Origin of the sequence: Phenylobacterium sp. CCH9-H3 (assembly GCF_001557235.1) — a bacterium.
Lineage (GTDB): Bacteria > Pseudomonadota > Alphaproteobacteria > Caulobacterales > Caulobacteraceae > Phenylobacterium.
Window position 1 is genome coordinate 1 of the sequence record NZ_LSJI01000022.1, and the last position, 54,271, is coordinate 54,271.

The 54,271-nt window shown below is 69.6% G+C and carries 57 protein-coding genes and 1 tRNA gene (1 of these 58 cut by a window edge); 36 read left to right on the plus strand and 22 right to left on the minus strand.

Annotation, left to right across the window (positions count from 1 at the left end):
• Nucleotides 1-218: hypothetical protein (locus tag AX721_RS27740; protein ID WP_197422429.1), on the plus strand; the 218-nt coding region annotated here is incomplete at its 5' end.
• A gap of 68 nt (nt 219-286) precedes the next feature.
• Here the strand turns inward: AX721_RS27740 and AX721_RS01160 are convergent.
• Entirely contained in the window at nt 287-1,108 is an 822-nt protein-coding gene (locus tag AX721_RS01160) for a hypothetical protein (RefSeq protein WP_068874091.1), read from the minus strand.
• Nucleotides 1,109-1,259: 151 nt separating this feature from the next.
• Here AX721_RS01160 and AX721_RS01165 point away from each other — a divergent pair, with 151 nt between their 5' ends.
• Entirely contained in the window at nt 1,260-2,573 is a 1,314-nt protein-coding gene (locus AX721_RS01165) for an SLC13 family permease (RefSeq protein WP_068874092.1), read from the plus strand.
• A gap of 73 nt (nt 2,574-2,646) precedes the next feature.
• Here AX721_RS01165 and AX721_RS01170 read toward each other — a convergent pair.
• Nucleotides 2,647-2,721 (minus strand) — tRNA-Val (locus AX721_RS01170).
• 18 nt (nt 2,722-2,739) lie between these two features.
• Nucleotides 2,740-3,450, minus strand: a complete 711-nt coding sequence (gene gph, locus AX721_RS01175) for a phosphoglycolate phosphatase (RefSeq protein ID WP_068874093.1) — start codon at nt 3,448-3,450, stop codon at nt 2,740-2,742.
• 152 nt (nt 3,451-3,602) lie between these two features.
• On the opposite strand from gph, the gene glmU reads away from it, so the two are divergent.
• From glmU to AX721_RS01210, 7 genes are all read left to right on the plus strand, one after another.
• Nucleotides 3,603-4,952 carry a bifunctional UDP-N-acetylglucosamine diphosphorylase/glucosamine-1-phosphate N-acetyltransferase GlmU gene (glmU, locus tag AX721_RS01180; protein WP_068874094.1) on the plus strand — a complete coding sequence of 450 codons (1,350 nt, stop codon included), beginning with the start codon at nt 3,603-3,605 and terminating at the stop codon, nt 4,950-4,952.
• A complete protein-coding gene (rpiA, locus tag AX721_RS01185; RefSeq protein ID WP_068874095.1) occupies nt 4,949-5,635 on the plus strand; it encodes a ribose-5-phosphate isomerase RpiA in 687 nt (228 codons plus the stop codon). The genes glmU and rpiA overlap by 4 nt, the downstream gene beginning before the upstream one ends.
• A gap of 9 nt (nt 5,636-5,644) precedes the next feature.
• Nucleotides 5,645-7,030, plus strand: coding sequence for a glutathione-disulfide reductase (gene gor / locus AX721_RS01190; RefSeq protein WP_068874096.1), 1,386 nt, complete (start codon nt 5,645-5,647; stop codon nt 7,028-7,030).
• 34 nt (nt 7,031-7,064) lie between these two features.
• Entirely contained in the window at nt 7,065-8,261 is a 1,197-nt protein-coding gene (locus tag AX721_RS01195) for an O-antigen ligase (RefSeq protein ID WP_156466949.1), read from the plus strand.
• Between the two features lie 73 nt (nt 8,262-8,334).
• Nucleotides 8,335-9,714, plus strand: coding sequence for a class II 3-deoxy-7-phosphoheptulonate synthase (locus AX721_RS01200; RefSeq protein ID WP_068874098.1), 1,380 nt, complete (start codon nt 8,335-8,337; stop codon nt 9,712-9,714).
• A 147-nt stretch (nt 9,715-9,861) separates the two neighbouring features.
• Nucleotides 9,862-11,217: an MATE family efflux transporter gene (locus AX721_RS01205; RefSeq protein ID WP_068874099.1), complete on the plus strand. Its 1,356-nt coding sequence runs from the start codon at nt 9,862-9,864 to the stop codon at nt 11,215-11,217.
• A gap of 97 nt (nt 11,218-11,314) precedes the next feature.
• On the plus strand, nt 11,315-12,070 hold the full coding sequence (locus tag AX721_RS01210; RefSeq protein ID WP_082765557.1) for a PEPxxWA-CTERM sorting domain-containing protein: 756 nt from the start codon (nt 11,315-11,317) through the stop codon (nt 12,068-12,070).
• Here the strand turns inward: AX721_RS01210 and AX721_RS01215 are convergent.
• Nucleotides 12,067-12,975: a cobalamin biosynthesis protein CbiG gene (locus AX721_RS01215; RefSeq protein ID WP_068874101.1), complete on the minus strand. Its 909-nt coding sequence runs from the start codon at nt 12,973-12,975 to the stop codon at nt 12,067-12,069. The genes AX721_RS01210 and AX721_RS01215 overlap by 4 nt on opposite strands.
• 71 nt (nt 12,976-13,046) lie before the next feature.
• On the minus strand, nt 13,047-14,048 hold the full coding sequence (locus AX721_RS01220; protein WP_068874102.1) for an NADP-dependent oxidoreductase: 1,002 nt from the start codon (nt 14,046-14,048) through the stop codon (nt 13,047-13,049).
• Nucleotides 14,049-14,136: 88 nt separating this feature from the next.
• On the opposite strand from AX721_RS01220, the gene AX721_RS01225 reads away from it, so the two are divergent.
• From AX721_RS01225 to AX721_RS01235, 3 genes are read left to right on the plus strand one after another with little or no spacing between them, the layout of a single operon-like run.
• Complete coding sequence (locus tag AX721_RS01225; RefSeq protein WP_068874103.1) at nt 14,137-15,060, plus strand: Gfo/Idh/MocA family protein; 924 nt, start codon at nt 14,137-14,139, stop codon at nt 15,058-15,060.
• Nucleotides 15,061-15,100: 40 nt separating this feature from the next.
• Nucleotides 15,101-15,577 carry a glutathione peroxidase gene (locus AX721_RS01230; protein WP_068874104.1) on the plus strand — a complete coding sequence of 159 codons (477 nt, stop codon included), beginning with the start codon at nt 15,101-15,103 and terminating at the stop codon, nt 15,575-15,577.
• A gap of 2 nt (nt 15,578-15,579) precedes the next feature.
• Nucleotides 15,580-15,945, plus strand: coding sequence for a globin (locus AX721_RS01235; RefSeq protein WP_068874105.1), 366 nt, complete (start codon nt 15,580-15,582; stop codon nt 15,943-15,945).
• Between the two features lie 43 nt (nt 15,946-15,988).
• Here AX721_RS01235 and AX721_RS01240 read toward each other — a convergent pair whose 3' ends face one another.
• Entirely contained in the window at nt 15,989-18,733 is a 2,745-nt protein-coding gene (locus tag AX721_RS01240; RefSeq protein ID WP_082765556.1) for a TonB-dependent receptor, read from the minus strand.
• A gap of 493 nt (nt 18,734-19,226) precedes the next feature.
• Here AX721_RS01240 and ilvD point away from each other — a divergent pair, with 493 nt between their 5' ends.
• Entirely contained in the window at nt 19,227-20,957 is a 1,731-nt protein-coding gene (gene ilvD / locus AX721_RS01245; protein WP_068874107.1) for a dihydroxy-acid dehydratase, read from the plus strand.
• Nucleotide 20,958: 1 nt separating this feature from the next.
• A complete protein-coding gene (locus AX721_RS01250; protein WP_068874108.1) occupies nt 20,959-21,648 on the plus strand; it encodes an aspartate/glutamate racemase family protein in 690 nt (229 codons plus the stop codon).
• On the opposite strand, the gene AX721_RS01255 is transcribed toward AX721_RS01250, so the two are convergent.
• The 5 genes from AX721_RS01255 to xth form a co-directional block, all read right to left on the minus strand.
• A complete protein-coding gene (locus AX721_RS01255) occupies nt 21,645-22,337 on the minus strand; it encodes an NnrU family protein (protein ID WP_068874109.1) in 693 nt (230 codons plus the stop codon). The genes AX721_RS01250 and AX721_RS01255 overlap by 4 nt on opposite strands.
• A 31-nt stretch (nt 22,338-22,368) precedes the next feature.
• Nucleotides 22,369-23,031, minus strand: coding sequence for a hypothetical protein (locus AX721_RS01260; RefSeq protein ID WP_068874110.1), 663 nt, complete (start codon nt 23,029-23,031; stop codon nt 22,369-22,371).
• 31 nt (nt 23,032-23,062) lie between these two features.
• Entirely contained in the window at nt 23,063-23,869 is an 807-nt protein-coding gene (locus AX721_RS01265; RefSeq protein WP_068874111.1) for a DUF2145 domain-containing protein, read from the minus strand.
• Nucleotides 23,866-24,228 carry a hypothetical protein gene (locus AX721_RS01270; protein WP_068874112.1) on the minus strand — a complete coding sequence of 121 codons (363 nt, stop codon included), beginning with the start codon at nt 24,226-24,228 and terminating at the stop codon, nt 23,866-23,868. Before AX721_RS01270 ends, AX721_RS01265 begins: the two co-directional genes overlap by 4 nt.
• A 62-nt stretch (nt 24,229-24,290) precedes the next feature.
• Nucleotides 24,291-25,070: an exodeoxyribonuclease III gene (xth, locus tag AX721_RS01275; RefSeq protein WP_068874113.1), complete on the minus strand. Its 780-nt coding sequence runs from the start codon at nt 25,068-25,070 to the stop codon at nt 24,291-24,293.
• A gap of 105 nt (nt 25,071-25,175) precedes the next feature.
• Between xth and AX721_RS01280 the strand changes: the two genes are divergently transcribed.
• Nucleotides 25,176-25,952: a hypothetical protein gene (locus tag AX721_RS01280; RefSeq protein ID WP_156466950.1), complete on the plus strand. Its 777-nt coding sequence runs from the start codon at nt 25,176-25,178 to the stop codon at nt 25,950-25,952.
• Here AX721_RS01280 and erpA read toward each other — a convergent pair.
• Complete coding sequence (gene erpA / locus AX721_RS01285; RefSeq protein WP_068874115.1) at nt 25,944-26,276, minus strand: iron-sulfur cluster insertion protein ErpA; 333 nt, start codon at nt 26,274-26,276, stop codon at nt 25,944-25,946. The genes AX721_RS01280 and erpA overlap by 9 nt on opposite strands.
• A gap of 81 nt (nt 26,277-26,357) precedes the next feature.
• Here erpA and AX721_RS01290 point away from each other — a divergent pair, with 81 nt between their 5' ends.
• From AX721_RS01290 to AX721_RS01350, 13 genes are all read left to right on the plus strand, one after another.
• On the plus strand, nt 26,358-27,536 hold the full coding sequence (locus tag AX721_RS01290) for a deoxyguanosinetriphosphate triphosphohydrolase (RefSeq protein WP_068874116.1): 1,179 nt from the start codon (nt 26,358-26,360) through the stop codon (nt 27,534-27,536).
• A 3-nt stretch (nt 27,537-27,539) separates the two neighbouring features.
• Nucleotides 27,540-27,764: a hypothetical protein gene (locus tag AX721_RS01295; protein ID WP_068874117.1), complete on the plus strand. Its 225-nt coding sequence runs from the start codon at nt 27,540-27,542 to the stop codon at nt 27,762-27,764.
• A gap of 110 nt (nt 27,765-27,874) precedes the next feature.
• A complete protein-coding gene (locus AX721_RS01300; RefSeq protein ID WP_068874118.1) occupies nt 27,875-28,696 on the plus strand; it encodes an SPOR domain-containing protein in 822 nt (273 codons plus the stop codon).
• Nucleotides 28,693-29,700, plus strand: a complete 1,008-nt coding sequence (nagZ, locus tag AX721_RS01305; protein WP_082765611.1) for a beta-N-acetylhexosaminidase — start codon at nt 28,693-28,695, stop codon at nt 29,698-29,700. The genes AX721_RS01300 and nagZ overlap by 4 nt, the downstream gene beginning before the upstream one ends.
• On the plus strand, nt 29,697-30,506 hold the full coding sequence (locus AX721_RS01310; RefSeq protein WP_068874119.1) for a ScpA family protein: 810 nt from the start codon (nt 29,697-29,699) through the stop codon (nt 30,504-30,506). Before nagZ ends, AX721_RS01310 begins: the two co-directional genes overlap by 4 nt.
• A complete protein-coding gene (scpB, locus tag AX721_RS01315; protein ID WP_068874120.1) occupies nt 30,503-31,141 on the plus strand; it encodes an SMC-Scp complex subunit ScpB in 639 nt (212 codons plus the stop codon). The genes AX721_RS01310 and scpB overlap by 4 nt, the downstream gene beginning before the upstream one ends.
• A gap of 102 nt (nt 31,142-31,243) precedes the next feature.
• Nucleotides 31,244-31,447 carry a twin-arginine translocase TatA/TatE family subunit gene (gene tatA / locus AX721_RS01320; protein ID WP_068874121.1) on the plus strand — a complete coding sequence of 68 codons (204 nt, stop codon included), beginning with the start codon at nt 31,244-31,246 and terminating at the stop codon, nt 31,445-31,447.
• 73 nt (nt 31,448-31,520) lie between these two features.
• Nucleotides 31,521-32,045 (plus strand): Sec-independent protein translocase protein TatB, encoded by a 525-nt coding sequence (tatB, locus tag AX721_RS28715; protein WP_068874122.1) that lies wholly within the window; start codon nt 31,521-31,523, stop codon nt 32,043-32,045.
• Nucleotides 32,042-32,932 carry a twin-arginine translocase subunit TatC gene (gene tatC / locus AX721_RS01330; protein ID WP_068874123.1) on the plus strand — a complete coding sequence of 297 codons (891 nt, stop codon included), beginning with the start codon at nt 32,042-32,044 and terminating at the stop codon, nt 32,930-32,932. The genes tatB and tatC overlap by 4 nt, the downstream gene beginning before the upstream one ends.
• Before the next feature lie 71 nt (nt 32,933-33,003).
• On the plus strand, nt 33,004-34,284 hold the full coding sequence (serS, locus tag AX721_RS01335) for a serine--tRNA ligase (RefSeq protein WP_068874124.1): 1,281 nt from the start codon (nt 33,004-33,006) through the stop codon (nt 34,282-34,284).
• A complete protein-coding gene (gene surE / locus AX721_RS01340; protein WP_068874125.1) occupies nt 34,281-35,054 on the plus strand; it encodes a 5'/3'-nucleotidase SurE in 774 nt (257 codons plus the stop codon). The genes serS and surE overlap by 4 nt, the downstream gene beginning before the upstream one ends.
• Nucleotides 35,055-35,056: 2 nt before the next feature.
• Nucleotides 35,057-35,719, plus strand: a complete 663-nt coding sequence (locus AX721_RS01345; RefSeq protein ID WP_068874126.1) for a protein-L-isoaspartate(D-aspartate) O-methyltransferase — start codon at nt 35,057-35,059, stop codon at nt 35,717-35,719.
• A 108-nt stretch (nt 35,720-35,827) separates the two neighbouring features.
• Complete coding sequence (locus AX721_RS01350) at nt 35,828-37,654, plus strand: LysM peptidoglycan-binding domain-containing protein (protein WP_068874127.1); 1,827 nt, start codon at nt 35,828-35,830, stop codon at nt 37,652-37,654.
• A gap of 6 nt (nt 37,655-37,660) precedes the next feature.
• Here the strand turns inward: AX721_RS01350 and AX721_RS01355 are convergent, their stop codons facing one another.
• Complete coding sequence (locus tag AX721_RS01355) at nt 37,661-38,500, minus strand: ATP-binding protein (protein ID WP_068874128.1); 840 nt, start codon at nt 38,498-38,500, stop codon at nt 37,661-37,663.
• A gap of 121 nt (nt 38,501-38,621) precedes the next feature.
• Here AX721_RS01355 and yajC point away from each other — a divergent pair, with 121 nt between their 5' ends.
• From yajC to AX721_RS01385, 6 genes are all read left to right on the plus strand, one after another.
• Entirely contained in the window at nt 38,622-38,972 is a 351-nt protein-coding gene (gene yajC, locus AX721_RS01360) for a preprotein translocase subunit YajC (RefSeq protein ID WP_068874129.1), read from the plus strand.
• Nucleotides 38,973-38,990: 18 nt separating this feature from the next.
• Nucleotides 38,991-40,592, plus strand: coding sequence for a protein translocase subunit SecD (secD, locus tag AX721_RS01365; RefSeq protein WP_068874130.1), 1,602 nt, complete (start codon nt 38,991-38,993; stop codon nt 40,590-40,592).
• A 15-nt stretch (nt 40,593-40,607) separates the two neighbouring features.
• Nucleotides 40,608-41,570, plus strand: coding sequence for a protein translocase subunit SecF (secF, locus tag AX721_RS01370; RefSeq protein ID WP_068874131.1), 963 nt, complete (start codon nt 40,608-40,610; stop codon nt 41,568-41,570).
• An 8-nt stretch (nt 41,571-41,578) separates the two neighbouring features.
• The gene (locus AX721_RS01375; protein ID WP_068874132.1) at nt 41,579-41,938 is read left to right on the plus strand and encodes an Mth938-like domain-containing protein; all 360 of its coding nucleotides are present in this window, start codon (nt 41,579-41,581) and stop codon (nt 41,936-41,938) included.
• Between the two features lie 82 nt (nt 41,939-42,020).
• Complete coding sequence (locus tag AX721_RS01380) at nt 42,021-42,635, plus strand: hypothetical protein (RefSeq protein ID WP_068874133.1); 615 nt, start codon at nt 42,021-42,023, stop codon at nt 42,633-42,635.
• A gap of 61 nt (nt 42,636-42,696) precedes the next feature.
• A complete protein-coding gene (locus AX721_RS01385) occupies nt 42,697-43,359 on the plus strand; it encodes a squalene/phytoene synthase family protein (RefSeq protein ID WP_068874134.1) in 663 nt (220 codons plus the stop codon).
• Between the two features lie 3 nt (nt 43,360-43,362).
• Here the strand turns inward: AX721_RS01385 and trmFO are convergent, their stop codons facing one another.
• On the minus strand, nt 43,363-44,766 hold the full coding sequence (trmFO, locus tag AX721_RS01390) for a methylenetetrahydrofolate--tRNA-(uracil(54)-C(5))-methyltransferase (FADH(2)-oxidizing) TrmFO (protein ID WP_068874135.1): 1,404 nt from the start codon (nt 44,764-44,766) through the stop codon (nt 43,363-43,365).
• A 121-nt stretch (nt 44,767-44,887) separates the two neighbouring features.
• Between trmFO and AX721_RS01395 the strand changes: the two genes are divergently transcribed.
• On the plus strand, nt 44,888-45,760 hold the full coding sequence (locus tag AX721_RS01395) for a hypothetical protein (RefSeq protein WP_156466952.1): 873 nt from the start codon (nt 44,888-44,890) through the stop codon (nt 45,758-45,760).
• 1 nt (nt 45,761) lies between these two features.
• Here AX721_RS01395 and AX721_RS01400 read toward each other — a convergent pair whose 3' ends face one another.
• From AX721_RS01400 to AX721_RS01425, 6 genes are all read right to left on the minus strand, one after another.
• On the minus strand, nt 45,762-46,373 hold the full coding sequence (locus AX721_RS01400) for a glutathione S-transferase family protein (RefSeq protein ID WP_068874137.1): 612 nt from the start codon (nt 46,371-46,373) through the stop codon (nt 45,762-45,764).
• A gap of 75 nt (nt 46,374-46,448) precedes the next feature.
• Nucleotides 46,449-49,349: an excinuclease ABC subunit UvrA gene (uvrA, locus tag AX721_RS01405; RefSeq protein ID WP_068874138.1), complete on the minus strand. Its 2,901-nt coding sequence runs from the start codon at nt 49,347-49,349 to the stop codon at nt 46,449-46,451.
• A gap of 166 nt (nt 49,350-49,515) precedes the next feature.
• The gene (locus AX721_RS01410; RefSeq protein WP_068874139.1) at nt 49,516-50,106 is read right to left on the minus strand and encodes a DUF4893 domain-containing protein; all 591 of its coding nucleotides are present in this window, start codon (nt 50,104-50,106) and stop codon (nt 49,516-49,518) included.
• Between the two features lie 25 nt (nt 50,107-50,131).
• The gene (locus tag AX721_RS01415) at nt 50,132-50,467 is read right to left on the minus strand and encodes a hypothetical protein (protein ID WP_068874140.1); all 336 of its coding nucleotides are present in this window, start codon (nt 50,465-50,467) and stop codon (nt 50,132-50,134) included.
• Between the two features lie 80 nt (nt 50,468-50,547).
• Nucleotides 50,548-51,015 (minus strand): DUF1203 domain-containing protein, encoded by a 468-nt coding sequence (locus tag AX721_RS01420; protein ID WP_068874141.1) that lies wholly within the window; start codon nt 51,013-51,015, stop codon nt 50,548-50,550.
• A 95-nt stretch (nt 51,016-51,110) separates the two neighbouring features.
• Nucleotides 51,111-51,803, minus strand: coding sequence for a 2OG-Fe(II) oxygenase (locus AX721_RS01425; protein ID WP_068874142.1), 693 nt, complete (start codon nt 51,801-51,803; stop codon nt 51,111-51,113).
• A gap of 177 nt (nt 51,804-51,980) precedes the next feature.
• Here AX721_RS01425 and AX721_RS01430 point away from each other — a divergent pair, with 177 nt between their 5' ends.
• Nucleotides 51,981-53,567, plus strand: coding sequence for an ABC-F family ATP-binding cassette domain-containing protein (locus AX721_RS01430; RefSeq protein ID WP_068874143.1), 1,587 nt, complete (start codon nt 51,981-51,983; stop codon nt 53,565-53,567).
• Here AX721_RS01430 and AX721_RS01435 read toward each other — a convergent pair.
• Together AX721_RS01435 and AX721_RS01440 are read right to left on the minus strand one after the other, a co-directional pair.
• A complete protein-coding gene (locus AX721_RS01435) occupies nt 53,564-53,854 on the minus strand; it encodes a DUF1330 domain-containing protein (protein WP_068874144.1) in 291 nt (96 codons plus the stop codon). The genes AX721_RS01430 and AX721_RS01435 overlap by 4 nt on opposite strands.
• Nucleotides 53,851-54,271 carry the 3' portion of a PaaI family thioesterase gene (locus AX721_RS01440; protein ID WP_068874145.1) on the minus strand. Its footprint extends 8 nt past the window's final position, so only the last 421 of its 429 coding nucleotides appear in the window; the start codon falls outside the window, past its right edge; it ends in the stop codon at nt 53,851-53,853. The genes AX721_RS01435 and AX721_RS01440 overlap by 4 nt, the downstream gene beginning before the upstream one ends.

Sequence of the window (54,271 nt, forward strand, 5' to 3'; positions counted from 1 at the left end):
CCCCCGCCCTGGTCGCCAGGACCGATATCGGCCACCACGTCGACCAGTACCTGCAGATGACCCCCGTCGGCCGCATGGTCTGGGTCGCCGATCCGGCCTCGGCGACCCCGTTCGCCTCGATGCGCGAAGCGACGCGGATGAGCGCGCGCCTGCCGGCCAGCCTGAGGGCGTTCGGCCTGCCTCGCGAACCGGAACTCGCGCTGGCGCAGGCCCACTGACCCATCGGTTCGGGGATCTGAACGCGGCGCGCTCTCAGGCTCCGCGCCCGGAGGCGATGGACGCGAGCCTAGTCTCGCCATTCGGCCAATAGCTGGCCGTCCGGTGTCTCGAACGCGACCCGATCGAGGGCTACCGCGTAGATGCAGATGGGCCGATGCTCCGGCGACTCGCTCCAGCAGCGCACGGCGCCGCCCGTCGGGAAGGTGGCCAGCCGACCCTCCAGGACGAGGCTGTACGACGCGGATAGCGGGAGCGGCTCGTCGTCGGGCGCTTTCCGGACGAGTTCGTAGGGCCGCTCGGCGCGACGTCGCAGCCGCGAGGCGCCCACCTCCGAGATCGTCGCAAGTCCCAAGGTCTGGGGCGAGGGCGGGGTAGGCGTGGCCGACGCGGGCCGGTCCCTGCGCGGCGGGCAGGTGTCCGTGCGCGTCCAGGGCCGCGGAATCCAGAAGGTCTCAAGGGCCTCGATGGCCTTGGCGTCAGGCGACTGCGCCACGAGGGGGTGGTGGGCCAGGTCGACCGGTCGCGCGACCAGCTTGAGCGTGCGGCGCTCCGCGTCGACCTCATAGTACGCCTGGGAGGAGCCGCCGCCGATCCGCGGCCCCTCGCAGCCAAAGGGTATCCGGACGCTGAAGCGGCGGTCGACAAGCGGGTCGCGTCCTGTCGTCGAGGCCTCTCCTGAGGCGAGCGCGCCCGCGGCCCTGGCCTGCGCCTCCAGGATGAGATCGGTTCGGCTCAGTGGCGGCGGCGTGGTCTTGACGGGGGGCAGGACGGCGGCGACGGGTGGCGGTGTGTCGGGCGCCGCGGCGACCGGCCCGGCGGGCGCCGGCCTGGATGGCGCCCGCCAGGTCGTCCAAAGGACAAGCCCAACGACGCCAACGATCGCCAGCAAGACCAGAAGGCCGAGGCGGCCACGAACACCACGTCTGTTATCTGCCATGCGCCCATAGTAGCAGACGTAACGCCGGAGCCGCACGGTGGCGGCGCAGCCAGCCGGGAGTTTTCGCCATGACCGTACTCGAGCCGAAGGTCGCCACTGTGCGATGACGCTCCCCCAGGCCATCTCGCTAGCGGTTCTGCTCCTGGTGGTCGCCGCCCTGATCCAGGGGAAGGTGCGGGCCGACGTGGTCGCGCTGTCGGGCGCGGCGGTTCTGCTGGCCACGGGCACGCTGCGGCCGGCGGAAGTCCAGAGCGCCTTCGCGAGTCCGGCGATCATCGCCCTCGCATCCCTGTTCGTGATCGCCTACGCGATGGAGATCTCGGGCCTTCTCGACCTGATGATCCGGATCGGCGGCCGTCTGTGCGCCCGTATCGGCGCGGCGGGTATCTGGATCATGATCGTCTTCTGCGGAGCCGCCTCGGCGTTTCTGAACAACACGCCGATCGTGGTGCTCGCCGCTCCAGTCGTGCGCGACGTCTCCCGGGCCATCGGCGCCTCGCCACGCCGATTCCTCATGCCGCTCTCATACGTGACGGTGCTCGGGGGATGCTGCACCCTCATCGGGACCTCTACGAACCTGCTCGTCAACGACATGGCTCGCAGCGGGGGACAGCCCGCGTTCGGGCTCTTCGAGATCACCGGGCCGGCTTTGGTCGTGGCCGCCGCGGGCGGCCTGTACCTGCTGGTGTTCGGCGCCCGTCTCATGGGCCGGGATCCGGGGGGCGACGACGTGACCATTGAGGCGGCCCTGAAGACGAGCGAGACGCGCCACGCCGACGTCTCCGTCGGCGACCCGCGCCTGTTCGCCGGCCACCGGCCGTTTCAGCCCCGCAAGGCGATCGTCGCGCTCGCGGTCTTCGTCGGCGTCGTCGCGGTCGCGGCGGCGAACCTCGCTCCCATCGCGGCGGCGGCCTTCACAGGCGCCGTCGTCCTCATCCTGCTGAGGATCATCACCGCCGAAGAAGCCTATAGCGGCATGCGTCCGGAGATCCTGCTGCTGATCGCCGGGATGGTCGTGATCGGCATCGCGCTCGACGTCACCGGCCTCGCCGCCGCGTCCACCGACGCCCTCATCGGGGTCACCCGCGACCTCAGCCCCTTCTGGGCCCTGGTCCTGCTCTATGGCGGGACGCTCTTCCTGACCGAGGCGCTTTCCAACGCCACGGTAGCGGTGCTGATCACCCCCGTGGCGGTGGCCCTCGCGGAGAGCCTGGGCGTCAGCCCGAGACCGTTCCTGGTGACCGTGATGATCGCCGCCAGCGCCGCCTTCGCCACGCCGTTCGGCTACCAGACCAACGTCCTAGTCTACGAGATGGGCCGCTACAGCTACATGGACTTCGTCCGCGTCGGCCTGCCGCTCAACCTGATCACCTGGGCGGCCGCCGTCCTGGCCATCCCCGCCTTCTTTCCGTTCTAGCGGCGGGCGACCGGTCCGCGAGCCGAAACAGGGCGCGGCGCCGTCGCAGAGCTGAACGAGCTAGGGAAAAAGATGGTGGATGCGACAGGGATTGAACCTGTGACCCCCTCGGTGTGAACGAGGTGCTCTCCCGCTGAGCTACGCATCCGCCGCAGGAAGGCGGGGGCTATAACCGACCGGCTTGCGCGCCGCAAGCGCCCAACAGCCGCACGCAGGCGTCGGGCAGTTCGTCGAAGCTGTGGATGAGGATGTCGGGGTCGAGGTCGGCCGCCGGGACCTCGGTGTAGCCGAAGCTGACCAGGATCAGGCCGGCCTTGGCGGCGCGGGCGGCGCCGGCGTCTGTGAAGGCGTCGCCCACCATGATGGCCCGGGCCATGTCGCCGCCCACCGCTTCGACCGCCGCCTGCAGGTGGCGCGGGTCGGGCTTGATCGCCGGGACGACGTCGGCCCCGATCACGGCTTCAAAGCGGCTGGCCAGGCCCAGCGTCTCCAGGAGCGCCACCGAAAGGTCCGTGCGCTTGTTGGTGCAGACGCACAGCTTGGCGCCTGCGGCCTTCAGGGTGTCGAGCGCCGCCTCGCAGCCCGGAAAGGGCCGGCTCTCGTCGGCGATGTGGTCCAGGTAGTGGGCGATGAAGCGGTCGAACAGGGGCTGCACGCGAGTGGGATGCAGGTGCTGGCCGGCCGCCTCGAACCCCCGCTCGATCAGCCAGCGCGCCCCGCGGCCGATGAATGGGCGCGCCTCGTCCAGGGGCAGGGCGGGCAGGCCCTCGTCCCCCAGCAGGACGTTCAGCGTGCCGATCAGGTCGGGCGCCGTATCGACCAGGGTGCCGTCGAGGTCGAACGCGACCACCGCGCCCCGCAGGAGATCAGCGGCCATGGGTGGCCGGGAAGGCGACGAGACGCGAACCGCTTTGCATGGAGACTCCCTGGCAGGACGGCGCGGAAGGCTAGCCCGCTGTCGCGCGCCGCCACAAGGCTTGCTAAGCGGTGGGGCGAACGAAGACTCGCTGACTGCCTTGGGAGCGCCGAATGACCGCCAGAGCCGCCGTGATCATGGCCGCCGGCCACGGCACGCGGATGAAGTCACGGACGCCCAAGGTGCTGCACAAGGTCGGCGGTCGCGCCCTGCTGGACCGGATCATCGACACGGTGCAGGCGGCGGGTTGCGAGCGCATCCACGTGGTGGTGGGCACGATCCCCGAGGTCCGCGACCTGGTTGTGAGGCGCCTGGGGGAGGCGGCCGTGGTGGTCCAGGACCCGCCCAAGGGCACGGGTCATGCGGTGTTGTGCGCGGAGACGGCGCTGGCAGGCTTCGACGGCGACGTGCTGGTGGTCAATGCCGACCCGCCGCTCTTGCAGGCCCAGGATCTGGAGCCCCTCTTCACCCTGCGCCAGAACGGCGCGGCGCTGGCCTTGCTGGCGTTCGAGCCGGTCGATCCGCTGCTGTATGGGCGGGTGATCCGCGGGGCGGACGGCCACGTCATGCGCATCGTCGAGCCCAGCGAGGCCAGCGATTCCGAGAAGCAGGTGCGGCTGTGCAACGCCGGCATGTACCTGGCCGGCCGCGAGGACCTGTTCCGCTGGCTCTCTCGGCTCACCGACGACAATCCGAAGCGGGAGTACTTCCTGACCGGCATCGTCGCCGAGGCCGTCGCCGAGGAGAAGCTGGTCCGCGCCCACGCCGCGCCGGAGACCGCCGTGATGGGCGCCGACACGCCGATGCAGCTGTCGCAGGCCGAGGCCGAGTTCCAGCGGCGGCGGCGCGCGCACTTCCTAGCCGAGGGCGTGGCCATGACCGCGCCGGAGACGGTGTTCTTCGCCTGGGACACGCAGATCGCGGCCGGCGCCACGATCGAGCCCTACGTCGTCTTCGCGCCGGGCGTGACGGTCGAGACCGCGGCGGTCATCCGGGCCTTCAGCCACCTGGAGGGCTGCGTGGTGCGCGAAGGCGCCCTGATCGGCCCCTATGCCCGCCTGCGGCCGGGCGCCGACATCGGCGAGGACGCCCACATCGGCAACTTCGTCGAGGTGAAGAAGGTGACGGTGGGCAAGGGGGCCAAGGCCAACCACCTGAGCTACCTGGGCGACGGCACGGTCGGCGCGGGCGCGAACATCGGCGCCGGGACGATCTTCTGCAACTACGACGGCTTCTTCAAATACGACACCCACGTGGGCGAGGGCGCTTTCATCGGCTCGAACTCGGCGTTGGTGGCGCCGGTCAGGGTCGGGGCGGGCGCCTATACGGGCTCGGGCTCGGTGATCACTGAGGACGTGGAGCCCGACGCCCTGGCCATCGGGCGGGGCAAGCAGGCGCAGAAGGACGGCTGGGCGGCGAAGTTCCGCAAGAAGATGTCCGAGAAGAAGGCGGCCCGGAAATGAACGACGCCGACGCCCAGAAGCGGGCGGCCGGGGAAGCCGCCGCGGCCCTCGTGGAAAACGGCATGGTCGTCGGCCTCGGCACGGGCTCGACGGCGGCGTGGTTCGTCCGCGCCCTGGCCGCCCGGGGCCTCGACATCGTCGGCGTGCCCACCTCGAAGGCTACGGCGGACCTGGCGGCCAGCCTCGGCGTCCGGCTGGGCGAGCTGGGCGAGACGCGGGCCATCGATCTTACGGTGGACGGCGCCGACGAGATCGGCCCGGGTCTGTCGCTGATCAAGGGCGGCGGCGCCGCCCTGTTGCGCGAGAAGCTGGTCTGGGAAGCCTCGAAGTCGTGCATCGTCATCGCCGACGCGGCCAAGACCGTGAAGACCCTGGGAAAATTCCCGCTTCCGATCGAGGTCGTGGCGTTCGGCCACAAGACGACGGCGCTGCGGATCTGCGACGCCCTCTCGGAATGCGAGATCGGTATCGCGCCGATGCTTCGCCGAAAGGACGGCGAGCCTGTAAGAACCGACGGCGGAAACCTTATCTATGACGCTCACTGCGGTCGGATCGAGGAACCGGCGGCCCTGGCGGCGGCGCTGAAGAGCGTCACCGGCGTCGTGGACCACGGGCTGTTTCTCGACCTCGCCGACCGCGCATTTGTCGGCACGCCGGACGGCGTCGTCGAGCTGGAACCTTAGGAGCTGCCGGTGGCGGACTACGACTACGACCTCTTCGTCATCGGCGCGGGCTCGGGGGGCGTGCGCGCGGCCCGCGTGGCGGCCATGTCGGGCGCCAAGGTGCTGGTGGCGGAGGAGCACCGCGTCGGCGGCACCTGCGTCATCCGTGGCTGCGTGCCGAAGAAGTTCATGGTCTACGCCTCGGAATTCTCGAAGCAATTCGAGACGGCGCGCGGCTATGGCTGGACCATCGGCGAGACCAGCTTCGACTGGCCCAAGTTCCTCATGGCCAAGGACGACGAGATCGCCCGCCTGTCCGGGATCTATGTCCGCAACCTGCAGAACGCCGGCGCCGAACTGGTGCACGGCAAGGCCTGGCTGGTGGATCGCCACACCGTCGAGGTCGAGGGGCGCGGCCGCGTCACCGCCAGGAAGATCCTGATCGCCACGGGCGGGCGGCCGTGGATGCCGCGCGACCTGCCGGGGATCGAGCATGCGATCACCTCGAACGAGGCCTTCCACCTCGAAGAGCTGCCAAAGCGGATCGTGATCGTGGGCGGCGGCTACATCGCCGTCGAGTTCGCCGGGATCTTCAACGGGCTGGGGGTCGAAACCACCCTGGTGCATCGGGGCCCCAACCTGCTGCGCGGCTTCGACGACGACGTCCGCGCCTTCGTGGCCGGCCAGATGGAAGAGCGCGGGATCAAGATCCGGCTGGGCGCCCAGATCGCGAACATCGAGAAGACCGACGGGGGCCTCGTCGGCGCCTGCGTCGATGGCCACAAGCTGAACGCCGACGTGATCATGTTCGCCGTGGGGCGTGAGCCCTACACCGAAGGCCTGGGCCTGGAGGCCGCCGGGGTGGCGCTGGACGACACCGGCGCGGTGAAGGTGGACGACTACTCGAAGACGAACCTCGATAACATCTGGGCGGTGGGCGACGTCACCAACCGGATCAACCTGACCCCGGTGGCGATCCGCGAGGGCCAGGCCTTCGCCCTGACGGAGTTCCACGGCCAGCCGACCCGCTTCGACCACGAGATGGTCGCCTCGGCGGTGTTCTCGCAGCCGCCCGTAGGGTCGGTGGGCCTGTCCGAGGCCGACGCGCGCCACCAGTACGGCCCCAAGATCGACATCTACCTGGCCAACCTGCGGCCGATGAAGGAGACGTTCTACGGCGGCCACACCCGCGCGCTGCTGAAGCTGGTGGTGGAGCAGGGGAGCGAGAAAATCCTGGGCTGCCACGTGGTGTCGCCCGACGCGCCCGAGATCATCCAGATGGCGGCGGTGGCCCTCAAGATGGGCGTGACTAAGCCTCAGTGGGACTCGACCTGCGCCGTGCACCCAACGCTGGCGGAGGAACTGGTCACCATGCGCGAGAAGCATCTGCCGCCGTCGCTCGGCCAGGTGGCGTGATCCCGCCGGGCGAAGGCTCTGCGGGGCGCCGCCGGTGAGCCTGGCGTCGGACCGCGATCCGCAGCGCGCCGGGGCCTGGAGCGCGGCGACGTGTTGCGGGTGGGTGCTCGTCGGCGCGGCGGCGCTGACGCCGCTGTTCGCGTGGCTGGGACCGCTGGGGTTTGCGCCGCTGCTGGGCCTGGCCGGGCTGCTGTGCTTGGGCCCGCTGCGGATCGGCCCGCGCGAGGCGCCGCTCGCGGTCGTGTTGCTGGCCGGCGTGGCCTGGGCGGCGTTCTCTACGTTCTGGAGCGCGCATCGGCCGTCCGAACTCGAAGACAGCGTCGCCCTCAAGCTTCTGCTGCAACTGCCCCTCTACTGGGCCGTCTGGGTTGCCGCCCGCCGCGCCGATCCAGCCCTCCGACGCCTGGCGCTCCGCATCTTCGCCTGGGGCCTGGCCGCCTATGGCGCCCTGCTGCTGGTGGAGGCCTTCACCGGCGCGGCGATCTACAGGGGTCTGCGCGATCTCATAGACGATCCGATCCGGCCCGATCTGGGCCGCAAGAACGTCGCCCAGGGCAGCTTCGTCCTGGCCCTGTTGTGGCCGGTCGCCGCGGTCGGCGGATATCGGGCCGGGGCGCCGGCGTGGCTGGCCGCGCCCATGGCCCTCGGGACGCTCTTGCTGGCCCACAATTTCGGATCGGACGCGCCGGTGCTGGCCGTCGGCCTAGCCGTGCTGGTCGGGGCGCTGGTCTGGATCTGGCCGCGGAGGGCGCCCAAGGGGCTGGCGCTGGGCGCCGCAGGCCTCGTGATCGCCATGCCGGTCCTGATCCTGGCCATGCTCCTGCTAGGCCTGGGCCGCGGCCTGCCGGAGTCGTGGGAACAGCGGGTCGGCTATTGGGGCTACGCGATCGCCCGGATCGCCGACCACCCGTTCCGCGGCTGGGGCCTCGACGCCAGCCGGGCGTTCAGTCCCCACATCCAGCTGCATCCGCACAACGGGCCGCTGCAGGTCTGGCTGGAGCTCGGCATGGTCGGCGCGGCCGTTGCGGCCCTGGCCTGGGCTTTCGTCTTCCGTCGACTCGCCCGGGACGCGCGGAGCCTGACCGCGGCGGCGACGGCGGGCTCGGCATCGGTCTATCTGCTGTTCGGCGTCGTCAGCTTCGGGGTCTGGCAGGAGTGGTGGCTGGCCCTGGCGGCGCTCGCCGCCGTGATCGCCACCCTCGCCGACGCCGAGGAGACTGCGGCAAGCTAGGCATCGACGCCCGGGGCCGTTCCGAGTAAAACGCCCGGCCCGCCGAACAACCGGCGGTTCCTGAGTGAAGACGATGACCGAACACTGGACGCCCGCATCCTGGAGAGGAAAACCCGCCAAGCATATCCCGTCCGACTATCCGGACATGGCCGAGCTTTCGCGTGTTGAGACCACCCTTCGCAAGATGCCGCCGCTGGTGTTTGCGGGCGAGGCCCGCCGTCTGAAGAGCCTTCTGGGCGACGTGGCGGCCGGCAAGGCCTTCCTGCTGCAGGGCGGCGACTGCGCCGAGAGCTTCAAGGAATTCGCCGCCGACAACATCCGCGACACCTTCCGCCTGATCCTGCAGATGGCGGTGGTGCTGACGTTCGCCGGGGGCAAGCCGGTGGTGAAGGTGGGCCGCATGGCCGGCCAGTTCGGCAAGCCGCGCTCCTCGCCGGTGGAAAAGATCGGCGACGTGGAGTTGCCGTCCTACCGCGGCGACAACATCAACGGTATGGAGTTCACGCCAGAGGCGCGGATCCCGGACCCGCAGCGCCTGATGCAGGCCTACAGCCAGTCGGCGGCGACGCTGAACCTGCTGCGCGCGTTCGCGGGCGGCGGCTATGCCGATCTCTACAACATCCACCGTTGGACGCTGGGCTTCGTGAACGACAGCCCGCAGGGCGCGCGATACCGCGAGCTCTCGGAGAAGATCAGCGAGTCCCTGACGTTCATGGCCGCTATTGGCGTGACCCCGGAAACGCATCCCGAGATGCACCGGGTGGAGTTCTTCACCAGTCACGAGGGCCTGCTGCTGGGCTTCGAGGAGGCGATGACCCGCGTCGATAGCACCTCGGGCGAATGGTACGACACTTCGGCCCACCTGCTGTGGATCGGCGAACGCACCCGCCAGCTGGACGGCGCCCACGTGGAGTACTTCCGCGGCATCAAGAACCCCATCGGGGTAAAGGTCGGCCCGACGCTGGAGCCGGACGAGCTCCTGCGCCTGATCGACGTTCTGAACCCGAAGGACGAGGCCGGCCGCCTGACGCTGTACGGCCGCTTCGGCTACGACAAGATCGAGCAGCGCCTGCCGGCTCTGTTGCGGGCCACTCAGGGCCGCAAGGTGGTCTGGGCCATCGACCCGATGCACGGCAACACGCTGACGGCCAACAACGGCTACAAGACCCGGCCGTTCGACCGGATCCTGTCCGAGGTGAAGTCCTTCGTCGACGTCTGCAAGGCCGAGGGGACGCATCCCGGCGGGGTGCACCTGGAGATGACCGGCCAGAACGTCACCGAGTGCCTGGGCGGCGCCCGGGCCTTGGCCGAGGGCGACCTGGCCGACCGCTACCACACCCACTGCGACCCGCGGCTGAACGGCGAGCAGGCCCTGGAACTCGCGTTCCTGGTGGCCGAGCGCCTGAAGGACGATCGCGTGGACCTGTCGCAGCGCGTGGCGGTCAACATCTGACGGCGACGGGCGCGGCCGTCTGGTCGCGCCCGCTGTGCCTTCGGAGCCACGGCCAAGCACGGACGGCTGATGGCGGCCAAGCTGGGCTTGCCCTGTTTTGGCGCCTGCGCCAGTCTCCCGGCCTCTTTGACAACCGGAACCTCTGCCATGGACCGCCCGGCGGCCCAGGAGCCTTCGCTCGTCCGCGCCGACCTTACCCAGCTCCTGACCCTGTCGGGGCCGGTGGTGCTGTCGCGCCTGGGTATCATGGCGATGGGGCTGGTGGATGCGATCGTGGTCGGCAACTATTCGGCCCGGGAGCTCGGCTATCACGCTCTGGCCTGGGCGCCGACCAGCGTGATCCTGACCATGGCCGTGGGCCTGATGGCTGGGGTCCAGGTCATGACCGCTCGCCGGATCGGGGAGGGGCGGCGCGACCTCACGGGAGCGGTGCTGCGGCGAGGGCTCGTTTACAGCTTCTGGATCGGCATCGTCTCGACGGCCGCCTTGCTGGCGCTCGGGCCCATCTTCCTGAAGTCCATCGGCCTCGAGCCGGACCTGGCCAATGGCGCCAGCCGGGCGCTGCTGGTCTTCGCCCTGTCGCTGCCGGGGTACACGATCAGCGTCGCGGCCAGCTTCTGGCTGGAGGGTCTGTCCCGGCCCGGCCCGGCCGCCTGGGCGATGTGGGCGGCGAACGTCGTCAACCTGCTTCTCAACCTGCTGCTGGTGCCCGGAACCTTCGACCTGCCGGCCCTGGGCGCGGTCGGCGGCGCCTGGGCGACCACGGGGGCCCGGACCTTCCTGGCGCTGGCCATGCTGACCTACATCGCCCGCATGCCCGAGGCCCGCGCCCTGGGCGTCTTTACCAAGCCCGAGATCGACCGGCCTGGCGCGCTGCAGCAGCGCCGGATCGGTTATGGGGCTGGGATCTCGAACTTCTTCGAGGTGGCGGCCTTCGCCAGCATGAACATCATCGCCGGCTGGATCGGCGGGCTGGCCGTCGCCGCCTGGGCCATCGTCCTGAACGTGGCGGCCATCGTGTTCATGGTGCCGCTGGGTCTTGCGACCGGCGCGGCGGTGCTGGTGGGCAAGGCCTATGGCGCCCGCGACCTCGCCGGCGTCAACCGCGCCGGCGCGATCTGCTTCGTCGTGACCTTCGTGTTCGGTGTCCTGGTGTCGCTGGCGATCTGGCCGACGGCCGAGCTGATCTCGCGGGGCTATACCCGCGATGCGGCCACCATCGCCATGGCCGCGCCGGCGCTGATCCTGTCGTGCCTGTTCTTCATCCCCGACGCCCTGCAGGTCGTCACGGCCCAATCGCTGCGGGCGCGTGGGGACGTCTGGCTTCCGACCACGACGCACCTGGCCAGCTACATCGGCGTCATGATGCCCCTGGCCTGGTACCTGGCGATCCCCATGAAGATGGGCCTGATCGGCATCACCTGGGCCGTGGTCGCCGCCAGCTTCCTGGCCTGCGGCTTCCTGATGACCCGCTTCTGGGTGCTCAGCCGCCGGCCGCTGTAGCACGTCGCAGAAATTTCATGCGCGCATCCGGCGAGTGACTTGGCGACGCAATCACAAGCCGATTAAGGGTTAACGCCTGTGCTGTTGGAGGCGTGAAATGAAGTGGTCGGCCCTTGCTCTCTGTTCCCTTGCGGTGATGTCGGCTCAGCCGGTTCAGGCGCAGGCGATCGCCACCCTGTATTCTGTGAACAGTTTCGACGACAACAATCTGACCCATTCGGGCGCTGGCCCCTCGGCAACCATCGAGGTTGGTGACATTACGGAGCATCCCGATCCAGGCCAGATCGGCGATAGGCATGCGCTGAGTGGCGTGGTCGAGGTCAACGCGTTGTACGACTTCGATCCTGAGGCGTTTGGCGAGCTCTACCTCACTTTCGACGTGCTCTCGGCCGGCGGCAGCTATCCGCCGGAGTACGGCCCGGACTTCGCCGACTTTGCGCCGGGCAACATCGACCGCCCGTTCTCGGGTGATATTCAGCTCTCGTGGTTCGGCTTGGCGTTTCCCGGTCAGTTCAGCTTCAACACCACCCCGATCACGAGCTTCTATGTCTCGGCGGGCACAAGCGGTGTCGGCTCTACGTTCAGCCTGCGGATCGATCAGGTGCTCGACGCGGTCCTGAATGGCCAGTACGGCGCCAACGAAGATGTCGGGTTCCTGCTGAGCAACGCTGCGGCTCCGATGGACACCGCCTGGATGTTCAACAACTTCCGCCTGACCCGTTCGGATCAGACGAACCTCGTCGAGGCGCCTGGCAGCGTGGTGCCTGAACCCGCGACATGGGCGCTGCTCATCCTGGGTTTGGGCGGTGTGGGTTCGGCCCTGCGCCGCGGCCGCCGGACGCTGGCGGCCTAGTAGCCGCCCGCGCCCAAGATCCACCCCTCTTCGCGCTCGGCGTCGAGGACGACGTCTGCCGCCGTCCCCTTCGGCGGTCCGAACAGGGCGGCCAGCTTGTTGGCCTCGTCCAGCCGGGCGAAGTGCTCGGCCGTGGTGCGCACCTGGGTCAGGTCCTTGACCTCGCCCGGGGCGCCCTGCGGCTTCAGCATCGACGGGTAGACCTCCGCGACCACCGCCTCGACGCGCGCGAGGTCGGCTTCGGTCAGAGTCTTAAAACCCGTCTCGAACGGCCAGGCCCGGATGGCCTGCTCGCCGCGGGCGAGCTTCAGCCGGCGCACGAAGGGGATGCCCAGGATCGCCTGACCGCCCACCGAGCCGTTGTAGTAGAGCTTCCAGATCGAAGCCGCGCCCTTGGCCGCGAGGTCCGCGTGGCGGTACTCGGGCAGGTCGCCCGGTCCATGCTCGCGCGTGCGCTTGGGCTGAAGGGTGGTCAGGGCGTCCTTGGGCGGGCAGCCCCAGAACGGGAACGGGCCGCCGGTCATGCGCCGGTTGACCTCGGAGCCGACGCCGAAGCGGTTGTTGGTGTTGTCGGCCTTGTCCTTGACCATCTTGTTGAGCTGGTCCCAGGTCGCGCGCCAGGGCTGCTCGCCGGGCAGGCTCAATGCCGCCGCGAAGCCACGCGGGAAGCCCAGCGGGAAGTCGAAGCCCACCAGCGCCCGCTCGCCGCGCTTCTTCAGGTCGTCGAGGATCGCATTGAGGCGCGTCTCAGCTTCCGCGCGCGTGGCCGGGTTGAAGCTCTCGAACGCCATGCGGAAGCGGATGTCGCGCTTCAGCACGCCGATCCAGATGGAGTCCGCCCCCGTGGTGGGCTTGGACGCCGCACTCCAGTCGACGATCACATAGGCGCTAAACAGGCGCGGCACGGCCGGGCTCCAGATACTGCAAGAGGGAGGATGAGGGGTTCTACGCCCTCATCCGCGCCGGTCCAACGCCCTTAAGCGAGCTTCACCAGCATCTTGCCCAGGTTCTCGCCCGAGAAGAGACCGATGAAGGCGTCGGGGGCCTTCTCGATTCCCTCGAAGACCGTCTCCTTCCAGGTGACCTTTCCGGCCTTCACCCACCCGGACAGGTCCTCGACGTACTTCGGCATCATGTCGAAGTGGTGGGAGACGATGAAGCCTTCCATGCGGATGTTCTTGCCGATCATCTGGGCCAGGTTGCGCGGCCCCGGCGGCGGCTCGACGGCGTTGTACATCGAGATCATCCCGCAGATCGCGAAGCGGGCGAAAAGGCGCGCGGAGTTCAGCGCCGCCTCCAGATGCTCGCCGCCGACATTGTCGAAATAGACGTCGATGCCGTCCGGCGCGGCCGCCGCCAGGGCGGCGCCCAGGTCTTTCTCGGCCTTGTAGTCGATCACGTGGTCGACGCCGATCTCCTTCAGGAAGGAGGCCTTCTGCGCCCCGCCGGCCGAGCCGATCACGGTGTGACCCTTGGCCTTGGCGATCTGGGCGACCATCGAGCCGACGGCGCCGGCGGCGCCCGACACGAACACCACGTCACCGTCCTTCAGCGCCGCGATCCGCAGCAGGCCGGCATAGGCGGTGAGGCCCGGCATGCCGGCCGCGCCCAGGAAGGCCTGCGGCGGCAGGCCCTGCGGGTCCAGCTTCTGGACCTTATCCGCGCCGGTGGTGAAGCCTTCGCGCCAGCCGAAGCCAGACTGGACGAGGTCGCCCACCTGCAGCGCCGGACTGTTCGACGCCACGACCTCGCCGATTGCGCCGCCGTCCATCACCTTGCCGAGAGCGAAGGGCGGGGCATAGCTCTTCACGTCGTTCATGCGCCCGCGCATGTAGGGGTCGACCGTCATCCACAGGTTCCGGACCTGGACCTCGCCCTCGCCCGGGGCCGGCAGATCCACGCTGGCGAGCTCGAAGTTGTCGGCGGTGGGCACGCCCCGGGGGCGGCTCTTCAGGCGGATCTCGCGGACGGTGGTCATCGGCTTCCTCTCCAGTCTCTGGTTTCAAACAGCTGTACGACTCCCGTCGGGTGGCGTCGAGGCCGCGGCGCGTGCTAACGGCCCGCCCATGAGCGAGACCTTGCGCGGCGGCGTGATCGGGGCGGGCGTTTTCGGCGGCTACCACGCGCGGCAGTACGCCCGGCTGGCCGGCGTCACCCTCGTGGGCGTCTACGACACCCACCCGGACCGGGCGGCCAAGGTCGCCATGCCGCTGGGTGCGCGCGCCTATGCCGACCTAGACGCGTTCCTGGCCGAAGTGGACGTGGTGACCATCGCCTCGCCCGCCACCCACCACGCCGATCAGGCTCTGGCCGCCATCGCCGCGGGCAAGGCCGTCTATGTCGAGAAGCCCATCGGCGTGAGCGTCGCCGAGGCGGACAAGGTGAGGGCGGCCGCGGCGGCCAAGGGCGTGTTCGTCGCCTGCGGCCACCAGGAGCGGGTCGTCTTCCGCGCCATGGGCCTGCTGGACGCCCCCGAGCAGCCGCTGAGGCTGGAGGCGCTGCGGCATGGACCGCCGTCGGACCGCAGCCGCGACGTCTCGGCGGTGCTGGACCTGATGATCCACGACATCGACCTGTGCCTCGCCATCGCGGCCGCGGAGCCCGTCACCGCCGAGGCCGAGGGCGCGCGGGGCCCCGATGGGGTCTGGGACGCCGTCCGCGCCGAGGTCAGTTTCGACAGCGGCTTCGCGGCGATCCTGGACGTCTCCCGGCTGGCGGAGGCCCGCCGGCGGACGATGCGCATCGTCTACCCTTCGGGCGAGGTCGAGATCGACTTCATGGCCCGGACCTTCCGCAACACGACGCCGTTCGCGCTCAATCCGGACTTCGCGGAGACCCCTGCCGCCAAGGATCCGTTGGGCGCCAGCGTCGAGGGGTTCCTGCAGGCCGTCCGCGGCGAGGCTCCCCGGCCCATCGTGACCGTGGACGAAGCCATCGCCGCCCTGGACCTGGCGATCGCGGTGGAACAGGCGTTGGAGGACGCCGCGTAACGGCGATAGGGTCCCGTCCCAAACGACCCGGGAGGCCCCCTTGCCCAGCGCGCACGACTACACCTTCGACAAGATCTCCGGCGGCGAGCTTCCGCTCAGCACGTTCAAGGACAAGGTCGTCCTGGTCGTGAACACCGCCTCGAAGTGCGGGCTCACACCCCAGTACGAGGGGTTGGAGAAGCTGTACTCCGACTACAAGGACAAGGGCCTCGTGGTCCTGGGCGTGCCCTGCAACCAGTTCATGGGCCAGGAGCCGGGCACGGAAGCCGAGATCGAGACCTTCTGCAGCACCACCTTCGGCATCGACTTCCCGATGACGGGCAAGGTCGACGTGAAAGGCGAGGACGCCCACCCCTTCTACAGGTGGGCCGAACAGGAACTGGGCGAGCCGGCCGTGCCCGTCTGGAACTTCCACAAGATCCTGATCGGAAGGAACGGCGAGGCGATCCGCGCCTTCGGGCCGCGCACCGAGCCGCTGGACGGCGAGGTCACCGGCGCCATCGAGGCGGCGCTCTGAGCGTGGATCCGATACCTGCGTCGCTGGAGCTCGTCGGCGATCCGTCCGATGCCATCTACGCGCGGCTGTTCGAGCGGTTTCCGGAGACGAAGGAGCGGTTCGACCGCGACGTCAGCGGCTCGATCCGGGCCGAGATGCTGACCATGGTCTTCGACTGCCTGATGAACCCGGCGGGGCCTTACCAGACGGGCCTCGTCCGGACCGAGCGCGTGAACCACGACGGCTTCGGCACGCCGGCCGAGGTGTTCGACAGCCTGTTCTGGATCGTGCGCGATGTCTGCCGCGAGCGCGCCGGCGCGGCATGGACGCCGGAGACCGACGCGGCGTGGACCGGTCAGATCGAGCGGCTGCTGGCCGCCTCGAAGTGATGGGAGCGCCCCACCGGCCGGCGGAGCGCTCCCGGGCTTCCGCCTAGAAGCGGTACTGCAGTTCGACGCCGTAGATGCGCGGCGGCGTCAGCTCGAACACCTGCGCCCCGTTCGGGAAGCGGTCGGACGCGACGGTGGCGCTGTTGTTGCGCTGCGAGGCGGCCACGGCGGCGGCGTAGCCGTCGTCGTTGAAGACGTTCTTCACGTAGGCGATCACAGTGTACTTGCCGTCGGTGGGGGTCCAGATGGCCCGCAGGTCGACCTGGTCCCACGAGGGCGCGGAGTTGTACTCCCGCTCGAAGACGTTGGCGTACGACTTCGACCGGTAGAGATAGGTGGCGCCGAGCGTCAGGTCCCCGGGCTCCATGTCGATCGTATAGGTCCCGTTGAGCGCCAGCTTGTGCTTCGGCGCCTGGGGCAGGGCGTTGCCGACGACGCTGACGGCGCCGGTGTTGATGTTGTCGTTCACGTCCACCAGGAGGACGCTCTTCTTGATCTTCGTCGGGTTGTAGCCGTAGTCCAGCGTCAGCCGCAGGGGCTCGGTCGGTCGCCAGATCACGCTGAGCTCGCCACCCTTCGAGACCGACTTCGCCACGTTCACGAACTGGGTGACATTGGTGGCGCCCACCCGCACGGCCACCGGCGCCTGCAGGTTCTTATAGTCGAGGTAGAAGAGGGCCAGGTTGACCTGCAGGTTGGCGCCGAAATTCTTCTTCAGGCCTGCCTCATAGGCGTTCACCGTCTCCTCGTCCGCCTTGGGGTCGGCCAGGAAGCCGCCGGCCGAGAAGCCGAACGCCTTGTAGCCGCGGCTGTAGCGGGCATAGGCCAGGGTGTCCGGGTCGGGCTCCCACTGCACGCCGGCCGTCCCGGTGACGGCGTCCGAGGTGTCGGAGAGGCCGCGGCTGGCCACGCCGTTGGGGCCGATGACGTACTGGCGGCAGACCTGCGCCGCGCCCGTGCCCGTACAGACCGACGGGGTCGACACGCCCTCGATCGGGCCGGCCGTGCTCTTGGGCGCCAGGGCGTCCGTCAGGTCCATGGCGCCGTTGCCGAGCCCCCCCAGAGGAGCCAGGGCGTTGCCGAGGCCAAGCGCCTGACCCACGGCCGGCAGGGCGGTGAGGTTGCCCAGCAGGCTGCCCCAGTTGGCCGCCGTGCCGGGGCCGAATGCGCCGAGGCCGAGGGCTGGATAGAGGCTCGGATAACAGGCGTCGGAGTTGCAGACGATCCGCCGGAACTCGGTGCCGAACTTCTTGTCCTTGGTGTAGCGCAGGCCGCCGGTGAACTTCACCGTCTCGGTGGCCTGCCAGTCGATCTGGCCGAACACCGCCTTGCTGCGGGTGGTGAGCCTGTAGTTGCCGGTGGACCAGATATTGTCGGGGTTGGGCGCGGCGCCCAGGATCGGAGTCTGCAGCGAAGAGGGTCCAACCAGGAAGAAGTCCGCGGTGCTGCCGGTCCCGCTGTATTTCTCGTTGTAGTAGAAGGCGCCCACGATCCACTGCACGGGCCCGTCGTGCGTGGATGAGAAGTTGAGCTCGTGGCTGTACCACTTGGGGTACTCGAAATAGTGGTACCCGTTGTTCGCGTTCACGGTCAGGGGCGTGCAGTTGACGCTTGAGGCGCCGGCCGCGAACAGCGCCCCGACCGTGCCGCAGATCGAGCCCGGCGCCAGCGGGATCTGGAACGACTGCACGCTGGTGGCGTCGGTGTCGCCGTAGAGGTCGTACTTATATTCCTGAAAGCCCCCGACGTATTTCACGTCGATGGACGGCAGGTGGTAGACGAAGTTCGTCGTCAGCGAGTTCACGTCGCGCAGCCGCACGCGTTGCGGGATGTTCGAGTTGAACAGGTGGTTGTCGACCAGCGCCGGGTTCGAGGTGGTGGTCGAGCCGTTGAACTGGCGCAGGCTTCCCGGGACGATACCGTTCACCCCCGTCTCCGGCGAATAGCCGTGGGCGGAGTTGTAGACGATCGAGAAGTTGGGGTCGGTCCGGCCCGTCTCGTAAGGGCCGTTCAGATAGCCTGCCCGAGCGCCGGGGCCGCCCCGGTTGTGCCAGACCAGCGTCTTGTAGGAGACCCAGATGTCGGCGTTCTCGCCGAGGTCGGCCTCGAGTTGGGCCTGGACCTGGTATTCGTCGCGCTTGCTGCCCTCCGACGGCTGTCCGTCGTTGACGTTCTTGTAGTAGCCCTTGCGCTGGTCGAGCTTATAGCCCGAGACGCGGAACCGCAGATTGTCGGCGATCGGGCCTGAGACGGCCATCTGCAGGTTGGTGAAATCGTAGTTCTCGGCGATGGCCCGGACTTCGGCGTAGAAGTCCTCGGTGGGCCGCACGGAGATCACGTTGACCGTGCCGCCGATGGCGTTGCGGCCGTACAGTGTGCCCTGCGGCCCGCGCAGGATTTCCACCCGCTCGACGTCGAGGGGCGGGCCGCCCGCCAGCACCGTCGAGGTCGTGAAGAGCCCGTCGATGTAGATCGAGACCGCCCCGTCCACGGCGTGGACGTTGGTGAGGCGACCGATGCCGCGCATGCTCGATCGGTCGTTGGACGACTGGTAGACGAAGCCGGGCGTGAAGTTGGTCAGGTCCTGGACCGTGCTGATGCCGACCAGGTCGCGTTGCCGGCTGGTGAAGGCCGAGATGGCCACGGGCACGTCCTGAAGACTCTGCTCCCGCTTCTCGGCCGTGACGACCAGTTCTTCGATGACGTTGACGCCCTGGGCGTAGGCCGGTGCGCCGAGGACGGCGGCCAGCAGGGCGCTGGACGCCAGCAATGTGGGTCTGAATTTCATGAACTGCCTCCCCGCAGCTTGATGAGCGCTATTGGCTGCGCTTCGAGCGGGAGGCTGAAGCAGTGGGCGAGGGGCGTCAACGCAAATGAAGACCGATAACTTAATAACCGTAAGCTACGAGAGTCAGGCAGAAGTTATGCAATCATATCGCCTTGTAAGGCATTCGATTTTGCGCGATCATATGCGAGTTTCTGACTTTGTTCATCCCAACAACAACCTGAAGGCGCGCGGATAGCGCGCCTTCTTTGTTTGGGTTGGCCGAAAATCGGCCATGGGTGAGCTTGAATCTCGCAATCGCGAAATCACTTTGAAAGCTTAGGAAATAAGGGATCGCGTGGCTTCGGCGACAGAAGGCGCCCGCGATGCAACATCGTTACGCAGCGTCACGGACCACACACGCAGAAGTGGAGTTTGCGACCTTTGGGTCTTCGGGCCTTTCGTCACGCAGCTGCGAACCCTAGAGAGGGCGCGCTCGCCAAGTCGGAGGCCCGTGATGCATCGCAAGCCGGACGGATTCTGGGATAAGTCCAGGTTGCCCAGCCGCCACACCACCGAGGGACCGTCGCGCGCGCCCCACCGGTCCTACTATTATGCCATGGGGCTCGGCAGCCGCGAGATCGCCCAGCCGTTCGTCGGGGTGGCCTCCTGCTGGAACGAGGCGGCCCCCTGCAACACCGCCCTGATGCGCCAGGCGCATGCGGCGGCCGAGGGTGTGAAGCGGGCCGGCGGGACCCCGCGCGAGTTCTGCACCATCACCGTCACCGACGGCATCGCCATGGGCCACGAGGGCATGCGCAGCTCGCTGGTCAGCCGCGAGGTGATCGCCGACTCGGTCGAGCTGACCATGCGGGGCCACGCCTACGACGCCCTCATCGGCGTCGCCGGCTGCGACAAGAGCCTGCCGGGCATGATGATGGCCATGCTGCGCCTCAACGTGCCCAGCGCCTTCATCTACGGCGGCTCGATCCTGCCGGGCAGCTGGCAGGGCCGCGACGTGACAGTGCAGGATGTCTTCGAGGGTGTCGGCAAGCACTCGGCCGGCCAAATGAGCCTGGAAGATCTCTGCGACCTCGAGCAGCACGCCTGCCCGGGCGATGGCGCGTGCGGCGGTCAGTACACCGCCAACACCATGGCCTGCGTGTCCGAGGCCATCGGCCTCGCCCTGCCGCTGTCGTCGGCGCTGCCGGCGGCCTACCTGCACCGCGACCAGTACGCCGAGGCCACGGGCGAGGCGGTCATGGCGCTGCTGGAGCGCAACCTGCGCCCGCGCGACATCTGCACCCGCGAGGCCTTCGAGAACGCGGCCGTCGTCGTGGCGGCCACCGGCGGCTCCACCAACGGCGGCCTGCACCTGCCGGCCATGGCGCACGAGGCGGGGATCCGGTTCACCCTCCGCGACGTGGCCGAGATCATGAAGAAGACGCCGTACCTGGCCGACCTCATGCCCGGTGGCCGGTATCCCGCCAAGAAGATGGGCGAGGCGGGCGGCGTGCCGATGCTGCTGCGCACCCTGCTGGACGCCGGCCTCATCCACGGCGACTGCATGACCGTCACCGGCAAGACCATCCGCGAGAACCTGGAAGGCGTGGTCTTCGACGAGACCCAGGACGTCATCCGCCCAGTCTCGAACCCGCTGTCGCCCACCGGCGGCGTCGTGGGTCTCTGGGGCTCGCTGGCGCCCGACGGCGCCATCGTGAAGGTGGCCGGCCTGAAGCACACCAGGCACCGTGGCCCGGCCCGCGTCTTCGATGGCGAGGAGGCGTGCTTCGCGGCGGTCGAGTCCCGCCAGTACGACGAAGGCGATGTCCTGGTGATCCGCTACGAGGGGCCCAAGGGCGGCCCTGGCATGCGCGAGATGCTGTCTACAACGGCCGCCATATATGGCCAGGGCGTGGAGAACATCGCCCTGATCACCGACGGCCGCTTTTCGGGCGCGACGCGCGGCCTGTGCATCGGCCACGTGGGCCCCGAGGCCGCCGCGGGCGGACCCATCGGGCTGGTGAAGGACGGCGACATCATCGCCATCGACGCCGACGCCGGCACGATCGAGCTGGAGGTCAGCCCGGCCGAACTCGAGCATCGCCGCCGCGAATGGACGCCGCGCCGGACCAACTACCAGTCGGGCGCGCTGTGGAAGTTCGCCCAGGGCGTCGGCCCGGCGCACCTCGGCGCGGTCACCCATCCGGGGGCCGAAGCCGAGACCCACGTCTACGCGGACCTCTGACGTGAAGACCATCGGCGTGATCGGCGGGATGAGCGCCGAGAGCACAGCGATCTACTACCGCGAACTGAACCGCCTGGTGCGCGAGCGGCTGGGCGGTCTGCACTCGGCCGAGCTGCTGATCCGCTCGCTCGACTTCGCGCCCATCGCCGAGCTGCAGGCCGCGGACCGCTGGGACGAGACGGGCGCGATCCTCGCGGACGCGGCGCGAAAGCTGGAGGTCGCGGGCGCGGACGTGATCGTGCTGGCCACCAACACCATGCACCTGAACGCCGAGGCGATCCGGGGCGCGATCGGCGTGCCGTTCCTGCACATCGGCGACGCCACGGCGGCGGCCTTGAAAGCGAAGGGCGTGCGGCGACCGCTGCTCCTGGCCACGCGCTTCACCATGGAGAAGGCGTTCTACAAGGATCGGCTGGCCGCCGCCGGGCTCGATCCATTGGTCCCGGACCAGGCCGATCGCGACCGGCTGCAGGCGATCATCTACGACGAGCTGTGCCAGGGCGTGGTGCGCCCGCAGTCCACCGCCGCCGGCCTGGAGATGGTCGCGCGCGGGCGGTCCGCCGGCGCCGACGGCGTCATCTTCGGCTGCACCGAGGTGGGCCTGCTGCTCTCACCCGACCAGATCGATGTGCCCGTGGTCGACACCACCCTGGTCCACTGCGAGGCCGCCGTGGAGTTCGCCCTGAGTTAGGGCAGGGCGTTCACGCCGAACAACAGCGGGTGGGTCCAGGTCAGGACCGCCCAGATCACCACCGCCAAGGCGAGGCGCCACAGGCCGATCTCGGTGACGTGCAGCGTCTGTCGACCGCTCAGGATCGCGGCGAAGGGAATGTTCGAGGTCTGGGCGGCGAAGGCGTCCCAGGTCGGCCCCAGCGTCCGCTTGCGCTTGGCGTCGATGCTGGCCGTGCCAAACAGCGCCAGCAGGAACATCGCGCCGAACAGGACGAGCGAAGCCCGCTCGCCGTTCACCAGCAGATGGCCCAGCGCCCAGACTGCGACACCCCACAGGAACGGGTGCCGGGTGATCCGCAACATGCCTTTCACAGCGTCGGGCCGGGCGAGCACGCCTTCCTGCCGCACGCTGGTGGGATTGGGCGTGGTCAGGCCCGGGACGATCAGCAGCATGGCCACGAGCTGCAGCCCGAGCTGGATGTGTCGCGTGGCCGGGGTGAGGCTCCAATAGGTCGCGTTCCACGCCTCGCCCCGGGCGTTCCCGAACGCCATGCCCAGCCAGACCAGTCCGGCCACCGAGGCGGCCGAGAACAGGCCCATGTACAGATTTTGTCCCAGGCGGCCGGCCAGGGCGTCGCGCATCCGGGTGCCGGACACCAGCAGGTGGAGCAGGACGAAGAAGGCGGCGGCGGCGAGCAGGTTCGTCATGGCGCATCCTCGCGCTTATGAATTTACACCGTCAACGAATAGCATCCTCGGCATCGTCTTCAAAGGCGTCGTCGCCGAACAGTGGGCCGACGGGCTCACGGCGCGCCGCTGGCGCGGGCGTCGGAGGCGGGGGCGCGGCCGACATCTGCGCCGCCGGCGCGGGTTTCGCGACGGGGCGGCGCAGGATCGACTCCATCCGGGCCATCCAGCGGTTGGCCTCCTGCAGCGCCTCCTCGGCCTGGAGCCGGCCGCGGCGCCCCTCGTCCTCGGCAAGCCACAGGTCGATCTCGAAATCCGGATGGCGGGGATCGTCGAAGACGAACCGGAGTCGCACGCGTTCGGCGGGATCGGCCAGCTGGTCCAGCGCGCGGCGCGGCTCGCCGCGGAAGGCGCGGGCGGCCACCTGCCGGTCCACGATCAGCTCAGCGCCTATCAGTTCGTCCAGGCGGTAGGTGAGCTGCCAGCCGCCACGATCCCAGGTGACGGTCACGAGATTGCGGCTGAGGTCGAAGCCGATGCCGACGCCGCGGCCCCGAACCACGAGCATCGGCTGGGGCGCGGCGCCCAGGGCCTGGGTCAGGGTTCGGCGGATCCGACGCGCCTCGTCGAGAAACCAGACGCAGGCGCCGCCCAGGAGCGTCATCGCGCCGCCCAGGAGCGCGAGCAGCGTCAGGAGCCGCGCGACCTCGTCCATGTAACGAGGCTACGCCGTTTCGGTGAGTCGGCTAAGGGCGCCGGAAGTCGAGGGAATAGGCTTCCTGCAGCAGTCCGTTCTGCCGCATGAAGGCGCTCATGGACTCATAGGTCGCCGTGCGGATCGGCCCCTTCTGGTCGTCAGTCCGCAGGCGCTGGTCGGCGATGGGGCCGAAGAGGCGCATGACCCCGCTGGCCTTCACGACCGTGGGCTGGAAGTGCGCCTTGAAGTTCGCCGTCAGCCTGGCCGGATCGTCCGTCTCCCAGGCCGCGGCGCCCACGACGTTCAGCATGAAGTTGTTGCAGTTCTGGTACTTGCGGGCCCATGGGTTGGCGACCAGGGAATAGGCGGGGTTGTGCAGCTTGGCGTAGCTCGGGCTGTCGATGACGGCGAGCATCCGCCGCTGCATTTCGGGCGAGGGAACGATGATCGCCACATCGTCCACCGCCGAGCCGCGGGTGAAGTCGAACGGGTAGTCCTGGACCAGTCGCGACTCGGTCCGGGGCCAGTTCGGGCCGTCTCCGGCGTAGAGGTTGTAGACCGCATAGCCCGAGACGCTGCGCCCCTCGGCCGTCTGGATGGTGCGATAGATCCATAACGCCCCATGGGTATAGGCGATCCCCTCGGGCAGCTTGTCCCGCGGCCGGCCGGTGCGGAAGACCAGCGCCACGCGCGCGTCCTTGGCCGCCAGGTCGCGCTCGATCTGCTTGGAAAAGGCGGCGGCCTCGGGCGCCGTGAAGTGCGCGGCGATGGCGCGCGCGGAGCTGTCCTGCGCGGCGGCCGGAACGGCGGCGACCGACAGGCAGACGGCCAGGGCCGCAGCGATCAGGCGCCTCATTTCTTGGCCGGCTGGTAGGGAACCTTGGGGGCCGGATCCGCGGCCACGACCACGTCGTCGTCCACCTTCAACGCCACCTTGGCCGAAGCCCCTGCCGCTTTCGAGAGGTCGGCCGCGGCGCTGGTCGCGCCGACCGCCACGCTGGCGCCAGCCGCCCCGACCGCCGAGGCGCCGCCTGCGGCCACGCTGACCGGCACGGCGGAAACGCCCACCGCGGTCTTGACGCCTGAGGCGCCCAGCAGGGCCGTGGCTTCAGACGCCGCGCCGACGGCCTTTGAACCGTCCTGAGCGCTGTCCTGCGCGAGGGCTGGCCCTGCCACGGCGGCAGAGGCGAAGGCGAGGCAAAGAACGCGGCGCATGACGATCTCCGGAGACCTGCCGGCTTCACTGGAGCGCGAAGCCGCCGAGGTCGCGACCTCTACTATACGTCCAGTTCGACGATCAGAGGCACGTGGTCCGACGGTTTTTCCCAGGCGCGCACGTCTCTGTGGATCGAAACGCCGGTCAGCCGGTCGGCGGCCTGGGGCGAGAGCAGGGCGTGGTCGATGCGGATGCCGTTGTTCCGCTGCCACGCGCCGGCCTGGTAGTCCCAGAACGTATAGGCTCCCGGCGCGCCGTCGGCCTGCAGATAGGCCTCGGTCAGCCCCAGGTTCTTGAGGGCCCGGAAGGCGGCGCGGCTCTCCGGCTGGAACAGCGCGTCGTCGACCCAGTTCTTCGGGAACTCGGCGTCGCGGGGCTCGGGGATCACGTTGTAATCGCCGGCCAGGACGAACGGCTCTTCCAGCGCCAGCAGATCGCGGGCGTGCGCGTTCAGCCGGGCCATCCAGCCCAGCTTGTAGGCGAACTTCTCGGTGGCGATGGGATTGCCGTTGGGCAGGTAGATCGACGCCACCCGCACCGGCTCCGGCCCCGAGACCACGGCCTCGATATACCGGGCCTGCTCGTCGCCATCGTCCCCCGGCAGGCCGCGCCGGACGTCCTCCAACGGCGTCTTCGAGAGCAGGGCCACGCCGTTGTAGCTCTTCTGGCCGTGCACGGCGACATTATAGCCAAGTCGCTCAAAGGCTTCTGACGGAAACTTCTCGTCGACGCACTTGATCTCCTGCAGGCAGGCGACGTCGGGCTTCGCCTCCTCGAACCACCGGACCACCGTCTCCAGCCGGGCGTTGACCGAGTTCACGTTCCAGGTGGCGATGCGCATCGAGGGCTCCGGGGAAGTCGGTGGCGAACCTAGGGGCGCGTGGCGCATCGCTCAACGGCTTTGGTGGGCCGCCGGGCGACGCCGGCTTGACCGTCGAGGTCGAGCATGGCCCCTGGTGCGGCCATGGCGTCGTCCAAGCCCCTCGCGATCCTGTTCGCCCTCGTCGCCGGCCCCGTGGCCCAGGCCCAGGACCTCCCGCCCATCGCCCCGCCCCCGAAGCCCGAGGTCGCGACGGCGGTGCCGCCCTGCCAGCCGCAATCCCTGGTCAGCATGACGGTGCGCAACATTACGCCCGGCCTCCAGGCGGCGGACCACCGGGCGCAGCCCCGGCGGATCTGGCGAAAGGGCGGACGTCACCTCCGCACCGTGGAACAGCCCGTGGTGGCCGCGAGCGTGCAGGATCCGAAGGAGCCCATGGCCCGCCAGGCGCTGTTCATCGTCTCCGAACCGGACGTGTGGATGATCGACCTGGCCAGCCGCATGGGCGGGCACACCCTCGACAAGGGACCGGTGTACGAGGTCCGTGCGCCGATCCTGCCCCCGGGTTCGCCGCCACAGTTCATGGCGCTCGAGTTCGGATGCGAGGCCGAGTTCGTCGCCGTCCGCGCGCCGGCGGCGCAGAGGACGATCCGATGGGGTGCGGTGGCCGCCGGGATCCACACCTACACGGTCGGCACGCACAGCCTGGCGATCCTGATGGACGACCGCTCGGGCGAGCCGTTCATGATCACCTACGTGCGCGACGGCCGGCCGGCCCATATCATTCGATACGACGAGTATGTCCGCGGCCTGCCCGACGACCCCGATCTGTTCCGGCCGCCTGCGGACGTGAAGATCACCGAGACCAGCGCGCTGCCGCCCGGTTCGCGGCCACTAGATTGAGAAGCTGACCCCGCAGCCGCAGCTGGACTTGGCGTTCGGGTTGCGCACCCGGAACTCGGCCCCGGCCAGTTCGTCGACGAAGTCGATCTCCGAGCCCTTCAGCAGCGCCAGCGAAACCACGTCGACCAGGGCCGCGGCGCCGTCGCGCTCGATCCTGAGATCGTCGTCCTGCGCGGTGTCGACGAGGTCGAACTGGTACTGGAAGCCCGAGCAGCCGCCGCCCTCGACGGCCACGCGCAGCATCACGGCGCGGCCCTCGGCGGCGCCGATGGCGCGGATGCGTTCCGCCGCGGCGGAGGAGAGGGTGAGGTCGGTCGTGGTCATGCTCTGTTAGACGAATGTCTGCCGTGGACTATATGAGGGCCTGCGCGGCCCCGACCAAGGGGCCCTGAATAGAATGGTTTGATGGCGTCACCTATCCCTGACCGCGCTCCGTTCGCGGAGAACCCGGCCGCCTCGCGCGGCCGCAAGGTTCCCGAGGCGGCGAGCCGCACCCGCACCGACTTCGCCCGCGACCGGGACCGGATCATCCATTCGACGGCGTTCCGCCGGCTGAAGGAGAAGACGCAGGTGTTCGTGGCGCACGAGGGCGACCACTTCCGCACCCGCCTGACCCACAGCCTGGAGGTGGCCCAGATCGCGCGCTCGCTGGCGACGGCGATGGGGCTGGACCCGGACCTGGCCGAGACCATCGCCCTGGCCCACGACCTGGGACATCCGCCCTTCGGCCATGCGGGCGAGGACGAGTTGCAGATCCAGATGCAGGGCTACGGTGGCTTCGACCACAACGTTCAGACCTTCCGGGTGGTGACGAAGCTGGAGCGCCGCTATCCCGGCTTCGACGGCCTGAACCTGACGTGGGAGACGCTGGAAGGGGTCATCAAGCACAACGGCCCCGTGGTCGACCAGCTGGCCAAGCCGTCGTGGAGCGCCATCTCCGAGTTCGACGCCCAGTATGGCCTGCGGCTCGACACATGGGCTTCGGCCGAGGCCCAGGTCGCCGCCCTGGCCGACGACATCGCCTACAACAACCACGACGTGGACGACGGCGTCCTGGCCGGCCTGTTCAATCTGGACGAACTGGCCGAGGTGCCGCTGATCGGGCCGCACGTGGTCAGCGCCCGGGCCGACTATCCGGACTGCGAGCCGGGTATCCTGCGGCTCGAGGCCGTGCGCCGGATGATCGGGGCCATGGTCGACGACGTCATCGCCGAGACCGGGCGCCGGGCCGCCGCGGGCAAGGTCGGCTCGCCCGAGGACGTGCGGATGCTGGGCCACGCCCTGGTGTCGTTCTCCCGCGACATGGTCGAGGACCTCGGCGCCCTGCGGGCGTTCCTGATGGAGCGCATGTACCGGCACTGGAAGGTGAACCGCACGCGCAGCCAGGCGCGCCGCATGCTGGCCGAGATGTTCCAGCTGTTCATGGCCGAGCCCGACGTCCTGCCGGCCGAATGGTTCGCGCGCGCCCAGGGCCGCGACGAGGCGGGGCGGGCGAGGGTGGTCTGCGACTATATCGGCGGCATGACCGATCGCTTCGCCATCGAGGAGCATCGCAAGCTGTTCCACCTCGACGTCTGGAGCTGAGGCGTGACGGTGCTGTCCGTCCGCGGGCCGATCTTCCATTCGCCGGGCGACGAAGGCGCGTTCTACTGGTGGCTGAAGAAGATTTCGGCCGTCCAGCGCGCCGCGAACCGCGGGCGCAACGTCGAGATCCAGCTTCGCCCGGGCAAGGCGTCGGGCGACGAGGTGCGGGAGCTGCGGGCCTTGTTCCATCGCTATGGGATGGACACCACGGACCTCGAGGGTCTCTAGTCTCGCCCACAGAAATCGCCGTCCCGCCACACTCCGGTCCTTGCGACCTCCGATAGACTGTCTCCGAACGCGCGCGATTCGCGCCGCTGGAGCCTCTCGGAGCCCTCGCGATGTCCGACCATGAGCGCGGCGCCTACACGCCGCCCACCGCCGACGCCCCGCTGAGCTTCGATCCGCGCGAGCCCGTCCGCGGCGCCCGGCCGATCCCTTTCACCCTGATCCTCAGCGTGCTGGTGCTGGCGGCGCTGGTGGCCGCCATCTTCGTCTTCTACCAGTCCGGCGTGCGCCAGGCGGGCCAGGCGCCGCAGACGGTGGGCGAGCAGGTCGCCGGCATCAAGTCCGCCGCGCCGCCCGAGGCGCAGCCGCAGGATCCCGCCGCGGGCCTGCAGATCTATCGCTCGGACGAGGGCGCGCCGATGGAAACCATCGCGCCGACGTTCACGCCCCCGCCGGAGGAGCCGGCGCCCCGGCCGATGCCCACGCCCAAGGTCGTGGTGACCCAGGCGCCGCCGGTCCAGGCCGCGCCGCCGCCCGCCACCTCCCAGGCGCTGAAGCCGGCCATACCGCCGGCCCCGGCTCAGAAGGCCGCGCCGCCTCCGGCCCAGAAGGTCGCCGCCGCGCCGCCCGCGCCGAAGCCTGCGCCACCGCCGGCGGAAAAGGTCGAGCCGGCCCCCGCCGCCAAGCCCGCGGCGGGCGGCGCCGTGGTGCAGATCGGCGCCGTGTCGTCCACCGCCCTGGCGGACAAGGCCTGGAAGGAGGCCGTGTCGGCCGTCCCGGGCCTCGGCGCCGGCAAGGGCAAGAGCGTCGAGAAGATCGAGAAGAACGGCGGCGCGCTCTATCGCACGGCGGTCACCGGCTTCGCCTCGCGGGCCGACGCCCAGGCCTTCTGCGCCAAGCTCCAGGCCGCCGGGAAGAGCTGCTTCGTCCGGTGACGGTCGGGGCCTGCATCCTGGGCTGCTCGGGCCCGATGCTGACGCCGGCCGAAAAGGCGTTCTTCGCCGACGCGCGTCCCTTGGGGTTCATCCTCTTCGCCCGCAACGTCGAGACGCCGGAGCAGGTGAGGGCGCTGACGGTCGCCCTGCGCGAGGTGGTCGGTCGCGACGACGCGCCGATCCTGGTCGACCAGGAAGGCGGACGGGTTCAACGCCTGCGTCCGCCGCACTGGCCGGCCTATCCCCCGGCGCGCGCCTACGCCGCGCTCAGGCGTCCCGAGATCGCCCGGCTCGGGGCCCGGCTGATGGCCCACGACCTGGCCGCCGTGGGCATCGACGCCGACTGCCTGCCGGTGCTGGACGTTCCCGCGCCGGACGGGCACGAGGTCATCGGCGACCGCGCCTATGCCGAGACGCCGGACGCCGTGGCCATACTGGGTCGCGCGGCGGCCGAGGGGCTCATCGCCGGCGGGGTTCTGCCGGTGGTCAAGCACATCCCCGGCCACGGCCGGGCCCGGGCCGACAGCCATCAGGCGTTGCCGGTGGTCCAGGCGGATTGGAGCGAGCTCGACGGCTGGGACTTCGCGCCCTTCCGCGCGCTGTCGGACATGCCGATGGCGATGACGGCGCATGTGGTCTACGCCGCCATCGATCCGGGCGGACCGGCGACCCTGTCGCCCACGGTGATCCGGCGCGCCGTGCGCGAGGCCATCGGCTTCGGCGGGCTCCTGATGAGCGACGACATCTCGATGGGCGCGCTCTCCGGGGGATTTCGCGAGCGGGCCGAGGCTGCGCGCGCCGCGGGCTGCGACGTCGTGCTCCACTGCAACGGCGACATGGACGAGATGCGGGCCGTCGCGGCGGGCGCGGGAACCCTGACGGGGCAGGCCGGGCGCCGCGCCGAGGCCGCGCTGGCGCGCCGGCCGCGCGCGCCGGAACCGTTCGACGTCGCCGAGGGCCGCGCTCGCTTCGCCGCGGCGTTCGGCGGTAGGCTGGCGGCATGAGCGGCGGCTTCCAACCTTCCCTCGACTTCGCGGCGGCCAGCCACGCCGCCGAGGACGGCGAGGCGCTGATCGTCGACATCGAGGGTTACGAGGGGCCGCTGCACGTCCTCCTGGCCCTGGCCCGCAACCAGAAGGTCGACCTGCTGCAGCTTTCGATCCTGAAGCTGGCCGAGCAGTACCTTTCCTTCGTGCAGGAGGCGCGCCGTCGCCGCTTCAGCCTGGCCGCCGACTATCTCGTGATGGCGGCCTGGCTCGCCTACCTGAAATCCCGCCTGCTGTTGCCCAAGCCCGAGCAGCCGAAGGCCGAGGAGCCGCCGGCCGAGGAAATGGCCCAGCGCCTGGCGTTTCGCCTGGCCAAGCTCGAAGCCATGCGCAACGCGGCCGAGAAGCTGATGACAGGCCCGCAACTCGGCCGTGACGTCTTCGGCCGCGGCGACCCCGAAGCCATCCGCATCGTCCCGTCGGGGCGGATCGAAGGCGATCTCTACGGCCTGATGAGCGCCTACATCGCCCAGCGCCAGAAGGAGGCGCAGCGCAGCTACAAACCGCAGGTTCCAACCGCCTATCCGCTGGAGGACGCCCGCGATCGCCTGCGCCGCCTGCTGCCCGATCTCGACCGCTGGACGCCGCTGACCGGGGTCGCGCCCATGGGAACCCCGACCGCCGGCCCCAGCCGCGCCTCCTATGTGGCCTCGACCCTGTCGGCCAGCCTGGAGCTGGTGAAGGAGGGGGCGCTCGAAGCCCGCCAGCTGGAGGCCTTCGCCGACATCTATCTTCGGGCCCGCAAGGGCGGGGCGGCGGCATGAGCGAGACGGCGCGCGAGATCGAGGCGCTGCTGTTCGCCGCCTCCGGGCCGCTGACGGCGGAGGACCTGGCCAGGCGCCTCCCCGAAGGCGCGGACGTCGAAGGGGGCCTGGCCGAGCTTTCCGGTCTCTACGAGGGCCGCGGCGTCGTGTTGGCCAACGTCGCGGGCGGATGGCGCTTCCAGACGGCCGAGGACCTCGCCTGGCTGATGACCGAGGAGCGCGACGAGCCGCGGCGCCTCTCCAAGGCCGCGCAGGAGACCCTGGCCATCATCGCCTATCACCAGCCGGTCACCCGCGCCGAGATCGAGGCCGTCCGCGGCGTGCAGGCCAGCCGGGGCACCCTGGACGTCCTTCTGGAACTGGGCCTGGTGAAGATGCGCGGCCGCCGGCGCACGCCGGGGCGGCCGGTCACCTTCGGCACGACGGACGCCTTCCTGGAGCACTATGGCCTGGCCAGCCTCGCCGACCTGCCCGGGATGGCGGAAATGAAGGCCGCGGGCCTGCTCTCCCTCGACCTGCCGCCCGATTTCGCCATGCCGGACCCCAACGCCCTGGCCGCCGACGAGGACCCGCTGGAGGCCGACGCACCCGAATTCCACGTCGATTTCCTGGGCGAGGACGAACCCGCGCACTGAAGCGTGCATGCCGCGTTGGCTTGGCGGCGGCGGACGGACTATATAACCCCCGAGACAACGGGCGCGCGGCATCGGGGCCGCCGCCCAAGGAGAGTTCGGCGCATGGGCGCACTCAGCATCTGGCACATCCTTCTGATCGTCGTCGTGGCGGCGCTGCTGTTCGGCGGCCGCGGCAAGATCTCGGGCCTCATGGGCGACACCGCGAAGGGCATCCGCGCCTTCCGGGACGGCCTCAAGGGCGAGGACAGTTCCGAAGAAGCGGCCAAACCGCTTCCGAAGGACGAGAAGGACAGCGCGCGGGGCTGATCGCCCGCCGCTTCACGGCAATTTCGCGCCGGCCGCCTTGATCGTGGCCGGCGCTTCTGTTTAGGCCACCGCCATGCTTCCCGAAGTCGGCGCGTCCGAGCTCATCGTCATCGCCATCGTGGCGCTGATCGTCGTGGGCCCAAAGGACCTGCCCCTCCTGCTCCGGCGCTTCGGCCAGTTCATGGCCAAGCTGCGCGGCATGGCCAACGAGTTTCGCGCCAGCTTCGACGAGATGGCCCGCCAGTCCGAGCTCGACGACCTGCGCAAGGAGGTCGAGGCCATGCGCCGCGGCCAGTTCGGCGACCTGACCGACCATGACCAGGAAATGCGCTCCACCATCGGCGAGATCGAGCAGAGCATGTCCGACGTCGGCGTGCAGCTGCATCCGCCGATGAGCTACCAGTACGACACCACCGAGGCGCCGCCGCCGCTGGAGATCTCGGAGGCGCCTGCGCCGGAGACGAAGAAGCCGGCTGCCAGGAAGAAGGCCGCGGCCAAGACGGCCCGGAAGGCGCCCGCCAAGGCCAAGGCAGATGTCGAGATCGCCCAGGCTGCGAAGCGCAAGCGCGCCGGCAAGATCGTCGAGGGCGGGGCGTGAGCTACGAGTCGGACGAAGCCGAGATCGAGGCCTCCCGGGCCCCCCTGCTGGACCATCTGGTCGAGCTCCGCCAACGGCTGATCATCTGCGTAGTGGCGATCGTCGTGGGCTTCGCGATCTGCTTCGCCTTTTCCGAACAGATCTACCGCTTCCTCCTGCACCCCTTCGCCATGGCGGCGGCCATGTACGCGGAGTCCCGCCAGGGGCACGCCGGTGGGCCGTTCGACCTCTTGTTCGTCCTGTTGGGCCTGAAGGAGCCGCCCGCGGCGACCGGCGACCTGCGGCTGATGTTCACCGCCCCGCTGGAGTTCTTCTTCACCAAGCTGAAGCTCGCGGGCTTCGGGGCCGTGGTGCTGACGTTCCCGGTGCTGGCCTGGCAGGTCTACGCCTTCGTAGCGCCGGGCCTCTACAAGCGCGAGCGGTACGCCTTCCTGCCGTTCCTCATCGCCGCTCCGGTTCTGTTCCTGATGGGCGCGGCGCTGGTCTACTTCCTGATCCTGCCGTTCGTGCTGTGGTTTTCGCTGAGCCAGCAGATCATGGGCGCGGGCATCGCGGTCGAGCTGCTGCCGAAGGTTTCGGACTACCTGACCCTCGTGACCACCCTGCTGCTGGCCTTCGGGCTCTGCTTCCAGCTTCCCGTGGTGCTGACGCTGCTGGGCCTGGCGGGCATCGTGAACTCGGCCATGCTGTGGAAGGGCTGGCGCTACGCCGTCTTCGCCGTGGTCGTGGTGGCCGCGATCGTCACGCCGCCGGACCCGATCAGCCAGCTCATGCTCGCGACCCCGATCATCCTGCTCTATTTCGTCTCCATCGGCTGCGTGAAGCTCATCGAACTGCGCCGGACGAAGGAAGACGCCGCCGCCGGGACGGACATCGTCGGGGTGTGAGCCGTCAAAGGGTTGGCGCGCCTCCCGACGCGCTCTAGAGAAACCGCTTCCCTCATCCCCCAGCGGCGCCCATGCACGACATCCGAGCCATTCGCGAAACCCCCGAGCTTTACGAGAAAGCCTGGGCGGCGAAGGGCCTGTCCGGGAAGGTGGCCGAGATCCTCGACCTGGACGCCCGGCTCCGCGCGGCGCAGACCGCTGGCCAGGCGGCGCAGGCCGAGCGCAACGACGCCTCCAAGAAGATCGGCCAGGCCAAGGCCCAGAAGAACGAGGCCGAGGCGCAGGCGTTGATGGCCCGGGTGGAGGCCTTGAAGGCGGGCCAGGCCGAGCACGCCGAGGCCGAACGCCAGGCGGGCGAGGCGCTGAAGGACATTCTGGCCTCGCTGCCCAACATCCCGGCGCCGGATGTGCCGGTCGGGGCCGACGAGCACGACAATGTCGAGGTCCGCCGCTGGGGCGAGCCGTTCGCCATCGCCAATCCCAAGGACCACGTCGACATCGGCGAGGGCCTGGGCCTCCTGGACTTCGAGGCGGCCGTGCGCATGTCGGGCGCCCGGTTCACGGTCCTGAAGGGCCAACTCGCCCGCCTGGAGCGCGCCATCGGCCAGTTCATGCTGGACCTGCAGACCCAGGAGCACGGCTATCTGGAAGTCGCCCCGCCGTTGCTGGTGAACGATGCGGCCGCCTACGGCACCGACAAGCTGCCGAAGTTCGCGGACGACCTCTTCCAGACCACCGACGGCCGCTGGCTGATCCCGACCGCCGAGGTGCCCCTGACCAGCCTGGTGATGGACCAGATCGTGGCGGAGGAGGAGCTGCCGCTGCGCTTCACCGCCCTCACGCCCTGCTTCCGCTCCGAGGCCGGCGCCTCGGGCCGCGACACCCGCGGGATGATCCGCCAGCATCAGTTCAACAAGGTCGAGCTGGTCTCCATCGTGGCCCCGGAGAAGTCCGAGGAGGAGCACGAGCGGATGGTCGGCTGCGCCGAGGCGGTGCTTAAGCGGCTGGAGCTGCCGTTCCGCACGATGCTCCTCTGCACGGGCGACATGGGCTTCGGCGCGCGCAAGACCTACGACCTGGAAGTCTGGCTGCCCAGCCAGGGCAAGTATCGCGAGATCAGCTCGTGCTCGAACTGCGGCGACTTCCAGGCCCGCCGCATGGACGCCCGCGCCAAGAAGGCCGGCGAGAAGGGGACGCGCTTCGTCCACACTCTGAACGGCTCGGGCCTCGCCGTGGGCCGAACCCTGGTAGCGGTCATGGAGAACTACCAGGACGAGGGCGGCCGGATCGCCATCCCGCAGGCGCTGCACCCCTACCTCCCCGGCATGACCCACATCGGGGGCAAGGCTTGAGGATCCTCATCACCAACGACGACGGCATCCACGCGGACGGCCTGGAGGCGCTGGAGCGGATCGCGGCCCGGCTTACGGACGACGTCTGGGTGGTGGCGCCCGAGTACGAGCAGTCGGGCGCCAGCCGGGCGCTGACCCTGGCCGACCCCATCCGCGTGCGGCAACTTTCCGAACGCCGCTTCGCCACCACGGGCACGCCCACCGACTGCGTCATGCTGGGGATCAACGACCTGGTCCAGGGGGGCAAGCCGGACCTGGTGCTGTCGGGCGTGAACCGCGGCGCGAACCTCGCCGAGGACGTCACCATGTCGGGTACGGTGGCCGGGGCGATCGAGGGCATGGCCCTGGGCGTGCCGTCCATCGCCCTCTCGCAGATGGGCTTCTACGAGCCGGGGCAGAGCTTCGAGGCGGCCGAGACCTTTGGGCCAGGCATCGTCAAGCGCCTGGTCGAACTGGGCTGGCCGAAGGACGTGGTCCTCAACATCAACTTCCCGAACGGCCCGGTCGAGAACATCAAGGAGGTCGAGGTCACCCGCCAGGGCTTCCGCGACTTCCAGGTGCGTCACGCCGAGAAGCGGCTCGATCTGCGCGGGCGCGACTATTACTGGGTAGGCTTCCGCCAGGAGCGCTCCAGTCCGCCGGAGGGCACCGATCTGAGAGCGCTGTACGATGGCAAAATCTCGGTGACGCCGCTCCACATCGACCTGACCCACACCGCCACTGTCCACGAACTGAAGGGGCAGCTGGGCGGCGTGCCGCCGAAGGCTTGACCATGGCCGAGCGGGACGACGACGACACGCCCGAAACCCGCATGGCGCGCCTGCTGCTGGCGCTGCGTTCGCAGGGCGTGACCGACGCCAAGGTCCTGTCCGCCATCGAAACCACGCCGCGGCCCCTCTTCACGCAGGAGCTCTTCAAGGAGCGGGCGTTCGAGGATTCGGCCCTGCCGATCGCCTGCGGCCAGACCATCAGCCAGCCGTTCATCGTGGGGCTGATGACCCAGGCGTTGAAGGTGGACCGGCGCGATCGGGTGCTGGAGATCGGCACCGGCAGCGGCTACCAGACCACGATCCTCTCCAAGCTGGCGCGGCTGGTCTACACGGTCGAGCGCTATCGCACCTTGATGCGCGAGGCCGAAGCCCGCTTCAAGGCGCTGGGGCTGACGAACGTCATCACCCGGTTCGGCGACGGCGGGGAAGGGTGGCCGGAGCAGGCGCCTTTTGACCGCATTATGGTCACAGCCGCGGCGCCGGGAGAGCCCAAGGCTCTGCTTTCGCAGCTGAAACCGACCGGCATCCTCGTGGCGCCGATCGGCAAGGGGCCGGTCCAGGTCCTGCGTCGGTACACCGGCGACGGGCAGGGGGGCTTCCAGGTCGAGGACCTGATCGACGTCCGCTTCGTCCCGTTGCTGGACGGCGTGGCGAAGGAACTCTGACCTTTTCGTGTTGCGAGGCTTTTGCGGGTTGGCGGGGGCGCCGGCTCGTCGCCATCATCCCACCTCACGCCCCGAATGATTCTTATTCGAGCTACCTCCGGAGCGGCGATGACGCATCTCATCCAACGAACGGCCCTGATCCTGCTCGCGGGAACCGCGCTCACTGCCTGCGGCACGCCGCGCTACGCCGTGAACGCGCCCGTGATCCAGGTTCCGCCGCCGGCTGCCCCGGTCGCCGCGCCGCCGCCACAGCTGGCCGCGGCGGAGGATGCGCCGGTGGAGGTCGCGCGCCCGACCCCCAAGGTGGAATCGCGCGAACTCGCGCCGTTGCCGGCCGCGCCGAGGCCGGCGTTGGCTGAGGCGGCCCCGGCGCCGCGCGTGCTGGCTGTGGCCCCGCCGGCCGAGGACGCCGCGGCCCGCGTCCGCTCGTCCGCCCAGGCGACCTACACGGTGAAGTCCGGGGATACCCTTGCGGCTATCGCCGACCGCCTCGACACCACCGTGGCGGATCTTGCCGAGGCCAATGGCCTGAAGTCGCCCTACCGCCTGCGCCCGGGGCAGGTGCTCAAGAATCCGAAGGCCCCGAAGGCGGCCGCCGCGAAGAGCTCGAAGGCTTCGTCCTCCGGCGCCGGGACCTACACCATCCGCTCGGGCGACACACTCTATGGCATCGCTCAACGCCACGGAACCACGGTGGCGGCCCTGCGCGAGGCCAACGGCCTCGGCGCCAGCTCGGCGATCATCCCCGGCCGCAAGCTGAAGCTCCCCGGTGGCGAGGCTGAAGCTGCGGAGGATGAACCGCCGCCCGAGCGCCCGCAGCCGCGCCCGCGCCGCGCCCAGGCCGAGCCGCCGCCCGCCGAGGTCGTCGAGCTGGAGGGACGGACGGTCACCAGCCGCGAGGTCACCGGCCGAGTGGTCGAGATCTCGATCCCGGGCAAGTCCTACAAGGTGAAGTCGGGCGACAACCTGGAGCGGATCGCCGCGCGCCTGGACAGCGACGTCGCCGAGCTGGCCAAGATCAACAAGCTGAAGAAGCCCTACCGGATCCAGCCGGGGCAAACGATCCGCGGCCCAGGCAGCACAGCCAAGGCCTATGTCGTTGGCCGTGGCGACACCCTATCGGAGATCGCGCGCCGCTTCAGCGTGACCGAGGCGGAGCTTCGCAGCGCCAACGGGCTTCGCCGCGGCGCCAGCGTCGCGCCCGGCCGCCGCATCCGCCTTCCGGCGGGCTACCGGGACCGCGGACCGCTGGTGACCACGACGACGCGGCCGCCGGAGCGCACCGAGCCCACGCCGGAGCCGACGCCCGCCCTGCCGTCCAGCCCGCGCCCCTATGAGGGCGCCGCGCGGCCGCCCTCGTCGTTCGACACGCCGCCGCCCGTCGGCCAGACCTTGCCGCCGCCGCGCTCGGCGCCGCGGCCGCCGACCGTGGTCATGCCCGACCAGCCGCAGCCCTATCGCCCGCCGCCCGGCGGCGTGCCGGGCGCGCCCGTGGCCAGCCCGCCGGTCTCCGACGCCCAGATCAGCCAGATGGGCCGCGGCCTGTTCGCCTGGCCACTGCAGGGGCAGGTTCTGTCCGGCTTCGGCAGCCGCGGCGGCGGCGTGCGCAACGACGGCCTGAACATCCGCGCCAGCACCGGCGACCCCGTTCGCGCCGCGGCGGCCGGCGACGTGGTCTATGCCGGCGACCAGGTGCCGGGCTTCGGCAACCTGGTGCTGATCAAGCACGCCGACGGCTGGGTCACCGCCTACGGCCACCTCAGCCGGGTCGAGGTGCGGATGCAGCAGAAGGTGGAGCAGGGGCAGCAGATCGGCCTGGCGGGTTCGTCCGGCGGCGTCTCCGAGCCGCAGCTCCACTTCGAGATCCGCTATGCGCCGACCCCGCAGGAGCGGGCGCGCCCGGTCGACCCGACGCTGGTCCTGCCGCCGCGCTGACCCGCCTCAGAGCGGGAGCGGCTTGCCCAGCTCGCCGGCCAGGTCGCGGATGAACTGCCACGCGACCCGGCCGGAGCGCGAGCCGCGGAGCTGCGCCCACTGCAGGGCGCGGCGCTCCAGGTCGGGGACCGTCAGGTCGAACTGCCGGGCGTAGGCGGTCACGGCCGCCAGGTAGGTCGGCTGGTCCATCGGCGGGAAGCCCACCCAGAGGCCGAAGCGGTCGGAGACGCTGACTTCCTCCTCGGCGTCCTCGGCGGCTGACACGAGGCCTCGGTCCTCCTGGTGGCCGCGCGGCATCAGGTGGCGGCGGTTGGACGTGGCCACGAACAGCACATTGGCCGGCGGTCCCGAGACGCCGCCCTCCAGCGCCGACTTCAGCGCCTTGGCCGCCGCAGCGCCTTCCTCGAACGAGAGGTCGTCACAAAGGACCACGAAGCGCTCGGGCCGCGTCCGCAGGGTATCGAAGAGCGCGGGCAGGGCGGTGACCTCGTCACGGTCCACTTCCACCAGCTTCAACGCGGCGTTCCCCGCCGCGACGGCCATGAAGGCGGCCTTGGCCAGGGAGCTCTTGCCCGTGCCCCGCACGCCCCACAGCAGGGCGTGGTTGTAGGGCAGCCCGGCGGCGAAGCGCTCCAGGTTCTCCAGGAAGCGGGTCTTCTGCCGGTCGACGCCCACCAGGCTTTCCAGCGCCAGCGGATAGTCGGGCGCCGGATGAAAGGCCCCCGTCTGCGGATCGTGCCGGAAGAGCCGCGCGCCCTCGAATCCGGCCGCATCCGCGGCCGGCGGCGCCAGCCTCTCCAGGGCCTCGGCGATGCGGGTGAGCAGGGGCGTGAGGTCGCGGTCCATAGGGCGCAGGCCATACACGTGGGCGTTCCATTGCAAAAGCGGGCCTGTCCGCATAGCTTCCGCCGACTTTGGCGGGCCCCCATATGGGAGAGCGCTCGCCTGCGCATTTTTCGGAGAGGCTATGTTCGCCACCCCTGCCTACGCCCAAGCCGCCGGCGGCGCCGCTGCGGGCGGCCCCGAGGCCATGCTGCTGCAGTTCCTGCCGCTCATCGCCCTGGTCGTGCTGTTCTACTTCCTGATGATCCGGCCGCAGCAGCGTCGGATGAAGCAGCACCAGGCCATGCTCGGCGCCCTGAAGCGCGGCGACACCGTGGTGCTGTCCTCGGGCATGATCGGCAAGATCGTGCGGGTGGAAGACAAGGAAGTCGGCGTCGAGATCGCCACCGGCGTCACCGTGAAGGTGGTGAAGGGCATGATTTCCGACGTCCGGGCCCGCGGCGAGCCCGCGCCGGCCAACGACTCCAAGGCCTAAGAAAGTAGACGCCTTCCGATGCTGACCCTCTCGCGCTGGAAGGTCCTGCTGGTCGTCCTGTCGGTGGTGTTCGGGGCGCTCTTCGCGTTGCCCAACGCGCTGCCCCAGGATGTCCGGGACGGACTGCCGGCCTTCATGCCGAAGAAGACCCTGAACCTCGGGCTCGACCTGCAGGGCGGGTCGTACCTGTTGCTTGAGGTCGATACGAACGCGCTGCGTTCCGAACGCCTCACCAACATGATGGAGGACGTCCGGACTCAGCTTCGCGAGGAGCAGATCCAGTTCACCGACCTTGCGGTGGTGAACGGCGTCGTCGTCGTCCGGATCACGGACGCCGCCCAGGTCGGCGCGGCGACCAAGCTGCTGCGCGAGAACATCGGCACGGTGCTGCAGGGCGTCGTCGGCGGCCGGGACGTCCGCGTCACCGCCGAGGCGGACCAGCGCCTGCGGCTCGAGTTCGTGCCGGAGGCCTTCGAGGCCGAGGCGGCGCGCGCGGTGGAACAGTCCCAGGAGATCATCCGCCGCCGGATCGACGAGCTGGGCACCCGCGAGCCCAGCATCACGCGCCAGGGCACGAACCGCATCGTCGTGGCCGCCCCGGGCGAAAGCGACCCCGAGAAGTTGAAGGCGATCCTCGGCCAGACGGCCAAGCTCACCTTCCAGATGGTCGACGAGACGGCGGACCTCGCCCAGGCCCAGCAGGGCCGCGTCCCGCCGGGGTCCGTCCTCCTGCCCGGCGACGACATCCAGCCCGCCTATGTGGTCAAGCGCCGCGCCCTGGTGACCGGCGAGATGCTGACCGACGCCCAGGCGGGCTTCGATCCGCAGACCGGGCGTCCTGTGGTGAACTTCCGCTTCAATGGCCAGGGCGCCCGGCGTTTCGCCGACGCCACGTCGCAGAACGTGAACAAGCGGTTCGCCATCGTCCTCGACGACAAGGTGATCTCGGCCCCGAGCATCAACGAGCCGATCACGGGCGGTTCGGGCCAGATCAGCGGCAACTTCACCGCCGAGAGCGCCAACAACCTCGCTATCCTGCTCCGCGCGGGCGCGCTGCCGACGCGGCTCAACGTCGAAGAGCAGCGTACCGTGGGCGCCGAGCTCGGCGCCGACGCCATCGAGGCCGGCAAGGTCTCCACGGTCGTCGGCTTCGTGGCGATCCTGGTCTTCATGCTGCTCGCCTACGGCCTGCTCTTCGGCGGGATCTCCGTGGTGGCGCTGCTGGTGAACGGCCTGCTGATCATCGCCGCCATGAGCGTGACCCAGGCCACGCTGACCCTGCCGGGCATCGCGGGCCTGATCCTGACCCTGGCCGTGGCCGTGGATGCGAACGTGTTGATCTACGAGCGCATGCGCGACGAGGTTCGGGCCGGCCGTAACGTGGTGACCGCCATGGACGCCGGCTTTTCCCGCGCCATGAGCACCATCATCGACGCCAACCTGACGACGCTCCTCGCGGCTCTGATGATGTTCCAGTTCGGGGCCGGGCCGGTGAAGGGCTTTGCCTGGACCCTCTCGATCGGCGTGATCACCTCGGTGTTCTCCGCCGTCCTCATAACCCAGGTTCTTCTGGCCTGGTGGTTCCGCGCCACCCGCCCGAAGACCCTGCCGATCGCTTAAGGGGAGGCCCGCGCCATGTGGCCCCTGATCAAGACGCTTCCCGTCAAGACGAACTTCGAGTTCGTCCGCTTCGCGCGGCTGGCCGCCGTGATCTCCATCATCGCCGTGATCGCGTCGCTGGCGAAGGCGATGATCCCGTTCGAGCCGCCCTGCGGCGGCCTGAACTGCGGCATCGACTTCAAGGGCGGGACGATCCTGGAGCTGACCACCGGCGCGAAGCCGGTCGATCTCCCGGTCGCCCGCGCGACCCTCGAGCGGATGGATCTGGGCGATGTCCAGGTCCAGACCTTCGGCGCGCCCAACGAGGCCGTGGTCCGCTTTCAGACGCCCGACAACGTCAGCCCGGCCCAGACGGTGGATCGCGTGAAGGCGGCGCTCGCCACAGCGCTCGGCGAGGTCACCTTCAAGCGAACAGACGTCGTCGGCCCCAAGGTCTCGGGGGAGCTGTTCCAGAGCGGCCTGCTGGCCCTTCTGCTCTCGATCGGGCTGATGCTGGTCTACATCTGGTTCCGGTTCGAGCTGCAGTTCGGCATCGGCGCCGTGGTCGCCCTGTTCCACGACGTGTTCCTGACCTTCGGGGTGCTGGCGTTCGGCGGGCTGGAGTTCAGCCTCACGACCGTGGCGGCGATCCTGACGGTCATCGGCTACTCGATGAACGACACCGTCGTGGTGTTCGACCGCCTTCGCGAGAACCTGCGCAAGTACAAGCGGATGCCGCTGCGCGAGGTCATCGATCTGTCGATCAACGAGACCCTGTCGCGGACGGTGATCACCGGCCTGACGGCGCTGCTCGCCCTGGGCGGCTTGGCGATCTTCGGCGGCCCGACGCTGTTCGGCATGTCGATCGTCCTGATGTTCGGCATCGTTATCGGCACCTACTCGTCGATCTATGTGGCCGCGCCCGTGATCCTCCTGTGGGGCGTTCGGCGCGACGACGAGCCGGCCGAGGCGCTGAAACCCGCCGTGCCGCGCCCCTGAGGCCGGACGTGGCGCGCAACGCCCCCAGCATCGACGCCTATGGCGACGGCGGCTTCCGCCTCGCCGGCGCGCGGCACGACGGCTCGGTCCTGATCCTGTCGGACGAGGCGCGGAGCTGGGGCGTCGCCAGCCTGGATCAGCTTTCGCTGGAGGCGCTGCGGCCGGTGCTGGACGCCGGCGCGGCCGAGGTCGAGTTCGTCCTTCTGGGCGTCGGCGCGCGCAACGCCATGCCGCCGCGCGAGATCCGGGACGGCCTGCGGGCGGCCGGCATCGGCCTGGAGTTCATGGACACCCCGGCCGCGGCGAAGCTCTACAACCTGTTGACCGCCGAGGGTCGTCGCGTCGCCGCCGCCCTGATCGCTGTTTGAGCCGGACGGCGCCCTCGCTTCCAGCCTGAAACGAAACGCCCTATAGCTGCGGGCAGGGCAGGGACTTAAGAGGGTTAGTTATATGGCCGGACTACTCGCCAACTTCCGAAATACCATCATCGTCAGCACGATCCTGGCGCTGATCCTGATCGGCGCCTACGCCGCCGGGCCGCAGGGAACGGGCGCCGCCTTCTGGCAGGGCGTGTTCCGCTGGCTGCACGTGTTTTTCGGCATCCTGTGGATCGGGCTGCTGTACTATTTCAACTTCGTCCAGATCCGGAAGATGCCCGACATCCCGGCGGAGCTGAAGCCGGCCGTCTCCAAGTACATCGCCCCCGAGGCGCTGTTCTGGTTCCGCTGGGCCGCTGTGGCCACGGTCGTGATGGGCCTCGCCATCGCCGGCGTGCGCGGCTACTCGGCCGAGACCCTGTCGCTGGGTCTCGCCGGCGGCTACGACCCGACGCTCGATCGCCAGTACACCCTGCTGGGCCTGGGCATGTGGCTGGGCATCATCATGATGCTCAACGTCTGGGGCATCATCTGGCCGAACCAGAAGCGCGCCCTGGGCATCGTGGAGGCCGACGCCGACACCAAGGCCAAGGCCGCGCGGATGGCCATGCTGGGCTCGCGCACGAACCTGTTGCTGTCGATCCCGATGCTGGCCTCGATGACCATGTCGCAGACTGTCTTCGGCTAGACTGCGAGCAAGCTTTCGAGAAGGCCCGCCCTCGCGGCGGGCCTTTTTCGTTGTGAGGACCATGAGCGACGATCTCGACGACCTGATCCGGCGCGTGGACCCGGACCGTTGGCTCTCCAGCCGGTTCGTGGCCGACGCCGCCCTGCGCGCGGACGTTCTCGCCATCTACGCCTACGACCACGAACTCGCCCGCGCGCCCAAGGTGGCGTCCAACCCGATCCTCGGCGAAATCCGCCTGACCTGGTGGCGCGAGATGCTGGATGAAGCCTACGAGGGCCGGCCGGTGCGGCGCCACCCGACCGCCCAGGCGCTGGCCGCAACCATCGCCCGCCGGGAGCTTCCCCGCGAGCCGCTCGAGGCGATGATCGACGCGCGCTACCGCGAGCTGGACTCTGCGCCGATGCAGCCGAAGGAGGCCCTGGCCTGGGCGCGCGACACGGGCGGACGAGCGGCGGAACTCGCCGCCATGATCCTGGCGCCGGGCGAAGACCCCGGACCGGCGCGGGCAGGCGGGGCGGCTTGGGCCCTGGCGCGCCGGGCCGCCGAAGCGCCCGACCTGGCCGACATTTCACGGAGGACGACGGACGGCGCCCGCAAGGCCGTCCGTGCGCTCGCCGCCCAAGCCTTCCCAGCCGTCGCCCACGCGGCCATGGCGGGACGCCGACGCGGCCCGGTGTCCGACCGGCTGCGGGTGGTCTTCGCCGTCGCCCGCGGACGGATCTGACGGTTACTCGGCGGCCTCCAGCGCGGGGGCCCCCGCGGCCCAGGCCTTGAGATCGGCCAGGGCGCGCTCGCCCATCGCCCGCTTCTTCAGCCGGGTCTTCTCCTTGGCGCCCAGCCGGCGGCCCTCGGCGTCGCGCTTCGGGGCCTCCATCGGCGGCAGCAGGCCGTAGTTGATGTTCATCGGCTGGAAGCTGCCCTTGCCGCCCTCCAGATGGCCGCCGGTGATGTGGCCGACCAGACCGCCTAGGGCGGTGGTGGCGGGCGGCGCCTCGATCGGCCGCCCCAGGCGCTCGGCCGCGGCGAAGCGGCCCGCCAGCAGTCCGACGGCCGCGCTTTCCACATAGCCTTCCACGCCCGTCACCTGGCCCGCGAACCGCAGCCGGGGCTCAGCCTTCAGCCGCAGGTTCCGATCCAGCAGGCGCGGCGAGTTGATGAAGGTGTTGCGGTGCAGGCCGCCGAGCCGCGCGAACACGGCCTTTTCCAGCCCCGGGATCATCCGGAAGATCTCGGTCTGGGCGCCGTGCTTCAGCTTGGTCTGGAAGCCCACCATGTTCCACAGGGTGCCCAGGGCGTTGTCCTGGCGCAGCTGCACCACGGCATAGGCCTTCTCGTCCGGCTTGTGGGCGTTGGTCAGGCCCACCGGCTTCATCGGCCCGTGGCGCAGGGTCTCGCGGCCCCGTTCGGCCATCACCTCGATGGGCAGGCAGCCGTCGAAATAAGGGACGTGCTCCCAGTCCTTGAACTCGGACTTTGGGCCGGCCAGCAGGGCGTCGATGAACGCCTCGTACTGGTCCTTGTCCATCGGGCAGTTGATGTAGGCGGCCGCATCGCCCCCCGGGCCTTCCTTGTCGTAGCGCGACTGGCGCCACGCCACGCCCATGTCGATGGACTCGAAGTTCACGATCGGCGCGATGGCGTCGAAGAACGACAGCTGGCCCTCGCCGGTCAGGTCGAGGATCGCCTGGGACAGGGCTGGCGAGGTGAGGGGGCCGGTGGCCAGGATCACGCTGTCCCAGTCCGCGGGCGGCAGGCCCGCGACCTCTTCGCGCGCGATGGTCACCAGCGGATGGGCCTCCAGGCGCGCGGTGACGGCCTCGGAGAAGCCTTCCCGGTCCACGGCCAGGGCGCCGCCCGCCGGCACCTGATGGGCGTCGCCCGCGCTCATGATGATCGAGCCCAGCGCCCGCATCTCGGCGTGCAGCAGGCCCACGGCGTTGCCGGTCCAGTCGTCGGCGCGGAAGGAGTTGGAACAGACCAGCTCGGCCAGCTTGTCGGTCTGGTGCGCATCGGTGCCGCGAACAGGGCGCATCTCGTGCAGCACCACGGGCACGTCTGCCTGCGCGATCTGCCAGGCGGCCTCCGAGCCGGCCAGGCCGCCGCCCACGACGTGGATTGGGGTCATTGTCATGCGTGGCGTACTAGCAACGAACGGCAAGGATCGCGAGCGGGGCCTTGCACGCTTAACAGACCCGACGGCAAGGTTCGGCCGAAAGGCGCCCGCCGAGTCGGGCGCGGACCAGACAGGACGAATGACCAGGTTTTCTCCCAGCGACGCGGCCATGGAAGGCTTTCGCCTGACCAAGGAACACCCGGGCGTGATGCTCGCGTGGAGCGCGGTCTATTTCGGCGGCATTCTGCTGATCGCCATGGTCATGATGGCCACCCTGGGACCGCAGTTCATCACCCTGGCGCGCAAGGGCCAGCTCAGCTCCAACGACCTGGAGGAGGTGGCGAACCTGCTGGCGGCCTCCTGGCCCGCGTTCCTGCTGGTCCTGCTGATGACGGCGCTCCTGATGTCGATCATCGCGGCCGGCGTGATGCGCCTGGTCCTGCGGCCGGAGGAGCATGGGTTCGCGCACCTGAAGGTGGGGCGCACCGAGCTGAAGCTGACCGCCGCCAACCTGATCTGCATCGGCCTCTATGCCCTGTCGGTGGTCGTGGGCCTGGTGTTCACGGCCGGCGCCTCGCAGTTCGGCTCGGTGGGCGCCGTCCTGGCCGTCGCCCTGGTGCTGGTGTTCGGGATCTGGATCGGCGTGCGGCTGTCGCTGCTGCTGCCCACCGTATTCGAAACCGGCCGCGTTTCGCTGAAGCTGGCGTGGGCGCGGACCAAGGGCCATTTCTGGCCACTGTTCGGCATGATCGTCCTGGCGGTGATCTTCTACGTGATCGTCTGGATCCTCTTCAGCATCATCAGCTTCGCCGTCGTCGAGCTGTCGGGCGGCGAGTCGGCCATGCAGGACATCGGCCGCCTGACGCCGCTCACGGCCATCGCGGCGATGATCACCCTGGTGATGCAGTTGCTGCTGCAGGTGCTGCAGATCGTGATGATCTACGCGCCGTTCGCCGTCGCCTACCGCGAGCTGGTGCTGGAAGACACCGCGCCCGCGGAAGACTTCGCCTGAGCTAGGCCTGGGCGCTGGGGCGGGCGCTCACGCGCGCGTGCCAGGCCTTCAGGTTCGAGAACTCGTCCTCGAGCGGCAGCCCGATCCAGGTGGCGAAATCCACCGTGGACAGCAGACAGATGTCGGCCATGGAGTAGGTGTCGCCGGCGACGAAGGCCTTTCCATCCAACTCCCGGTCTAGCCATTTCTGGGCGCCCTTGTAGGTCTCGGCATTGGACTCGCCGAAGTCCTTGTACTGGGTCAGCAGGGCCGCCGTGAACTTGTGGGCGTGGCGCCAGTAGTTGCCGACCGGGCTCATCACCGTGAATTCGATCCGGCGGATCCACATGTCGATCAACGCCTGCTCCACCGGCGTGGTCCCGAACAGCGGCGGCTCGGGGTTGGTGGCCTCGAAATAGCGGCAGATCGAGACGGTCTCGGAGATGCAGGTCCCGTCATCCAGTTCCAGCGTCGGGATCTGGCCCATGGAGTTCTTGGCCCGGAACTCAGGGCTCTTGTGCTCCCGCTTCATCAGGCTGACGGGCGTCTCGGGAAGCTCGATCCCCTTCTCGGCCAGGAAGATGCGCACGCGCCGCGGATTCGGCGCCGGCATCGGCGCGCCATAGAGGATCATCTGCTCGTTCCACCCTGATGTTGTTCGGGTGAAGCTATTTCAAACGAATGTTCGGCGCCACCCCACCGGTGAGGCTTAGGCGCCAACCAGCCGCTTCTTCCGCTCGCCCTTGCGCTGGCGGTGGCGTTCCAGAAGCTCGCCGAGGTAGCGGCCGGTCCAGCTGCGCGGCTCGGCCGAAACCTGCTCAGGCGTGCCCTGGGCGACGATCTCGCCGCCGCCGTCGCCGCCCTCGGGGCCGAAGTCCACCAGCCAGTCGGCGGTCTTCACGACATCCAGGTTGTGCTCGATGACCACCACGGTGTTGCCCTGGTCGGCCAGTTCGTGGAGCACCTCGAGCAGCTTCTTCACGTCCTCGAAGTGCAGGCCGGTGGTGGGCTCATCCAGGATGTAGAGCGTCTTGCCGGTGGCCCGCCGCGACAGCTCCTTGCTGAGCTTCACCCGTTGGGCCTCGCCGCCGGACAGGGTCGTCGCCTGCTGGCCGACCTTCACATAGCCCAGGCCGACGCGCTTCAGCGTCTCCATCTTGTCCCGGATCGGCGGCACCGCCTTGAAGAACTCGGCGGCCTCCTCGACGGTCATGTCCAGGGTGTCGGCGATGCTCTTGCCCTTGAACAGGATCTCCAGCGTCTCGCGGTTGTAGCGGCGGCCATGGCAGACGTCGCAGGTCACGTAGACGTCCGGCAGGAAGTGCATCTCGATCTTGATCAGCCCATCGCCCTGGCAGGCTTCGCAGCGGCCGCCCTTGACGTTGAAGCTGAACCGGCCCGGCCCGTAGCCGCGCGCCTTCGCTTCCGGCAGGCCGGCGAACCAGTCGCGGATGGGTTGGAACGCCCCCGTATAGGTCGCCGGGTTGGATCGCGGCGTGCGGCCGATGGGCGACTGGTCGATGTCGATGACCTTGTCGAAGTTCTCCAGGCCCTCGATCCGCTCGTGCGGGGCGGGCGCGTCGGAGGCGTTGTGCAGCCGGCGGGCCGCGGCCTTGTACAGCGTCTCGATCGTGAAGGTGGACTTGCCGCCGCCGCTGACGCCCGTGATGCAGGTGAACGTGCCCACCGGGATCTCGGCGGTCACGTTCTTCAGGTTGTTGCCGGTCGCGCCGACGACGCGGATCACCTTCTTCTTCGAGATCGGTCGGCGATCATCGGGCACGGCGATCTCGCGGGTCCCGACCAGGTACTGGCCGGTGATGCTGTTCGGGTTCGCCATGATGTCGGCCGGCTTGCCCTCGGCGATGATCTCGCCGCCGTGGACGCCCGCCGCCGGGCCCATGTCGATCACGTGGTCGGCGGTGAGGATCGCCTCCTCGTCGTGCTCCACCACCAGCACCGAGTTGCCGAGGTCGCGCAGGCCCTTGAGCGAGGTCAGCAGCCGCGTGTTGTCGCGCTGATGCAGGCCGATGCTGGGCTCGTCCAGGACGTAGAGCACACCCGTGAGGCCCGAGCCGATCTGGCTGGCCAGGCGGATGCGCTGGCTCTCGCCCCCCGACAGGGTGCCGGACGAGCGGGACATGTTCAGGTAGTCGAGGCCGACGTTGACCAGGAACCGCAGGCGGTCGTTGATCTCCTTCAGGATCCGCCGGGCGATCTCCATCTGCTTATCGGTGAGCTGGCCTTCCAGGCCTTCGAACCACTCCTGGGCGTGGCGGATCGACAGGCGCGAGACCTCGCCGATGTGCTGGCCGGCGATCTTCACGGCCAGGGCCTCGGGCTTCAGGCGATAGCCCTCGCAGGCCAGGCACGGCGTCTCGGACTGGTAGCGGCCCAGCTCCTCGCGCACCCAGGCGCTGTCGGTCTCGCGCCAGCGGCGCTCCAGGTTCGGCAGCACGCCTTCGAAGGTCTTGTTGACCTCGTACTTGCGGGCGTTGTCGTCATAGACGAACCGGATCTTCTCGGAGCCGGAACCGTAGAGGACGACGTTCTTCGCCGGCTCGGGCAGCTTCCACCAGGGCTCGTCCATGGAGAAGCCGTAGTGGCGTGACAGCGCCTGCAGCGTCTGGGTGTAGAGCGGCGAGGGGCCCTTGGCCCAGGGCGAGATGGCGCCCTTGTGCAGGCTCTTGTCCTTGTCCGGCACCACCATGTCGGCGTCGAAGGCCAGCTTGGCGCCCAGGCCGTCGCAGACCGGACAGGCGCCGTAGGGATTGTTGAACGAGAACAGCCGCGGCTCGACCTCGCTGATCGTGAAGCCGGAGACCGGACAGGCGAACTTCTCGGAGAACAGCAGCCGCTTCGGCTCCTTCTCGCCTTCCGCCAGGTCGGCCCACTCGGCCACGGCGATCCCGTCCGCCAGCTTCAGCGCCGTTTCCAGGCTGTCGGCGTAACGAGCGTCCTGGCCGGGCTTAGTGACGATCCGGTCCACGACGATGTCGATGTCGTGCTTGAACTTCTTGTCGAGGGCGGGGGCGTCCTCGATCAGCATCAGCTCGCCGTTGACCTTCACCCGCTGGAAGCCGGCCTTCTGCCACTCGGCGAACTCCTTGCGGTACTCGCCCTTGCGGCCGCGCACCACCGGGGCCAGCAGGTTGAGCCGGGTCCCGTCGGGCAGGGCGTTCAGCTTGTCGACCATCATCGAGATGGTCTGGCTTTCGATCGGCAGGCCAGTGGCCGGCGAATAGGGCACGCCGACCCGCGCCCACAGCAGGCGCATGTAGTCGTGGATCTCGGTCACCGTGCCCACGGTGGAGCGCGGGTTGCGGCTGGTGGTCTTCTGCTCGATGGAGATGGCCGGCGACAGGCCCTCGATCAGGTCGACGTCGGGCTTGCTCATCAGCTCCAGGAACTGGCGCGCATAGGCCGACAGGCTCTCGACGTACCGCCGCTGTCCCTCGGCATAGATCGTATCGAAGGCGAGCGAGCTCTTTCCCGATCCGGAAAGGCCGGTGATCACCACCAGTTCGCCGCGCGGAATATCGACGCTGACGTCCTTGAGGTTGTGCTCGCGCGCACCGCGCACGCGGATGAGATTGTGCTGGTCGGCCATACTGTCCCGGAAACACGGAGAGCCCGCGGAAGGGTCCTTCCGCGAGGCCGCCTAATGTAGGTGACGGGACTCAGGGATAACACGGGAACGGACGGGGAACAAAGGGCCTGCGGCATCCCGCCCGGCGAGGCTGCTGACAGTACGCTGTCAGCAGGTTGGCGGACGATCAGCGGGTGCGGCGCAGTTCCAGGATGTCCAGCTTGGACTCATAGGCGGGCCACGGGAACGCGATCCGCCAGCGATCCTCGCCGATCCGGCGCACCTCGCCGATCAGATCCCGCTCGGGATCGGACCCATAGCGGGGCGTTCGAACCTCATCGCCGAGCGCCAGGACCCCCACGAACCGCGCCTTGCGCTTGCCGTCCGGACAGATCAGGCCGCTCTGCCGCTGCGAGCCGGTGGTCTTGCGCAGGATCAGGTCGCCCCCGGGCGTCAGGGTCACCTGGCACCTGAACCAGCCGTAGGCGATGTAGGGCAGCATGCCCTCGCTGGCGGCGCCCAGCTTGATGGTGCGGCACTGGTACCGGCCCGGCGTCGGCTGCGGACGGTTCAGGTCCACCCTGGGGTCGGCCACCGGACCCAGGCGGCGAAGCTCCTCTGCCGCGCCCCCTTTGATCGCCTCGTCGCGGCCGGCCTTCCACGCCATGTCGAGCCGCGAAAGGCGCTCGTGGTCGTCGCGCGTGGCGACACAGGTCATCTCCTGCGCCGCGGCCGTGGTCGCGAGCGCGCAGAGGGCGGGAACCAGGAAACGGATCATGGGCGAAGCGCCGCGGCGCAGGCGGTCAGAACCTGCGCTTGAAGGCTAGCTTCGTGGGCCCGAGGCGGAAACCCTGGTCGTCGGTCCAGGCGTCCTTCGCCTGCACGTCGATCTCGGGAGCATCGCCCGGGTCGATGGTGGCGTCGAGCTTCAGCGGCTTGCGCGCGGCTCGCGATACGACAGACGGTGTCGACCGCAGGGAGGTGGCGCTACGATCCAGGTTGAGGGCCGGAACGCGAGGCTGGCTGCGCATCTGCGGGGCGGAGGCGACCACGGTGGCGGGCCAGGCCTGGGCGAGGGCGGAGACCGGGGTGGCGGCGACTGCGGCGACGACCATCAGCAGCTTCAGGCGGCGGTCCAATTCATGTGCTCCAGCGTGTTACCGCCCGGCAGAACCCTTTCAGATCACTTTGGTTTCAGTTTGTTACGATCATCTTAGCGTCAGGCTCGGTCGATGCGCGCCGCATAGCAGCCGGCGCCCGCATAGTGGGCGTGCAGATAGGCTGTTTTGGGATCGGCCAGCAGGCGCGGAACCGCGTCCGCCAGCTCGGCCGTGGGCACGAGGTCGGCGTCGACCATCATGCCCGCCGCGTCGAACGCCCGCAGCGACAGGAACTTGCGGGCCCGGAACGCCGGCGGGATCTCGCCCGGCGCAAACGTGGTGTCCGTCGCCATCTCGCGAACGAAGATCGCGTGGCGCGAGCGGAAGGGCGTGTCGGCGGGCTGGTGTTCGTAATTGAGCAGCAGGACGCTCTCGCCGACCTCGGCGTCGGCCAACGTCACGCGACAGGGCGCTCCGGGCCCCTCGACGGTCTGCCGGAGGATCCCACGCGCTGCGAGCTCGCCGCTCGAGAGCGCGAAGAGGGGGCGGAATTGCGCGACGGGCAGGGCCCTGACGACGAACGACATCTCTTGGGGTCTCCTTGTTCGCCCGGAACATCGGACCGTCGCCCACCTAAGCCAATGTGGCGGCGTCAACACATGTCCGAAAGCCGCCGAACGCGTCAGGCCGCGTCGTGGAAGATGACGCCCAGCGTGTGGCGCCGGCCGGCCCTCAGGCGGCTCACGCCGTGCCGCAGGTTCACGCGATAGACGCCGCGCGCGCCGGTGACTGGCCGGTGGTGGACCGGAAAGACCACCGCGTCGCCCTGGCGCAGCGGCACGACCTCGGCGCGCGACTGCATCCGCGGCCGCTGTTCGGTCAGGACGAACTCGCCGCCCTCGAAATCGCGGCCCGGTTCGGACAACAGAACGGCGACCTGCAGCGGAAAGACGTGCTCGCCGTAGAGGTCCTGGTGCAGGCAGTTGTAGTCGCCGGGGCCATAGCGGAGGAGGAGGGGCGTGGGCCGCACCTGTCCTGCGGCATGGCAGCGCGCGAGGTACTCGTCATGGGCGGCCGGATACCGCGCCCGCTCGCCCAGGGCGGCGTTCCACCGGTTGGCGATCTGCGCCAGCGGCGGGTACAGGCCGGCCCGGAGCTCGGCGATGGGCTCGGGGAGGGGATAGGCGAAATATCGGTACTCCCCCTTGCCGAACCCGTGCCGGGCCATGGTCACGGTGGAGCGGAAGCCTTCTCCGTCATAGCGTGCGGCCATGGCGTCGGACGCGGCCGGGGACAGCAGGCCGGGCACAAGGGCGCAGCCGTGGGCGTTGAGGTCCCGTTCCGCGGCGCCCCAGTCGATGTCGTCGATCCTCATGCGCCGGACATGGCCGCCCCTCCGCCCGGAGCCAACCCTACGCGCGGATGGCGCGTCCGGATTGCGCCACCGGCAAGGCCCGCCTAGATAACGCGCTCCGCCAATGAAGGAGCAGGCCGATGCGGCTGACGCTGGACAACCCGACCGCCCGTTGTGTCCACGCCGCCGAGATCGCCCATGTCTTCGCCCTTCGTCACGCTGGACGCCCTCAGCGCCGCCACGCCTGACGGCCGCCCTCTCTTCGACAACCTGACCCTCAGCTTCGGAGCCGAACGCTCAGGCCTCGTCGGCCGCAATGGCGTGGGCAAGTCGACGCTGCTGCGGATCATCTCCGGCGAACTGTCGGCCAGGTCCGGCGCCGTCGCCGTGCGCGGACGCCTGGGCTGCCTGCGCCAGATGCTCAAGCCGCCGCCCGACGCCAGCGTCGCGGACATCATGGGCTTCAGCCCGGCCCTGGCGCGCCTGCGCCGCATCGCGGCGGGGGAGGGCTCCGCCGACGATCTCGCCGAGGCGGACTGGACGCTGGAGACCCGGCTTGATGCGGCTCTGGCTGACGTGGGCCTCAGCGGCCTCGATTCGGCGCGCCCGGCGGCGTCGCTGAGCGGCGGCCAGGTGACCCGCGCCATGCTTGCCGGCCTGATCGCCGCCGAGCCCGATCTGCTGATCCTGGACGAGCCGACCAACAACCTCGATGCCGAGGCCCGCACCCTCGTGGCGGATGTCCTCGGGCGGTGGCGCGGCGGCGCCATCGTGGTCAGCCATGATCGGGCGCTGCTGCGCCGGATGGACCGGATCGTCGAGCTGACGACCCTGGGCGCCCAGGTCTATGGCGGCGGATACGACCTCTATGCCGCGCGCAAGGCCGAGGCGGAAGCCGCCGCCGCCCGGGAGCTCGCCAACGCCCAGAAGGCGGCCGCCCGCGTGGCGCGCGAGGTCCAGCTGACGGCGGAGCGACGGCAGCGCAAGGACGCGGCCGGCAAGCGCGCCCGGGCCAAGGGCGATGCGCCCAAGATCCTCCTCGACGCCCGGCAGCAGCGCGCTGAGGCGACCGGCGCCCGCGAGCGCCACGTGGCGGACCGGCTGACGTCAGCCGTGGCCGAGGCCCAGGCCGCCGCCGAGGCCAGGGTGGAACGGGTGCGCCGCCTGGCCTTCGAGCTTCCGCCCTCGGGCCTCGCCGCGGGCAAGATGGTCCTGGCGCTGGACGGCGTCGGTTTCGGCTATCCGGGCCAGCCGCCTCTGTTGACCGAGCGGTCGCTGCGGATCGCCGGTCCCGAACGCGTGGCCGTCTCGGGCCCCAACGGGTCGGGCAAGACCACGCTCATCCGGCTGGCCGCCGGCGAGCTTCAGCCCGCCGCCGGCACGGTCGTCCGAGGCGTCGGGGCGGCCTTCCTGGACCAGCAGGCCGCGCTGCTCGGCGACGACGCCACCCTGGTCGCCGCCTTCCGCAGGCTGAACCCGGCTTCCGGCGACAACGCCGCCCGCGCCGCGCTCGCGCGGTTCCTGTTCCGCAACACCGCCGCCGACAAGCCGGTGGCGTCCTTGAGCGGCGGCGAGCGCCTGCGTGCCGCGCTGGCCTGCGTGCTGCTCGGCGACCGGCCACCCCAGCTTCTGATCCTGGACGAGCCCACCAACCACCTGGACCTGGACTCCATCGGCGCCGTCGAAGCCGCGCTTGCGGGCTACGACGGCGCCTTGCTGCTTGTCAGCCACGACCGCGAGTTCCTCGAGGCCGTGGGGGTGCAGCGGGAGATCGCGCTGGGCTAGCCGATCCCCTCGCTGAGCACGACGATCGCGTCCGAGCCGGCGATGCGGTCTTCGGCGATCCTCTGGTACTCGGGCGAGGCCGCCCAGGTGCGGGCGGCGGCGGCGTCGTCGAACGCCAGGACGACCAGCTTGCGCCCGTCCCAGTCGCCCTCCATCGCCTCGGGCTGCTCGTCCGAGACCAGCAGCCGCCCGCCGTACCGCCGCAGCACGGGCATGAAGCCCGCAGCATAGCGGTCGTAGGGCTCGCGGTCATGGATGGCCACGCGCGCCACGACGTACGCCGTCATGCCGCCACCTGCTTTCGAACCACGCGGAAGACCGCGTTGGCGCGCGCGCAGGGCTGGCCGTCGGCGGTGACGAAGGCCTGGGTGAAGCACAGCGTGCGCCCCGGGTTCACGAACACCGTGTCGAACTCCAGCCACTGGCCCACGAGCGCCGAGCCCAGGAAGTCGACGGTGAGGTTCACCGTCACCAGGCTGGCCAGGTCGCCCAACCTGCGCGCGCACGAGAGCCCCATCGCCGCGTCGGCGATCGACGAGATCAGGCCGCCGTGGACGAAGCCGCGGCTGTTGCAGTGGTCGTCCCGCACCCGCAGGCCGAGGATGACCGTATCGCCCGAATGCCGCCGCCAGATCGGTTCCCAAGGGCGGGTGGCGGGCGCGCTGCGGTCGTGGCGTTCGAAGCCGGCCGGGATGTCGATTGAG

Excerpts from the sequence above, each read along its gene's own strand:
- AX721_RS01165 (WP_068874092.1), top strand. The coding sequence starts at position 1,260 with ATGACGCTCCCCCAGGCCATCTCGCTAGCGGTTCTGCTCCTGGTGGTC.
- gph (WP_068874093.1), bottom strand. The coding sequence starts at position 3,450 with ATGGCCGCTGATCTCCTGCGGGGCGCGGTGGTCGCGTTCGACCTCGAC.
- glmU (WP_068874094.1), top strand. The coding sequence starts at position 3,603 with ATGACCGCCAGAGCCGCCGTGATCATGGCCGCCGGCCACGGCACGCGG.
- rpiA (WP_068874095.1), top strand. The coding sequence starts at position 4,949 with ATGAACGACGCCGACGCCCAGAAGCGGGCGGCCGGGGAAGCCGCCGCG.
- AX721_RS01200 (WP_068874098.1), top strand. The coding sequence starts at position 8,335 with ATGACCGAACACTGGACGCCCGCATCCTGGAGAGGAAAACCCGCCAAG.
- AX721_RS01205 (WP_068874099.1), top strand. The coding sequence starts at position 9,862 with ATGGACCGCCCGGCGGCCCAGGAGCCTTCGCTCGTCCGCGCCGACCTT.
- AX721_RS01210 (WP_082765557.1), top strand. The coding sequence starts at position 11,315 with ATGAAGTGGTCGGCCCTTGCTCTCTGTTCCCTTGCGGTGATGTCGGCT.
- AX721_RS01220 (WP_068874102.1), bottom strand. The coding sequence starts at position 14,048 with ATGACCACCGTCCGCGAGATCCGCCTGAAGAGCCGCCCCCGGGGCGTG.
- AX721_RS01225 (WP_068874103.1), top strand. The coding sequence starts at position 14,137 with ATGAGCGAGACCTTGCGCGGCGGCGTGATCGGGGCGGGCGTTTTCGGC.
- AX721_RS01240 (WP_082765556.1), bottom strand. The coding sequence starts at position 18,733 with ATGAAATTCAGACCCACATTGCTGGCGTCCAGCGCCCTGCTGGCCGCC.
- ilvD (WP_068874107.1), top strand. The coding sequence starts at position 19,227 with ATGCATCGCAAGCCGGACGGATTCTGGGATAAGTCCAGGTTGCCCAGC.
- AX721_RS01255 (WP_068874109.1), bottom strand. The coding sequence starts at position 22,337 with ATGACGAACCTGCTCGCCGCCGCCGCCTTCTTCGTCCTGCTCCACCTG.
- AX721_RS01260 (WP_068874110.1), bottom strand. The coding sequence starts at position 23,031 with ATGGACGAGGTCGCGCGGCTCCTGACGCTGCTCGCGCTCCTGGGCGGC.
- AX721_RS01265 (WP_068874111.1), bottom strand. The coding sequence starts at position 23,869 with ATGAGGCGCCTGATCGCTGCGGCCCTGGCCGTCTGCCTGTCGGTCGCC.
- AX721_RS01270 (WP_068874112.1), bottom strand. The coding sequence starts at position 24,228 with ATGCGCCGCGTTCTTTGCCTCGCCTTCGCCTCTGCCGCCGTGGCAGGG.
- xth (WP_068874113.1), bottom strand. The coding sequence starts at position 25,070 with ATGCGCATCGCCACCTGGAACGTGAACTCGGTCAACGCCCGGCTGGAG.
- AX721_RS01280 (WP_156466950.1), top strand. The coding sequence starts at position 25,176 with ATGGCCCCTGGTGCGGCCATGGCGTCGTCCAAGCCCCTCGCGATCCTG.
- erpA (WP_068874115.1), bottom strand. The coding sequence starts at position 26,276 with ATGACCACGACCGACCTCACCCTCTCCTCCGCCGCGGCGGAACGCATC.
- AX721_RS01290 (WP_068874116.1), top strand. The coding sequence starts at position 26,358 with ATGGCGTCACCTATCCCTGACCGCGCTCCGTTCGCGGAGAACCCGGCC.
- AX721_RS01300 (WP_068874118.1), top strand. The coding sequence starts at position 27,875 with ATGTCCGACCATGAGCGCGGCGCCTACACGCCGCCCACCGCCGACGCC.
- AX721_RS01310 (WP_068874119.1), top strand. The coding sequence starts at position 29,697 with ATGAGCGGCGGCTTCCAACCTTCCCTCGACTTCGCGGCGGCCAGCCAC.
- scpB (WP_068874120.1), top strand. The coding sequence starts at position 30,503 with ATGAGCGAGACGGCGCGCGAGATCGAGGCGCTGCTGTTCGCCGCCTCC.
- tatA (WP_068874121.1), top strand. The coding sequence starts at position 31,244 with ATGGGCGCACTCAGCATCTGGCACATCCTTCTGATCGTCGTCGTGGCG.
- tatB (WP_068874122.1), top strand. The coding sequence starts at position 31,521 with ATGCTTCCCGAAGTCGGCGCGTCCGAGCTCATCGTCATCGCCATCGTG.
- serS (WP_068874124.1), top strand. The coding sequence starts at position 33,004 with ATGCACGACATCCGAGCCATTCGCGAAACCCCCGAGCTTTACGAGAAA.
- AX721_RS01345 (WP_068874126.1), top strand. The coding sequence starts at position 35,057 with ATGGCCGAGCGGGACGACGACGACACGCCCGAAACCCGCATGGCGCGC.
- AX721_RS01350 (WP_068874127.1), top strand. The coding sequence starts at position 35,828 with ATGACGCATCTCATCCAACGAACGGCCCTGATCCTGCTCGCGGGAACC.
- AX721_RS01355 (WP_068874128.1), bottom strand. The coding sequence starts at position 38,500 with ATGGACCGCGACCTCACGCCCCTGCTCACCCGCATCGCCGAGGCCCTG.
- yajC (WP_068874129.1), top strand. The coding sequence starts at position 38,622 with ATGTTCGCCACCCCTGCCTACGCCCAAGCCGCCGGCGGCGCCGCTGCG.
- secD (WP_068874130.1), top strand. The coding sequence starts at position 38,991 with ATGCTGACCCTCTCGCGCTGGAAGGTCCTGCTGGTCGTCCTGTCGGTG.
- secF (WP_068874131.1), top strand. The coding sequence starts at position 40,608 with ATGTGGCCCCTGATCAAGACGCTTCCCGTCAAGACGAACTTCGAGTTC.
- AX721_RS01380 (WP_068874133.1), top strand. The coding sequence starts at position 42,021 with ATGGCCGGACTACTCGCCAACTTCCGAAATACCATCATCGTCAGCACG.
- AX721_RS01385 (WP_068874134.1), top strand. The coding sequence starts at position 42,697 with ATGAGCGACGATCTCGACGACCTGATCCGGCGCGTGGACCCGGACCGT.
- trmFO (WP_068874135.1), bottom strand. The coding sequence starts at position 44,766 with ATGACAATGACCCCAATCCACGTCGTGGGCGGCGGCCTGGCCGGCTCG.
- AX721_RS01395 (WP_156466952.1), top strand. The coding sequence starts at position 44,888 with ATGACCAGGTTTTCTCCCAGCGACGCGGCCATGGAAGGCTTTCGCCTG.
- AX721_RS01400 (WP_068874137.1), bottom strand. The coding sequence starts at position 46,373 with ATGATCCTCTATGGCGCGCCGATGCCGGCGCCGAATCCGCGGCGCGTG.
- uvrA (WP_068874138.1), bottom strand. The coding sequence starts at position 49,349 with ATGGCCGACCAGCACAATCTCATCCGCGTGCGCGGTGCGCGCGAGCAC.
- AX721_RS01410 (WP_068874139.1), bottom strand. The coding sequence starts at position 50,106 with ATGATCCGTTTCCTGGTTCCCGCCCTCTGCGCGCTCGCGACCACGGCC.
- AX721_RS01420 (WP_068874141.1), bottom strand. The coding sequence starts at position 51,015 with ATGTCGTTCGTCGTCAGGGCCCTGCCCGTCGCGCAATTCCGCCCCCTC.
- AX721_RS01425 (WP_068874142.1), bottom strand. The coding sequence starts at position 51,803 with ATGAGGATCGACGACATCGACTGGGGCGCCGCGGAACGGGACCTCAAC.
- AX721_RS01430 (WP_068874143.1), top strand. The coding sequence starts at position 51,981 with ATGTCTTCGCCCTTCGTCACGCTGGACGCCCTCAGCGCCGCCACGCCT.
- AX721_RS01435 (WP_068874144.1), bottom strand. The coding sequence starts at position 53,854 with ATGACGGCGTACGTCGTGGCGCGCGTGGCCATCCATGACCGCGAGCCC.